41 protein-coding genes and 1 pseudogene (1 of these 42 only partly in view) are annotated in these 45,186 nt (G+C 43.9%); 16 read left to right on the top strand and 26 right to left on the bottom strand.

Annotation, left to right across the window (positions count from 1 at the left end; genetic code table 11):
* The 3 genes from ACI882_RS01535 to ACI882_RS01525 all read left to right on the top strand — a co-directional run.
* Positions 1 to 1,649 (top strand): heavy metal translocating P-type ATPase (locus ACI882_RS01535; RefSeq protein ID WP_411748435.1); only part of this gene is annotated, 1,649 nt, incomplete at its 5' end.
* A complete protein-coding gene (locus tag ACI882_RS01530) occupies positions 1,646 to 1,852 on the top strand; it encodes a heavy-metal-associated domain-containing protein (RefSeq protein ID WP_411745750.1) in 207 nt (68 codons plus the stop codon). The genes ACI882_RS01535 and ACI882_RS01530, both read left to right, overlap by 4 nt.
* An 82-nt stretch (positions 1,853 to 1,934) precedes the next feature.
* Positions 1,935 to 2,207: a TMEM165/GDT1 family protein gene (locus ACI882_RS01525; protein WP_411745749.1), complete on the top strand. Its 273-nt coding sequence runs from the start codon at positions 1,935 to 1,937 to the stop codon at positions 2,205 to 2,207.
* Between the two features lie 200 nt (positions 2,208 to 2,407).
* Here the strand turns inward: ACI882_RS01525 and ACI882_RS01520 are convergent, their stop codons facing one another.
* The 5 genes from ACI882_RS01520 to ACI882_RS01500 all read right to left on the bottom strand — a co-directional run bounded on the left by ACI882_RS01520 (position 2,408) and on the right by ACI882_RS01500 (position 8,281).
* The gene (locus ACI882_RS01520; protein ID WP_411745748.1) at positions 2,408 to 2,980 is read right to left on the bottom strand and encodes a class I SAM-dependent methyltransferase; all 573 of its coding nucleotides are present in this window, start codon (positions 2,978 to 2,980) and stop codon (positions 2,408 to 2,410) included.
* Positions 2,981 to 3,027: 47 nt separating this feature from the next.
* Complete coding sequence (locus ACI882_RS01515; RefSeq protein ID WP_411745747.1) at positions 3,028 to 3,684, bottom strand: formylglycine-generating enzyme family protein; 657 nt, start codon at positions 3,682 to 3,684, stop codon at positions 3,028 to 3,030.
* A 45-nt stretch (positions 3,685 to 3,729) separates the two neighbouring features.
* Positions 3,730 to 4,206 (bottom strand): NUDIX hydrolase, encoded by a 477-nt coding sequence (locus ACI882_RS01510; RefSeq protein ID WP_411745746.1) that lies wholly within the window; start codon positions 4,204 to 4,206, stop codon positions 3,730 to 3,732.
* 453 nt (positions 4,207 to 4,659) lie between these two features.
* Positions 4,660 to 6,426 carry an acyl-CoA dehydrogenase C-terminal domain-containing protein gene (locus ACI882_RS01505; RefSeq protein WP_411746550.1) on the bottom strand — a complete coding sequence of 589 codons (1,767 nt, stop codon included), beginning with the start codon at positions 6,424 to 6,426 and terminating at the stop codon, positions 4,660 to 4,662.
* 73 nt (positions 6,427 to 6,499) lie between these two features.
* Positions 6,500 to 8,281: an acyl-CoA dehydrogenase C-terminal domain-containing protein gene (locus tag ACI882_RS01500; protein WP_411745215.1), complete on the bottom strand. Its 1,782-nt coding sequence runs from the start codon at positions 8,279 to 8,281 to the stop codon at positions 6,500 to 6,502.
* Between the two features lie 316 nt (positions 8,282 to 8,597).
* On the opposite strand from ACI882_RS01500, the gene ACI882_RS01495 reads away from it, so the two are divergent.
* From ACI882_RS01495 to ACI882_RS01465, 7 genes are all read left to right on the top strand, one after another.
* The gene (locus tag ACI882_RS01495; RefSeq protein WP_411745216.1) at positions 8,598 to 10,163 is read left to right on the top strand and encodes an HD-GYP domain-containing protein; all 1,566 of its coding nucleotides are present in this window, start codon (positions 8,598 to 8,600) and stop codon (positions 10,161 to 10,163) included.
* Between the two features lie 112 nt (positions 10,164 to 10,275).
* Positions 10,276 to 11,514: a 1-acyl-sn-glycerol-3-phosphate acyltransferase gene (locus ACI882_RS01490; protein ID WP_411745217.1), complete on the top strand. Its 1,239-nt coding sequence runs from the start codon at positions 10,276 to 10,278 to the stop codon at positions 11,512 to 11,514.
* Positions 11,515 to 11,656: 142 nt separating this feature from the next.
* Complete coding sequence (locus tag ACI882_RS01485; protein ID WP_411745218.1) at positions 11,657 to 12,223, top strand: hypothetical protein; 567 nt, start codon at positions 11,657 to 11,659, stop codon at positions 12,221 to 12,223.
* A 93-nt stretch (positions 12,224 to 12,316) separates the two neighbouring features.
* Complete coding sequence (locus tag ACI882_RS01480; RefSeq protein ID WP_411745219.1) at positions 12,317 to 13,894, top strand: HDOD domain-containing protein; 1,578 nt, start codon at positions 12,317 to 12,319, stop codon at positions 13,892 to 13,894.
* A complete protein-coding gene (asd, locus tag ACI882_RS01475) occupies positions 13,891 to 14,754 on the top strand; it encodes an archaetidylserine decarboxylase (RefSeq protein ID WP_411745220.1) in 864 nt (287 codons plus the stop codon). Before ACI882_RS01480 ends, asd begins: the two co-directional genes overlap by 4 nt.
* A 301-nt stretch (positions 14,755 to 15,055) precedes the next feature.
* Positions 15,056 to 15,367, top strand: a complete 312-nt coding sequence (locus ACI882_RS01470) for a hypothetical protein (RefSeq protein WP_411745221.1) — start codon at positions 15,056 to 15,058, stop codon at positions 15,365 to 15,367.
* Between the two features lie 146 nt (positions 15,368 to 15,513).
* The gene (locus ACI882_RS01465; RefSeq protein ID WP_411745222.1) at positions 15,514 to 16,095 is read left to right on the top strand and encodes a ProQ/FINO family protein; all 582 of its coding nucleotides are present in this window, start codon (positions 15,514 to 15,516) and stop codon (positions 16,093 to 16,095) included.
* Positions 16,096 to 16,103: 8 nt separating this feature from the next.
* Here ACI882_RS01465 and epmA read toward each other — a convergent pair whose 3' ends face one another.
* Both epmA and efp read right to left on the bottom strand, forming a co-directional pair.
* The gene (gene epmA, locus ACI882_RS01460) at positions 16,104 to 17,045 is read right to left on the bottom strand and encodes an EF-P lysine aminoacylase EpmA (RefSeq protein WP_411744098.1); all 942 of its coding nucleotides are present in this window, start codon (positions 17,043 to 17,045) and stop codon (positions 16,104 to 16,106) included.
* 49 nt (positions 17,046 to 17,094) lie between these two features.
* Positions 17,095 to 17,667 carry an elongation factor P gene (gene efp / locus ACI882_RS01455; protein ID WP_411744099.1) on the bottom strand — a complete coding sequence of 191 codons (573 nt, stop codon included), beginning with the start codon at positions 17,665 to 17,667 and terminating at the stop codon, positions 17,095 to 17,097.
* A gap of 37 nt (positions 17,668 to 17,704) precedes the next feature.
* On the opposite strand from efp, the gene epmB reads away from it, so the two are divergent.
* The 3 genes from epmB (at position 17,705) to ACI882_RS01440 (ending at position 22,918) form a co-directional block, all read left to right on the top strand.
* Entirely contained in the window at positions 17,705 to 18,748 is a 1,044-nt protein-coding gene (gene epmB, locus ACI882_RS01450; RefSeq protein ID WP_411744100.1) for an EF-P beta-lysylation protein EpmB, read from the top strand.
* 191 nt (positions 18,749 to 18,939) lie between these two features.
* Positions 18,940 to 20,724 (top strand): hypothetical protein, encoded by a 1,785-nt coding sequence (locus ACI882_RS01445; RefSeq protein ID WP_411744101.1) that lies wholly within the window; start codon positions 18,940 to 18,942, stop codon positions 20,722 to 20,724.
* Between the two features lie 112 nt (positions 20,725 to 20,836).
* On the top strand, positions 20,837 to 22,918 hold the full coding sequence (locus tag ACI882_RS01440; RefSeq protein WP_411744102.1) for an EAL domain-containing protein: 2,082 nt from the start codon (positions 20,837 to 20,839) through the stop codon (positions 22,916 to 22,918).
* A 35-nt stretch (positions 22,919 to 22,953) separates the two neighbouring features.
* Here ACI882_RS01440 and serB read toward each other — a convergent pair whose 3' ends face one another.
* Positions 22,954 to 24,168, bottom strand: coding sequence for a phosphoserine phosphatase SerB (gene serB / locus ACI882_RS01435; RefSeq protein WP_411744103.1), 1,215 nt, complete (start codon positions 24,166 to 24,168; stop codon positions 22,954 to 22,956).
* A gap of 21 nt (positions 24,169 to 24,189) precedes the next feature.
* Entirely contained in the window at positions 24,190 to 24,369 is a 180-nt protein-coding gene (locus ACI882_RS01430; protein ID WP_411744104.1) for a hypothetical protein, read from the bottom strand.
* A 137-nt stretch (positions 24,370 to 24,506) separates the two neighbouring features.
* Between ACI882_RS01430 and ACI882_RS01425 the strand changes: the two genes are divergently transcribed.
* Entirely contained in the window at positions 24,507 to 25,835 is a 1,329-nt protein-coding gene (locus ACI882_RS01425) for a hypothetical protein (RefSeq protein ID WP_411744105.1), read from the top strand.
* On the top strand, positions 25,832 to 26,146 hold the full coding sequence (locus tag ACI882_RS01420) for a Rieske (2Fe-2S) protein (protein ID WP_411744106.1): 315 nt from the start codon (positions 25,832 to 25,834) through the stop codon (positions 26,144 to 26,146). The genes ACI882_RS01425 and ACI882_RS01420 overlap by 4 nt, the downstream gene beginning before the upstream one ends.
* A gap of 95 nt (positions 26,147 to 26,241) precedes the next feature.
* Here the strand turns inward: ACI882_RS01420 and ACI882_RS01415 are convergent, their stop codons facing one another.
* The gene (locus tag ACI882_RS01415; protein WP_411744107.1) at positions 26,242 to 28,686 is read right to left on the bottom strand and encodes a molybdopterin guanine dinucleotide-containing S/N-oxide reductase; all 2,445 of its coding nucleotides are present in this window, start codon (positions 28,684 to 28,686) and stop codon (positions 26,242 to 26,244) included.
* Positions 28,687 to 28,737: 51 nt separating this feature from the next.
* Positions 28,738 to 29,832: a NapC/NirT family cytochrome c gene (locus ACI882_RS01410; protein WP_411744108.1), complete on the bottom strand. Its 1,095-nt coding sequence runs from the start codon at positions 29,830 to 29,832 to the stop codon at positions 28,738 to 28,740.
* A gap of 391 nt (positions 29,833 to 30,223) precedes the next feature.
* Here ACI882_RS01410 and ACI882_RS01405 point away from each other — a divergent pair, with 391 nt between their 5' ends.
* Complete coding sequence (locus ACI882_RS01405; RefSeq protein ID WP_411744109.1) at positions 30,224 to 32,113, top strand: M20/M25/M40 family metallo-hydrolase; 1,890 nt, start codon at positions 30,224 to 30,226, stop codon at positions 32,111 to 32,113.
* A gap of 54 nt (positions 32,114 to 32,167) precedes the next feature.
* Here the strand turns inward: ACI882_RS01405 and ACI882_RS01400 are convergent, their stop codons facing one another.
* The 15 genes and pseudogenes from ACI882_RS01400 to ACI882_RS01330 form a co-directional block, all read right to left on the bottom strand.
* Positions 32,168 to 33,778: a phospholipase D family protein gene (locus tag ACI882_RS01400; RefSeq protein ID WP_411744110.1), complete on the bottom strand. Its 1,611-nt coding sequence runs from the start codon at positions 33,776 to 33,778 to the stop codon at positions 32,168 to 32,170.
* A gap of 111 nt (positions 33,779 to 33,889) precedes the next feature.
* Positions 33,890 to 34,985, bottom strand: a pseudogene (locus ACI882_RS01395) (IS3 family transposase).
* Positions 34,986 to 35,337: 352 nt separating this feature from the next.
* Complete coding sequence (locus tag ACI882_RS01390; protein WP_411744111.1) at positions 35,338 to 35,496, bottom strand: hypothetical protein; 159 nt, start codon at positions 35,494 to 35,496, stop codon at positions 35,338 to 35,340.
* A 92-nt stretch (positions 35,497 to 35,588) separates the two neighbouring features.
* On the bottom strand, positions 35,589 to 35,723 hold the full coding sequence (locus ACI882_RS01385) for an RHS repeat domain-containing protein (RefSeq protein WP_411744112.1): 135 nt from the start codon (positions 35,721 to 35,723) through the stop codon (positions 35,589 to 35,591).
* Positions 35,724 to 35,909: 186 nt separating this feature from the next.
* On the bottom strand, positions 35,910 to 36,329 hold the full coding sequence (locus ACI882_RS01380; RefSeq protein ID WP_411746958.1) for a hypothetical protein: 420 nt from the start codon (positions 36,327 to 36,329) through the stop codon (positions 35,910 to 35,912).
* Complete coding sequence (locus ACI882_RS01375; protein ID WP_411748434.1) at positions 36,326 to 37,207, bottom strand: RHS repeat-associated core domain-containing protein; 882 nt, start codon at positions 37,205 to 37,207, stop codon at positions 36,326 to 36,328. Before ACI882_RS01375 ends, ACI882_RS01380 begins: the two co-directional genes overlap by 4 nt.
* 130 nt (positions 37,208 to 37,337) lie before the next feature.
* Positions 37,338 to 37,862, bottom strand: a complete 525-nt coding sequence (locus tag ACI882_RS01370) for a hypothetical protein (RefSeq protein WP_411748433.1) — start codon at positions 37,860 to 37,862, stop codon at positions 37,338 to 37,340.
* Positions 37,855 to 39,603, bottom strand: a complete 1,749-nt coding sequence (locus tag ACI882_RS01365) for an RHS repeat domain-containing protein (RefSeq protein WP_411748432.1) — start codon at positions 39,601 to 39,603, stop codon at positions 37,855 to 37,857. The genes ACI882_RS01370 and ACI882_RS01365 overlap by 8 nt, the downstream gene beginning before the upstream one ends.
* Positions 39,604 to 40,040: 437 nt before the next feature.
* Positions 40,041 to 40,346: a hypothetical protein gene (locus ACI882_RS01360; RefSeq protein ID WP_411746721.1), complete on the bottom strand. Its 306-nt coding sequence runs from the start codon at positions 40,344 to 40,346 to the stop codon at positions 40,041 to 40,043.
* An 11-nt stretch (positions 40,347 to 40,357) separates the two neighbouring features.
* Positions 40,358 to 40,729: a colicin E5-related ribonuclease gene (locus ACI882_RS01355; RefSeq protein WP_411746720.1), complete on the bottom strand. Its 372-nt coding sequence runs from the start codon at positions 40,727 to 40,729 to the stop codon at positions 40,358 to 40,360.
* 59 nt (positions 40,730 to 40,788) lie between these two features.
* Positions 40,789 to 41,007, bottom strand: coding sequence for a hypothetical protein (locus ACI882_RS01350; protein WP_411745431.1), 219 nt, complete (start codon positions 41,005 to 41,007; stop codon positions 40,789 to 40,791).
* Between the two features lie 425 nt (positions 41,008 to 41,432).
* Positions 41,433 to 42,611 carry an NAD(P)/FAD-dependent oxidoreductase gene (locus ACI882_RS01345; protein WP_411745432.1) on the bottom strand — a complete coding sequence of 393 codons (1,179 nt, stop codon included), beginning with the start codon at positions 42,609 to 42,611 and terminating at the stop codon, positions 41,433 to 41,435.
* Positions 42,608 to 43,453, bottom strand: coding sequence for a 23S rRNA pseudouridine(2605) synthase RluB (gene rluB, locus ACI882_RS01340; protein WP_411745433.1), 846 nt, complete (start codon positions 43,451 to 43,453; stop codon positions 42,608 to 42,610). Before rluB ends, ACI882_RS01345 begins: the two co-directional genes overlap by 4 nt.
* Positions 43,446 to 44,699, bottom strand: a complete 1,254-nt coding sequence (scpB, locus tag ACI882_RS01335) for an SMC-Scp complex subunit ScpB (protein WP_411745434.1) — start codon at positions 44,697 to 44,699, stop codon at positions 43,446 to 43,448. The genes rluB and scpB overlap by 8 nt, the downstream gene beginning before the upstream one ends.
* Positions 44,700 to 44,701: 2 nt before the next feature.
* Positions 44,702 to 45,186: the 3' portion of a segregation and condensation protein A gene (locus ACI882_RS01330; RefSeq protein ID WP_411745435.1), read on the bottom strand. 475 nt of this gene lie beyond the right edge of the window; only the last 485 of its 960 coding nucleotides appear in the window; the start codon falls outside the window, past its right edge — the gene reads right to left on this strand; its stop codon occupies positions 44,702 to 44,704.

The following is a 45,186-nucleotide window of genomic DNA, read 5'->3' as shown; positions in this document are numbered from 1 at the left end:
TTACCCCTTCGATGCATCTCTATTTTGAAGCCGCTGCCGTGGTGATTACCTTAGTAGTACTCGGTAAATGGCTGGAAGAACGAGCAAAAAACTTAACCGGCGATGCCATTCGTCAGCTAATGCGTTTGCAACCGGCCAGCGCCAATAAGTGGCAAGACGGTAACCTCGTTAAAACAACCATAACCGAACTTTTAGCGGGCGATGAGATTCAAATTACCCCCGGCGAAACAATGCCAGCAGACGGTATTATTGTCAGTGGCTCTACGGCCATTGATGAATCGATGTTAACCGGAGAAAGCTTACCCGTTACTAAATCACAAGGTGATGTGGTGTTAGCCGGAACCAACAATGGCAATGGCAGTGTGCGCGTACAATTGCAATCAACCTCGGAACATTTCCGACTCAAGCAGATTGTCGATTTAGTCAATGACGCTCAGATGAAAAAACCTGAAATTCAAAAAACAGTCGATAAAATTGCCGCCGTTTTTGTCCCCGTCGTCATTGCTATCGCGGCGATTACTTTAGTTGGCCAATGGTGGTTTAACTCATTTGATGTTGCCTTAATGGCCGCTGTGTCCGTTTTAGTTATTGCCTGCCCTTGTGCCCTTGGCCTAGCGACACCCACCGCCATAATGGCGTCTAGCGGCGTGGGTGCCCGCTACGGTGTACTGATACGAGACATAGACCAACTCGGCCTATTAGCGAACACTAAAACCATTGTTTTTGATAAAACTGGTACCTTAACTCAAGGCCAACCGAGCGTTGTTAATCTTGAATCGTTTAGCGATGATCCTAGCTTGCTGGCAAACATTAAGAACATTGCCCAAAATAGCCAACACCCTTTAGCAAATGCAATTTCTGAGCACTTAAAAAAAGAACCCGGCATAGAAAGTGAGTTTGAATTTGAAGACATTCCTGGCCAAGGCGTAAAAGCCAGCTTTGGTGAAAACCAATTCCTTTTTGGTAGTGAAAAACTGTTAACCAAACAGGGATTAACCATACCGACTGAGTATCAGCCAGCCGAAGGGCACGCTGCTAGTTTAGTTTGGGTCAGTAAAAACGATCAGGTCATTGCTCGGTTTGATATTGAAGACCAAGTACGTGACGACGCAAAAAATACCATTAAGCAACTACATGCGCGCAAAATTGAAACTTGGATGCTCTCGGGCGATAACCCTGCTGCTGCCAATGCAGCTGGAGAAAAACTGGGCATTACCAACGTAATTGGCGGTTTAATGCCAGAGCATAAAGCCCAAGCCATTAATCAACTTATGAAAGACCACGACTCAGTTGTTATGGTCGGCGATGGCATAAACGATGCCCCAGCACTCGCCGCTGCCAGCGCCAGTATCGCCATGGGCAGCGGAACCGATGTCGCCATGGATGCTGCTGGCATCACCTTAATGCAACCCCATTTATCGCTAATTTTAGTGGCCATCGATATCGCCAAAAAAGCACAATTGAAAATAAAACAAAACTTATTCTGGGCCTTTATTTATAACTGCATCGGCATACCTTTAGCTGCCTTTGGCTTCTTAAGCCCTATTGTTGCAGGCGCCGCCATGGCATTTTCAAGTGTCAGTGTGGTACTCAGTTCAATTTTATTACTAGCCTGGAAACCAAAACCATCCAAGGAGAAAACATTATGATCTCAATTAAAATAGAAGGCGCTACTTGCCAAGGTTGTGTGAAATCAATTAAAAATGCCATTGGTCAAGTAGCTGGTGTAAACTCAGTCGCGTTCGACCTAGAGACAAAAATTGCTAAGGTTGAAGGGTCTGTCTCATTAGACACACTAAACGATGCTGTCGAAGGCGCCGGATTCGATGTTGTAGAAAGCAACAGCGATTAGTATGAATTACTAGATACTCTAGAAAGATGATATATTTAAGGCGTTAAATCAGAATTTAAACATCATAATTTAAAGGTTTTCAATGGATTACAAAATTTTCTTAACAATCTTTGCGTCAGTCTTTATCGCAGAACTTGGCGATAAAACTCAGCTAGCCACCATGCTCTTCGCAGCCGATAAAGCCGTGAGTAAGTACACCGTGTTCTTTGCCGCCAGCGCCGCGTTAATAGTCGCCAGTGCAGTTGGCGTGTTAGCGGGTTCGGTCTTGTCTGAATACATCAATGAGAAGGTATTGCACTATATTGCCGGTGTTGGTTTTATAGCAATTGGTGCTTTTACTTTGTATAACGCTTAGCTATATTGGGGCACAATAAAAACCAGTATCCTATCACCACTGCCCCAAAAATAGTTTACGAAGGGTTCAGCGGTCCATTGCTTGAAATTTCGGTCGCCATAAACCCGTCCATGGGGGGGGTGATTCCAAACTATCGGACCGCAGTAGCAACTAACAGGCCTAGCTGAACTCATTAACGAGGCATATTAAATTGCTCAGTTCTATGGTTGAACCTTTTTTTGCGCTATGACAAACATTGAGTCTGACTCTTCAAATTCCTGATAACTCATCGTTGAAATGATGGTATAATTTTCAGAAATAATATCTAGGAGCCGTTCTTCTCGATAGTAGGTAAAGAGCAACCCTTCCATCTCTTGATTTTCTTCACCCATCCAAAATGAATGCGCTATTAGACCATCTTGAGTTAAACTATTTGCTTGCGCTCCAAGTGAAACGGACAACTCTACTTCCGTTAAGTGATGAAGAACTTTATTGGAATAGATACAGTCATATTTTTTCGCAACATTAAGCGATTTCACATCGAGCTGAAGAAAGTCAATGTCTGGGAATTTAATTTTTAATCGAATTAAAAACTCTTCAGAAAGATCCGATCCCGTCACTTGATAATGCTCCGCTAGGGACTGGATGTCAAAACCCGGGCCTGAACCCAATTCAAGAATAGACTTACCGTCATCAAGATGCTTCTGCATCATTTCATAGATATTACTGCCATCGTAGTCTGCACACATTTCAATGTATTTATCAACGCTTTCGGAATCATTATAGAAGCTCATTTGGTTTCCTTAATTTTACTTGGCTCAATAATATTGAGCACAGCCATTTATGACCTAGCGACTCTAAAGCCCAAGTCGTCTATCGCATAAGTTGGATGGCTTCTCCTGCGATTGGACGCCAAACAACCGCGCGAATCATCTGACCAGCCACCACCGCGAAATATACGATAGGAGCCGTATACATCAGGATCATATAAATCCCAACACCACTCCCATACATTGCCTAGCATATCGAACAACCCGAATTCGTTAGATTGTTTTAAGCCGACTTCATGGGTTGTTCCGTTTGCATTTCTCTCGTACCAAGCGATATCTTCGATTACTCCATACTGGACTGACTCAGAAAGGGCTCTGCATGAGTATTCCCATTCGGCATCTGTCGGTAACCTATAACCGTTGGCGCCCTGTATAATTTCAACCGATTCGTTTTCAACGTTTACATGGTAGTACTTATTTAACCCTGATGATTCACTGAGGGCGTTACAAAATTTGATCGCATCAAACCACGAAACATTCTCTACTGGTTTCTGTATACCACGAGAGATTGAAGGGTTGGTTAACATAACTTCGGAATATATTTCTTGAGTGATTAAATATTTACTCATTAGAAACGGTTCTATCGTGGCATTCCATGTTGTTTTTTTGCGATCATCCCGCAGGCATATTTCACCTTTCGGAATAGAGGTCATCCAGTCTTTAATCATAGCTTTCTGAGACTATCCTTTCAGAATTTATCATCCGTTTAACTGCTAAGTATCAAGTTCGTTAAATTTTATATACTCAACCGAACTTGGCATATTTTGAATACCCTTTATTAGGAAGCTCGGTTTTAGCACATAGTCTGAAATCTTAGCAACGGGAACCCATCTAAATAGTAAATTCACCTCAGCCTCTATACCAGCAAAATCAACTTCTGACTGGATGCTAGGCGCATTTGCAAACTCGGCCAAAAAGTAATTCGCGACTTCATGAAATTTTTTACCGCTATAAACGAAGAAGTTTTCTACATGCCATAATAGCCGAATCACTGAAGCTTCCAACCCGAGCTCCTCAAGCATTTCTCTAGGGATCGTATCTTCAGACGACTCAAAAAATTCCACACGGCCACCAGGAAGCGCCCAGAAATTATCTTTCTCAGATTTGTGTATCAGTACATGACCATCATGAATAATGACAGCTGCACTTCTATAATTGAAACGTTTGTCGCCTACGTCAAATTTTAACACTTAGTTTCCCCAACATGGGCTTGCACGAAAATCTAAACCTCTGAAAAATTTGTTTCAAACTGATCTATCAAGCCTAGTAACTGAGGTATGTAAGCTCTCGTATCTTCATAGCTGCCTAATACTTACAGGACTTCTGCGGTATTTTTCGCGTCCATTGCCTGCTCTTATTGATTTTTCCCAAGCCATTTCGAAGCTCCAGTAATCAAAATTCTAAGCAATTTAGTTCACCTTTAACATTTTGTTAAACATCTTAATTACTTTAATAATCCTGCAATACTGAAACCTTCTAATTACTTTGTCAATTTAACAGTCTACTAAAATGCCGTATAGACCTAAATACGGGGTGGGTATGCGCTCGCTAAGCTGTTGTGTTTAAAGAGGAGGTTATTTAGGAAGGGAAAACCCTAGTTCACTCATACAAAGCAAACTAGGGTGCTCTTTTAATAAAAGCGTTTAGAACAAGTCTGCGTCTAATGCCATTAAGGTTTCACTGCCGGCATTTACCTTGGCAGCATAGGCATGCGCTTCAGGTAAAATACGTGCGAAGAAGAATTGTCCTGCTGCAATTTTGCTGGTGTAAAAGTCGCCTTCTTTACCTTGCGCGGTGATCATCATTTTCGCCCACATAAATGCAAAAGCGGTTAAGCCAAATAAATCTAGGTAATCGCAGCTTGCTGCGCCAATGGCGAAGGCATCGCCTTTTGCAGAATCTAGAACGACTTTTGTTGAGCCTTCTAACAACCCTAAGGTTGTTTCTAACGCAGTGATCATGTCGCCTGCGCCTTTATTCTCAGCGATGAATGCGTCGATTTCAGATTTAAAAATAGCGAACGCTGCGCCATCGTTTGCAACGACTTTTCGGCCGACTAAATCTAATGCTTGAATACCGTTGGTGCCTTCGTAAATTTGTGCAATGCGAGCATCACGTACAAATTGCTCCATGCCCCATTCGCGAATAAAGCCATGACCGCCGAATACTTGCTGGCCCAATACCGTTGCATCGAATCCGCGATCGGTAAAGTAAGCTTTTGCGACTGGTGTCAGCAATGCAACCAGTGCATCGGCTTTTTGACGGGTATCGGTATCTTCATGGCCTTTGGCCATGTCGAGCCACATGCCAACGTAAGCGGCGAATGCGCGAGCGCCTTCGTTGTATGCACGCTGGGTTAATAACATGCGGCGAACATCTGGGTGCACAATAATCGGGTCAGCAACTTGGTCTTTGTTTACTGCACCGCCTGGTGAGCGTGATTGAATTCGGTCTTGTGCATAAGCGCGCGCAGATTGGTAAGACGCCTCGCCTAAGCCTATACCTTGCAAGCCAATGGATAAACGTTCGTAGTTCATCATGGTGAACATGGCAGCTAAGCCTTTGTTTTCTTCACCAATCAAAAAGCCTTTTGCGCCATCAAAGTTCATCACGCAGGTCGATGAGGCTTTGATGCCCATCTTATGTTCAATGCTGCCACAGCTTAGGCTGTTGGCATCGGCTAATGAGCCATCTTCGTTGACTAGTACTTTAGGTACTAGGAACAAAGAGATACCGCGAGGACCTGCGGGTGCATCGGGTAGCTTGGCTAACACTAGATGAATAATGTTATCGGTTAAGTCGTGCTCGCCACCGGTGATAAATATCTTGGTGCCGGTAATAGCATAGGTGCCATCATCGTTTGGCACAGCTTTGGTTTTTAATATGCCTAAGTCAGTGCCGCAATGCGGTTCAGTTAAGCACATAGACCCAGACCACCGGCCTTCATACATAGGCGGTAGGTAGGTTTCTTTTAGTTCTTGGCTGCCGTGATACAAAATACTTAAACACGCGCCGGTTGTGAGTGCTGGGTAAAGTGCAAAGGAGGTGTTTGATGCATAGAGCATTTCTTCAAACATAACTGTGAGCATTTTTGGCATGCCTTGGCCGCCAAACTCAACATCACCGCCTAAACCAACCCAGCCACTTTCTGCATAGGTTTTGTAAGCTTCTTTAAAGCCTGTTGGTGTTGTTACAACACCCTCATTAAACTGGCACTCTTCTTCATCACCGCTGCGGTTGATTGGGAACAATTCATTTTCGCACAGTCGAGCACCTTCTTCGAAAATGGCGTTTGCCAATTCAAGGTTTACTTCTGACGTTGTTGGCATAGAAGCCCAGATGCTATCGGCATCAAATACTTCGTTTAGAATAAATTGGATATCACGTAACGGCGCTTTATATTCAGCCATAGTGCCACCTATATTTTTAGTGTTGGAAGGGAGAACTGGGCTCTGATCAACAGAGCCCTTAGATATAAAACACTTAGAATGCGAAGTGCTCTTCAGCTAATGCCATGGTGCTTTCAACACCGGTTAACATCATTAAACGGTGTGATGCGGTGCGTGGCAAAATACGGTCGAAGTAGAATTTAGCCGTGGCAATTTTCGCTTTGTAGAAATCAGCTTCATCGGTACCTGCATCTAATTTCTCTTGAGCTGTTTTCGCCATAAGAAGCCAGAAGTACGCCATTGAAATATAGCCAGAGTACATTAAGTAATCTACGGCTGCGCCACCCACTTCATCGCGGTTTTGCATCGCTTTCATACCCACTTGCATGGTCAATTCGCCCCATTCTTTGTTCAGTGTCGCTAGCTGATCAGCCATTGGTTTCAATGTTGCATTTTCTGCTTCAGATTTACAAAGCTTATGAACCAACTTAGTGAAACCTTTTAACGCTTCGCCTTGAGTCATTAGGATTTTACGACCTAATAAATCAAGTGCTTGAATGCCTGTTGTGCCTTCGTACAACTGAGAAATACGGTTATCACGAACAATTTGCTCCATGCCCCATTCTTTAATGAAACCATGACCGCCGTACACCTGAACACCTAAGTTCGCGGCTTCAGTACCTACTTCTGTTAAGAAGGCTTTCGCGATAGGCGTTAAGAACGTCAACATATCGTTGGCTGCTTTAACTTCTGCTTCGTCTTTTGATTGCTTAACTGTATCAACCAAGAAAGTAGCATAAGTCATCATGGCACGACCGCCTTCAGCGAATGACTTTTGAGTCATCAACATACGACGAACATCTGGGTGAACAATAATTGGGTCAGCTGGTTTATCTGGCGCTTTAGGGCCAGTTAAAGAACGCATGGCTAAACGCTCACGTGCGTATTCTAATGCGCCTTGGAAAGAAAGTTCAGAAGATGCAACGCCCTGCTCAGCTGTACCTAAACGTGCAAAGTTCATAAAGGTGAACATGCAACGAAGGCCTTCATTTTCTGGGCCAATTAAGAAGCCCGTCGCTTTATCGAAGTTCATGACGCAAGTAGAGTTACCGTGGATACCCATTTTGTGCTCAATAGAGCCACAACGTACTTCATTACGCGTTCCATCTGGTAAGAACTTAGGCACGATGAACAACGAAATACCCTTAGTACCTTCTGGTGCGCCAGGTAGACGAGCCAGTGCAATATGGACAATGTTCTCGGCCATATCGTGCTCACCCGAAGAGATAAAGATTTTTGTGCCAGAAATAGCATAAGAACCGTCATCGTTTAATTCTGCTTTAGATTTAAGTAAACCTAAGTCAGAACCACAATGTGGCTCAGTCAAACACATAGTTCCGGTCCACTCACCCGACACTAGTTTGGTTAAATAAGTTTCTTTTTGCTCATCGGTACCGTGAATCTCTAAGGTATTCATTGCGCCGTGAGACAAGCCTGGGTACATGCCCCAGCTCCAGTTAGATTCTGCAACCATGGCAGATACCATGCTGCCCATAGAATCTGGCAAGCCTTGGCCGCCGAACTCTACTGGCAATGCTAGTGAAGGCCAGCCGTTATCAACCCACTGCTTATACGCTTCTTTAAAGCCGGTTGGTGTTTTAACTTCACCATCGATCCAAGTACAACCTTCATCGTCACCTACTTTATTTAACGGTGACAAAACTTCTTCACAGAACTTCGCCGCTTCTGACATGATCGCATCAACCATATCAGGTGTTGCATCTTCATTACCTAAGGCAGCATAGTGTTGTTCAGAATTAAACACTTCATGCATGACGAACTGCATATCACGGATGGGAGCTTTATATGTTGGCATGTCGTTTCCTCTCGAAGTCCGCTATTTATAGCGGCATAGTATTTGTTGTTCAGTTTTCATGACCCATAGGAAATCAGATCATTCAAACGATCGTTTGAAACATATGTTCGGAGCACTCAAAAGTCAAGCAATCTGAGTTTCTTTGTCTTGCTTGTTACGCAGAGCAACCTAATACGGATGATTTTATGCACAGCTAATGAAATCTAGTCATAAATCATAGTCAATACCGTGCAACTAGACTATTTATTAACAAATAAAAACACTTTACTCTCTAGTTCAGTCTATCTTTAACCCATAGTCGTCATAGTGGATCAACATGGTAAATATGCAAACTGTCGCTCGTGAATCAAGTGCAATGAATAACTGGGATCTAAGTAAATCAGGTGATTTACTTATTCGTTTATCAAAAGAAAGCCATATTACCGACTTAATGCGCTTAATTCTGACTGAAGCTCGACTGTTAACCGGTGCCGAAGGCGGAACATTTTACCGGGTTGAAGGAGATGACCAAGCCGCGCACCTTAATTTTGAAGTTATTCAAAATATTGCCCTCGATATAGATATCATTGATGCCAGCAAAAGCGAAAAATGGGTTCCAATTCCCTTGTATCGTGATGGAACGCCCAATTATGCAAACGTTGCGAGTTATGTAGCAATCACCAAAGAACCGGTCATAATTGACGATGCTTATGAAACCAGCAGCTTTGATTTTTCTGGCACTCGATCTTTCGATGAATCGCATCGTTATCGATCAAAATCTATTATGGCCATACCCCTACTGAATCACGATAACCGTGTAATTGGCGTATTGCAGCTGTTGAACGCACGCAATATTAGCGGCCATTTAGAAAGTTTTAGCACCGAAGACCGAGACACCATTGCGGCCATGGCCAAATTTGCCGCCATCACGCTCGACAACCAACTATTGGTGAACAGCCACAAAGACTTACTCGACGCCTTTATTAAAGCGCTCGCGCAAATCATTGATGTGCGCTCACCTCATACATCGGCTCATTGCCAGCGCATTCCGGTCTTAACCGAGTTAATTGCCAAAGCCGCCTGCGACGATAGCGAAGGGTATTTTAAAGATTTTAATCTTGACGAAGACGGCTGGTACGAGCTTTCTGTGGCAGCTTGGATGCATGACTGCGGCAAGTTAGCGACCTCGGAAAATGTACTAAATAAAGGTACTAAGCTTGAAAGATTGCACGACGGCATGGAATCTGTAAAAGCCCGTTTCGCCGCAAAGATACACAGCGAAAGCTCAATAGCTGAAAAGAACCAATTAAAAGACGACCTGTTATTCATTGAAAAAGTGAACAGTGGCGGCGAGTTCATGTCTGAAGAACAAAAGGCAAGAATCATTGCATTAGGACAGCTGACCTGGCCAGATGCCATGGATGAACAACAGCCGCTGCTGACTGAACAAGAAATTTATAACCTCTGCATAACACGCGGTACCATTAACGATGAAGAACGAGCTCATATTAACCACCATATCAATCTCACTATCGAGGTGCTCGAAAGCTTACCGTTCCCACCCAAACTGAAACGTGTTCCAGAATACGCTGGTGGACACCATGAGCGCATGGATGGCAAAGGCTACCCAAGAGGTTTAACTCGCGAACAAATGTCGGTACCCGCACGCATTATGGGTATTGCCGACATTTTTGAAGCGCTTACCGCCAAAGAGCGCCCTTATAAGCCGCCAATGCCGCTAAGCCAAGCATTTTCTATTTTGAAAAAGATGGTAAAAGACCAACACGTAGACCCAGATGTGTTTGAACTGTTCCTGAAAAGTGGCGTTTGGAAAAGCTACGCAGCGGAACACATGTTACCCGCGCAAATAGATGTAACTGACGTTTCAGAGTACCTAAAGTAGCAGCATAGTACACCGAGGGTTTACTATAGCTGTACTTTAAGGATTCTTATTGCTGAAGACCGTTAGCCTACGTAACCTCGCTTTAAATCAAAGGTTAACGGAAAGCGGCCACATGCAACTTACCAATTTATACGTACTAGCCAGCCTCACTATCTTAATTGTCGTCATGAATGTTTTTATTATTAAGCTACCGCGTAATAAGTGGGAAGCCATTCTTGGTATGTTTTATCGCAACTTTCACTGCATCCGACCCATCTCAAATTCTGACCACGCTACAATCATCATCGCAAACCACCCTAATGCTTTTATCGACCCATTTGCCATTGAAGCAGCACTGGGCATTAAACTAACTCGAACTGTTCGTGCAGACTGGACCAAGCACTGGTTAGTCCGTTGGTTTGCCAATGCGGTGGGCGCCATACCAATTGCTTCAAAAAACAGCAACAAACAGGCGTTTAAACGCTTAATTAACACTCTGGATTCAGGTCGCGCAGTTATTTTGTTTCCTGAAGGGCAATCTCATAACCGAAGTAAACTAAAAACTTTTAAGAAAGGCACGGCTCATTTGGTAAAGCAATATGTTGAAGCCACTGGCAAGCCTATTCGAGTAGTCAAGGTTGCCCTTTATTATGAAAACAAATCAGAACTTAATTCTGATGTTTGGGTCGATGTTGTAGGCGAAACTATTTATACCGACAATCAATTTAACATTTGTGAGCAAACCAAGCTTTGGCAGCAGCAAATTAATGATTCACTGCCTCATTATAATCGCACGGCCGATAAACAGCGCCTAAATTGGGCACTACAGACCATAATGTCAATCAACCCTAGCCTATTAACCTCGTTAAACGTATTAAAAACAGCCTCTACTACCGGCCAAATGACACTTTTACGTCATTGGCTATCACGTGCTCAATATAACTTAGGCACTTTAAAGACAAAACAAAACACCTTCTGTCACCTTGCCATGGCAGTCGCCCATACAGGTGTTTTTATTACAGGCATTCCGATTTTAATGTTTGGTGCAATGCTTAACGCTCCTGCGGCTCTGGCACATTACGCGCTAACTTCGTGGCAGTCTAACGCTGAAGACAAATGGGCGAGCAATGCCTTTATCTTAGGTATGAGTATTTATTCGGTTTATTGGTTAGTTTTAGTCCTTGTTAGCTCACCGTTAACGGCGTTAGCTATTGCTGCTTCGGGAATTTATGCGAATTACTTTGCTCAAACTTGGGGTGATCGCAAACGCAAGCTAACTACCCATTTTGGCTGTATATCTCAACCGCAAGCCTGTGATTACATTCGCACCATCGCCTTCGAAACCGTTGAACCCCAACTAAAACCCGATTAATTAGGGGTGAAAAGCAAATACCACTTTATAGGTATTTAAAATGAATTTACCCTAGAGTTATTAATAACTAAAAGCTCTATTGAAATGGCTTGCACTGCAGTGAATTGAATACCATACTCACCGTAACCATAAGGAATGAGTAATGAGCGGTCGAGCCAATCAACCAAGAGATTTAGTTTGGAGTTTAGAGTCTTTCGAATCTCCTGATAACGCTATGCGCTTTTTTAAGGCATTTAAAGGCGCCTTCATGATTTACTCTTTTTCGGTAGAAAAGCTCTATTGCGATTACACGACTCAACTAACAGGTCCTGCTGGTCGCCGTAGAATGGTTGTATTACCCGATTTTCAAAAATACTCTTCTATTTTCAACCGTATTGAAAACGACTCCCTAAAAGAAACTTCCATTCATATTTACCCCGTCATTAAAGAAGGTGCAACACGTCTAATTCTCTCAGGAAAGTCCAAGTCAACTGGCAAACTTGAGCGACTTCCATTGCGACAAGGGCTCAAAGCCTTGAAGATGGGTTATTTCGATGAAGGTAAAATGGTGCCCGCTTTAATGCTGGGTGACTTACGAGAGTTTCCGGAGAAAAAACTTCCTTATTTGAAGCTCCATCATATCGATGTAAACGAATTAGATGGTCTGTCTGAGTTTGAACGCAACGACATTCAAAAAAGCGCTTGGGCTAACCTAGAAAACCTCCTTTAGTCGCACAAATAAACTTACACTTTGCACACCATTGGAATCGTGTATAAACTAATCAACTGATCTACTTTTTTAAACTGGCGCATAATCTTATTCATGGTAAATGAAACGAAATGGTTAAAACGTGTTCAAACGTTGTCTTTGCCTGCAGTATTGCCAGTAAAGTCACTGCCGCCTGCACATGCACCGCTAGCAGACTGGATTGAGATAATTCGTGAAGATCCGCTTCTAACCATCCATCTATTTCGTTACGCCAATAAAATGCTTGCCAGCCATGATATATCGGTAAAAACACTTGATCACGCCGTCAACCTACTCGGTTCAACTCGACTAATTACTTTAACTGGCAAAATCCCTCGTATTGAAGACACCAATAACAGTACCAAAGGCTTATTAAATGCCATTGGAGATAGTTTGCTGGCCGCCTCACTAATGCGGCAATGGTTTGAAATAAGACAAATTCCTTGGACCGAAGCCGACTACTGGGTCACTTTATTTTATGATCTGAGCATTTGGATTGCATGGTTACTTGAGCCAGAAACGATGGAGGGCATTGAGTACCAAGTTCAGCATGGGGGTAATCGAACCGAACTTTTAGAAAAGTTTTATGGCATGCCGATCCGTACTTGGAATGACAAACTCTGTAAGTTATTCCAATTGCCAATATTAGTTGAAGGTGTCCAAAACGAAAGCAAAGCCGACAAACGAACCAATGCTTTTAAACAATCTGCCTTGAAGTTTTTTTTACCCTTTAGCCACGACTTAGCGACATCCGTTCGCATTAACTGGTCGAGCGAATCACTTCGCACTTTATGCCGCACGGGGGAAGTTTCACTAGGGTTAACGCATTTCCAACCGATGCTAAAGCAATGGGTTGCCACTGCTGCCCGCGAATACACCTTGCCTCAAGCCGCTTTAGCTGCTCGTCGCTTGCTATATCAACAGCCATCTATGAGCGTCGAAAGCAGCCCTAACGATGGTTTTAGCCAAAACGATCTAGACAAGGCTTTAGCTATTTCTCGGGCAACTGAACGACCTACCACTGTGTCAAGCTGGCCCGAAGCCGATGAAATTAAAACACTGCGTGAAAATCGCAGTTTAGTCTCGCCGAACAAGCCAAAACCGAACCTTATCGAAACTAATCCTGAACTCGATATGTCGCCAAGAAAAGTTCTAGATTTAAATGCGCAGCGAGAAATTCGTCGGCAGTTTCGCAATCAAAAAACCTGGCACTCGCCGGTAGAGGTTCAGGAAAGCGCCTTATTTGGCCTACTTAACGGCTTTTCATTTAAACGCATCTCAGTATTAGAAATTACCGATGGTTTTTTGCAGGTATTTGACAGCGAAGGTTGCCAGCAATCGCCGTTGCTACGGAATCTAAAAATGCCCATTGCTGCCTCTGAGTTGTTGACTGAATTTACTCAGCGGGTTACTGCTTTGTGGGTGAACCCGAACAACAGGGCTAAAGCCGCTAGAATTCTTCCCCCGACTCTATTATCTGCCGCTGAAGACGAATGCTTTTTTTTACGGACTTTTGCAATAGGCGGAGAAGTCACTATGATGCTCTACGTTGATGTTAAGGGCAGTCGAGAACCTCTTAATGCCTATGACTATAAATTATTTCGCGAGTATTGCGCCGATTGGAATACCGCCCTAAATAGAATGAGACAATGAATTTAAAAGATTTTTCCTTTATTACCAGTCAATACTTGCTGCCACATCACCTATTGTCACGCTTGGTTGGCTATTTCGCTGAATCTGAATTGAGCTTTATTAAAAAGCCTCTGATGAACTTCTTCCTTAATCGGTTCGGTATTGACTTAAGTGAAGCAGAACGTGAAAGTGTAAATGACTACAAAAACTTCAACGACTTTTTCACTCGATCTCTAAAAGCTGACATCCGGCCAATTGAAGGCAACACCAACGAGTTTGTCAGCCCAGTTGATGGCGCTGTTAGTCAGTTTGGAACCATTCACGATAATGCTTTAATACAGGCTAAAGGTCGCACTTATCGCCTAACTGACTTATTAGGTGGAGATACGGCCCAAGCTGAGCTGTTTGCAGATGGTGAGTTTGCAACTCTTTATTTATCACCGAAAGACTATCACCGTATTCATATGCCGATAGCTGGCAAACTAGTTAAAACAACCTTTATACCTGGCAAGTTGTTTAGTGTTAACCAACTTACTGCTGAAAATGTACCCAACCTCTTTGCCCGTAATGAACGCCTAGTGTGTGAGTTCGAAACTGAAAAAGGCACCATCATCATGGTACTTGTAGGCGCAATGATTGTTGCCAGCATCGAAACGGTCTGGTCTGGAATCGTTGCTCCTTTTCAACGTAAAATCAGCCAACAGCTACTTGAGTCGCGCAAGCTAGATTTTGAACGTGGCGAAGAAATAGGCCGTTTTCGTCTAGGCAGTACGGTTATATTGCTAACTCAAAAAGGCGCTTTGCAGTGGAACGACCAAATCAAAAATGAGGCCAATGTGAAATTGGGTCAAATTCTGCAGGCGCAGGTCTCAGACAATTAGTAGAACCCTTTTTTACACTTACTTACATCTTAGAGGCCATAGCCAATAATTTGCGTTCACGGCAGCCATCGCAAGACGATTAACTGCCGTTTCAACGTCCACTTGTCAAAACCTAAAAAAGCCTCTCATTGCTCGCAGTTAAAGTGCCAATATCTTGCCAATTCTAACTTTATAACGCTTTTGCGAGCCAGCTCACAGCCTTGATACTCCAATTGAAAAAAAACGCACTTGCACTGGAACTCTGCCGTTAACAGACTAAATTGTAGTCATCCATAAGACAGGGCTTTCAAAGGAGCAAAGCATGGAACCATTAATGATATTCACAGAAACCAATATATATATTTTATCCAAATTGGTTGCATTGGTTAGACGAGACACTGGGACACGCCATCGCCTTAATTCGAACGAAGCGATTAAAACCCTGTTGCAGGATGCCTCCGCGAGCGCTGATGAACGCATTCATAGCTTCTTTGTACGCTTTCTAGAGAACCTTACACCAGAACAACTCGTTGGCTTCAGAGCAGAAGGTTTGAACATACCAGAACAATACATGCGTAAACCGGGCTTGATCCCTACACCACTCAGCCGCCAATATGCCTATATGTCCCGTTAAGCAAGTTCAATAAGTTCAATAGCAAAACTTGGAGCGGCAAAGGAAATTGCCGTTTCAGGCACAAATACCGCTTCCACCCTTTGCAAACGGGCCATAACCGAGTATCCTGCGGCGCACAAATCATCACAAAACTCTATACGAATATTATGTCTGAATTAGAAGTCACAAACGAATCTCAAGTTGCTCCAGCAACCGTCGAAGTATCTGCGAAAGCGAAAGCAGACGCTAAACGACAAAAAGAATATGAAGCTAATCGCAAAGCGCTTGACGATTTATGTGAGCTTTACCCAGAAGTATTCAGCCCGAAAGACCCTAAGCCGCTACAAATTGGCATTCATGCGGCTATCGCGGAAGACGGCAAGTTGTCGAAAACCCGTATTCGTCGCGCATTGAACTTGTATGTTCGCATGCGTAAATATATCGCTTGTTTAACTGAAGGCGCTGAACGTATTACTGTTGGCGGTACATCGACTGGCACCGTGACAGCTGAAGAGGCTTTGCACGCTGCGGGTAAATTGGCTGAAATGGACAAACGCCGAGCTGCGCGTCGTCCTGCAAAAGCACCCGCTCGCAAACCTCAGAAAGCGAATACAAGTAAAGCTAAAAAGCCTGAAGCTCCGAAAAAGCGCCCAACACAGACAAAAGAAAAGAAAGATGAGTTTGAGGGCGATAGCGATGCCCGTATGGCGGCTAAACTGGCCTCTTTGGTCACTAAGCGTACAAACTAAGCATTTACTTATACTCGAGTAAAGTCGAACGGCAGTACCTCTGAAATAGAGCCATACTGCCCTAGAATCATCATTAAGCGATCAACCCCTAATGCTACCCCCGAGCAACTTGGCATGCCATGTTCCAATGCGGCTAAAAGTGTTTCATCTATCACCGCTGCTGGTAATTGTTTCTCTATCCTGAGTTTTGCATCTTCGTTAAATCGTTTTCTTTGCTCATGAGCATCTGTCAGCTCAAAATACCCATTAGCTAACTCCATCCCTAGCCAATACAGTTCAAAGCGTCGTGCGATCGGCTGTTGGTTAAACTCACCAAACTGAGCAAGCGCCGCCTGACTCCTAGGGTAGCTATGAATAAAGCAAGGTTCATCTGCGGGTAACATTGGTTCAATTACCATTGCCATTAGCGCATCAAGGCATTCATCTCGACTCCAATTACCTGCACTGGCGTTTAATTTATCCAGAACGGCCTCACGTAACATGTCTAAACTAGCCTCAAAGGGGTTTGGTAGACCTGCCAATGTGAAAGCTTGCTCAAAACTCATCATTATTGGTTTTAATTCACTGCCGCCCTTCAAACTTTGAATAAGTTCAATGACTTCAGCCATGAGCTGCTGTTCATCCCAGCCACAGCGATACCATTCAAGCATCATAAATTCAGGGTTATGTCGCTGACCAACTTCGTCTTGGCGAAACACATGAGAGAGCTGATAAATATCACCACTGCCACTGGCAAGTAGCCTTTTCATAGCAAATTCAGGAGAGGTATACAGTGCGTAGTCTTCAGTGGTTTTAAACTGTCCAAGATTAACGTCAGTGCCGGTATAGGTTGACAAAGCCGGCGTATCAACCTCGAGTACTTGACGCTGTAAGAAAAACTGCCGAATACTAGCAAACAACTTAGCGCGTTCTTGCAACGCATTAACAGAGGCGGTGGGTCGCCAATTCATAATAAAACCTTAAAAAAAGCCCCTTGACGTAAGAGGCATTTTTGCATTCTTAGCTTTTGGCACGGCTTAGGTATTCAGACTTACGTGTATCGACACGAATAATCTCACCCTCGCTGATAAACAACGGAACCTTGACCACTGCGCCAGAAGATAGTTTTGCTGGCTTAGAGCCTCCTGTCGCTGTATCACCTTTTACGCCTGGGTCGGTTTCAACGACTTCTAGCTCAATATGATTAGGAGGTGTTATTGCAATTGGGCTGCCGTTAAATAAGCAAACAGAAAAAACTTCTTGCTCTTTCAGCCAATCACGAGCGTCGCCTAATGCCGATTCTTCAGCGCCGATCTGCTCAAAAGTGCCATCGGTTTTCATGAAGTGCCAGAATTCGCCATCGCTATAAAGGAATTCCATGTCAATATCCATGACATCGGCGGCTTCTATGGACTCGCCCGATTTAAAGGTGCGCTCCCAACTACGGTTAGTTTTTAAGTTTTTCAATTTAACACGGGCGAAGGCTTGGCCTTTGCCAGGCTTAACAAATTCATTCTCAATGATGGTACAAGGATCACCATCTAATAAAACTTTCATGCCGGAGCGAAATTCGCTGGTAGAATACGTAGCCATGTTTACAATCTTCTGCTAACTAATTAAAAGAGCGCCTATGATACCTGTTTCTGTAGATGGTTTGCAGTCCAATGAGATAAAAGCCATCAAAATCAGCAGCTCAAGCTGGCAAAAACAGCTAGCAACTGCCTTTAAATCGGCTAGCGAGCTATTACATTACTTAAATATCGACCCAAATAAGACCGATTTCATCACTAATGAAGACGCTGGTTTTGTGCTCAGGGTACCTAAGGCATTCGCTGACTTAATGAATAAAGGTGATAAAGATGACCCTTTACTGCAGCAGGTTATGATTAAACAATCTGAATTGCTGTTAACCGAAGGGTATCTAGCCGACCCATTGCAGGAGGCTTCGTTTAATCCGACGCCAGGTTTAATCCATAAATATGGTAACCGTGCATTATTAATAGCTCATCAAAGTTGCGCAGTACATTGCCGTTACTGCTTCCGCCGCCATTTCCCTTATGACCAACAACAGCTTCGACAAACAGAACTTGAGCAGGCGCTTGATTATCTAAAGCAGCGTCCAGAAATAACTGAAGTGATTCTCAGTGGCGGCGACCCGTTAAACTTATCAGACCGCAGACTTGAACAACTGATCAGCACCCTTGATCAACTGCCCAACCTCACCACCATACGTATTCACTCAAGAACACCTGTCGTAGTGCCAGATCGCATTAGTCCAGAGTTGATAGATACATTTGCACGAGTAAAGAAAAAGATTGTTTTGGTATTGCATATTAATCATTCGAATGAAATTGGAACAGCTTTGGCACAAAAATTACCCGCGCTCACGAAAGTCGGTGTCACTCTGTTGAATCAAAGTGTTTTATTGCGAGGCGTAAACGACAATGCCCAAACATTAATCGAATTAAGCAATACGCTTTGGCAAAATAATATACTGCCATACTATTTACACCTACTTGACCCAGTACAAGGCGCTGCTCACTTTAATATTGAGCAATCAACCGCAAATACGCTATGGCAAGCATTGCAATCTAGTGTTTCTGGCTACTTATTGCCAAGGCTAGTTCGAGAAGTACCAGAAAAATCATCGAAAACGTGGACAAACCCAACCTAAAGCACCTGATTTTATTGCACTAACGCTGTTAATAGGCTTAACTATTCCTAGTGCAACCTATATTCGGAATTTAGGTCGGTAATAAGCACCTAATACAATTAACTATTTCGCTGTTACCCAAAAAATAGGTGTAGACGTTGATTTATCGTACAATAAGCTATACTGATCAGGGAATGAGATAAGAGAGTTACATGCAATATCGAGATCAACCTTATTTGAACACGCCAACGCAAACGCAAACGACACTGTCTTTTTGCGACCCAACGGCGCGTCAATTAAAAACATGGGTCGAAAGCCTACCTATGGCGAACATAGGTGAAACATCTCGACAGCTCTACCATGCTGTAATTGAATTTAACCAATTAAAGTTATCCGATGCAGCTCGCTTAGAATTAATGGACTTAGTGCGCGGACCTATCCACTTTGTCTGTGACCAACTTAACAATCGTTACTTAAACCAAGGTGTTGTCTTAGATGACCAACAGCGCAAAGTAGCGAACTTAGCCCAAGCTCTGCAAACGCATTTGGCCATTGGCTATAAAATCATCATTCAACACATGCTCGCACAAGGTAGCATCAAGCAGAAAGCGCCCTTGGCAAAAGCAATTCATCGCTCGCTAGGTGAATTAATGCCGGCGGTTTTGCGTTCATACCAGCTATATATCCAAACCCCTCCGGGTATCTGGCAAGAAATTCATCAGCTTTATCAAATTGCTTCAGCATTTAACATTCAACTTGAAGTGGTTCCAGATCCACTGACTAAAAAACCGCTGAATATCCAACAAAACTATTTGAAAATATGTTTACTTGGCGCTTGCCAGCCTAATCAATTATTGCAACGCGAGCTCAGTGATGTTTTCAAATCATTGAGCCGATGGGCGACACATTTAGAAATTGAAGACGTTGCTGATGAGAAGTCTGTCTTGGTCATTAATCCAGAAATGGACAGCGCGCCTCAATATCGCTATCTAATCAAAAAGTCGAACCTTTCTGATTACCTCGGTATTAATGCCTTACCGTTAATCCGTTTATTGCATGCGGACCATAAAGTGCTCTCAAACCCTGATGCACGCGGTCGATTATCGGTTGTCGATGAGCGTTTTAATATCAGTTTGCTTGAACACCTCATTCAGTCTTGGGGTGGCATGAAACAGCGTTCTTTTTCGCGAACACCTGCTACTGGCAAAGTAATGATGACAGTGGGCTTAACGGCCACGCATTTCCACATTGCTGGTGAGACACCCTTTTATTCTATGCTATACGGTGCCGCTACACATTCCGACAACCCATTTATGGGCGCGGTGAACAATCGGTTCAGCGCAGATGATACGCAATCGATCAAATCACAAAAAGATGTTTGGGAAGGCTCATTTGATACTGGCGTTCGGCCGAAAATGATGTCCGAAGATTCTATTGAGTTTAGTACGGAGCCAGAAGAAAGCCATCCTAAATTCAAAGGCCAGCTCATTAATGTCAGCCCGCGTGGTTATTGCTTGCAATGGTTAGATGCACCCGCACCTAATTTGAAAACCGGTGAGGTAGTTTCCATCAAAGAAGACAATTTACAACATTGGAACCTAGGTGTTGTACGCTGGATTCGACAAGGTAAAGACTTTGGCACCCAAATGGGCGTTGAACTGCTTGCACCCAATAGCCGCCCATGTGGCATACGCCAATTGCATAAAACGGGGGCTCATGGCGACTATCTGCGAGCGCTTTATATCCCTGAAATCAAAGCCATCGGGCAAGATGCATCGGTATTAACACCTCGAATGCCGTTTAACATTGGCAACAAAGTCACCATCAACTTAGACGGCGATGAAGATAAGTACCAACTTACCAAACGAATTTTGTCTACCGGCATTATTAGTCAATTCCAAGTCAGACGAGTGGCTCAAAAAGCTAACGAACCGGCTCGGCGCCAAAGCCCTTCTGAGGAAGGCGATAACTTTGAAAGCCTCTGGCGCCAATTATAGCGTCTACTGTTTAACATTTTTGACAAACAACGCTGCCTGACTCTGGGCAGCACGACCGTTTGTCACTATACTGAGGCCATTAATCCATATACTGATAACAAGTTGTTGATTTATGAGCTCTAGTTCAAGTAGTGCAATCCGAGTATTGCTGATACACGACACTCAAAATGAAGCGGAACCTCTTGCCAATGCTATTCGCAATTCTGGTCAAGCGGTTCGAAGTCACTTCATTGCGAGCATCGATGAATTAATTTCCGTGATTGAAAACCAAACATGGGATCTCATGCTTGCCAAGCTAAACACCGCGACAGTCGATGCTACTAGCGCAGTAGAAGCTATCCTACGTGACGGCAAAGACTTCCCAATGATAGGTCTAATTGATCAATACGATGACGACATCATAGCCAGCGCTCTCGATATGGGTCTAGCAGATGTCATAGTTGAATCCAGTGAACAACATTTAACACAAGCCATTAAACGCGAAGTTGCCGCGCTAAAAGACAGACGTGCGCTAAGAACCATGCGCGTAAGCCTTAAAGATGCAGAAAAACGAGTACAGCTGTTACTTGAAAGCTCAGTCGACGCCATCAGCTATGTGCACGAAGGTATGCATATCCATGCTAACCCTGCTTATTTAGAGATGTTTGGCTACGACGACATTGAAGAGCTCCAATGCACTCCTATCATGGACTTAGTCACCGCTAAGGAAGTGGGTACGCTCAAAGACGCCCTCAAACAAGTTGCCGCTAAAAACGAATACAGCTTCAGCACCCAAGGTAAACATGCTGAAGGAGCTGAGTTTAGTATTCATATGACCTTCTCAGCAGCTACCTATGAAAGTGAGCCTTGCACTCAAATTGTCATTCGTCGCAATGAAGCTGACAGTGAATTGCTACAAGAAAAAATCAAAGAAATTAGTTCGCAAGACTTAGTCACCGGTCTTTATAACAAACTCTATTTTAATGAACAGCTCGACAATGCCTACCAACGGGCCGTTAGTGACTCTAAGCGTTGCCTTGTCGGCCATATTGGTATTGCTAATTTCGTAGACATTAAGTCACTAGCAGGTGTCGCCGGCACCGATGTTATTCTTAAGCAGATCGCTGAGTTGCTGATACAAACACAACCTAAAGGGGCTATTATCGCGCGCTATAGCGATGATATGTTCGGTATGTTAACCAGCCAATCTGACCTTAAAGCAGTGCAAGGAGAGTTAGAAAAAGTACTAAAACAAGTCGAAGGGCATTTATTTGATGTCGAAGGCAAAACTATCCCAGTCAAACTTGTTGCGGGGTTAGCTCATATTGATGAACAAAGTGATTCGGGCAATAAGGCCCTAGTTCAGGCCGACCAAGCATACAATTTTGCGATTAAATCTAACAAAGACGTTGGCTACTTCGATAAATCAGATATTGCCAATTTAGCTGAAAACTCAATTGTTGCAAAAGTCCAACATGCACTCGAGCACGATGGCTTACGCATTCAATTCCAGCCCATTATGAGTTTGCGCGGTGATAGCCAAGAACATTACGATGTGTTGGTCAGATTACGCGATAAAGATGGCTCTGATATCTCTCCTGAAGAGTTTATTAGCGCAATTGAAAACAGCGATATGAGTGCGAAATTAGACCGTTGGGTGGTCGAGAAAAGCCTAGAAAACTTAGCCACTCACCGCTCTCGTGGTCATAACACTCAATGTTTAATACATTTAACCCCCTCATCGATACAAGACCCTGCCTTTTTGCCCTGGGTAAACAGCGTTTTAAGAAAGCATAAACTGCCAGGTGATTCAGTTTGCTTCCAAATTACTGAAGAGTCTGCATTAAGTTATTTAAAAGCGGCTAAAGCCTTTAGTAAAGGTATGTCCTTGCTGAAATGCCAATTAGCGATCAATCGATTTGGCTTAGCAGAAAATGCCAAACAATTGATGAACCATCTAGATATTAGCTATGCACGCATTCACCCTCGTTTTGTAGAAGAGCTGGTTGAATCTGGTAAACCTTCCGAAAAACTAAAAGCTGTACTTACTGAAATACACAGTAACGATATCAACTCTATTGTGCCGCAAATAGAGCAAGCTGAAGTGCTGGCGTCTTTGTGGGAACTTGGTGTTAATTATATTCAGGGTTATTACTTGCAAGCGCCACTCGATGAAATGGCGTATAACTTTGATGATGAAGATGAGGCGATGTAATCATCGCCTCATCCCTTGGTCACGTTCAAAAACGCTTAAGAAAGAATCTCTTTGTCAGTGAACCCTAGCATGTAGAGAACTCCATCAAGGCCTAACGTAGAGATAGAATGACGAGCATTTTCCTTTACGATAGGCTTAGCACGAAAAGCAATACCAAGCCCCGCTTCGGAAAGCATGGGTAAATCATTAGCGCCATCACCTACGGCAATGGTTTGTTCTAACTGAATACCTTCTCTTAGTGCCAATTCTTTTAGCAACTCAGCTTTACGGGCGCCATCAACAATATCACCTTTGACTAAACCGGTAACTTTCCCGTCTTTAATGTCGAGATGGTTGGCATAAACATAGTCAAAACCTAACTTCTTTTGCAGGTACTCACCAAAATAGGTAAAGCCACCCGATAAAATAGCTGTTTTATAGCCATAAGCTTTTAACGTTTTGATCAGCCGTTCGGCGCCTTCGGTAATCGGTAATTGCTGGGCAATTTCAGCTAATACCGATTCATCGAGACCTTTCAGCAGAGCCATACGTCTTCTAAAGCTCTCTTGGAAATCTAACTGTCCTTGCATCGCTTCTTCGGTAATGGCCGCTACCTGCTCTCCTACCCCTGCTGCCTTGGCTAATTCATCTATCACTTCGGCTTCAATGAGCGTGGAATCCATATCAAAACAGACTAAACGACGGTTTCGTCGATAAACCGTATCTGCTTGAAAGGCAACATCAACGTTTAAATCTGCTGATATTTGCAAAAACTCATGTCGTAACGATTCAATGTTTTTAGGCTGGCCTCTTAAGGTCATTTCTATGCAGGCTTTATCATTATGGGCCGGTTTATCAAGTGCAACACGCCCTGTTAGGCGGGTCATGTCTTGAATGTTTAAACCCTGATCAGATACAGCTTTTGAAATGTGAGCAAGATGTTCGGCTGTTATTCGACGCGCCAACACCGTTAACACGTAACGGTCTTTACCTTGCTGTTCAACCCACTCTTGATAGGCTTCATCGGACACGGGTGTAAAACGAACATGAATGTCTCGTTCATGTGCCTGATACAACAGTTCTTTGAGCATATTCGAATGGTCACTGCCGGTCGGCAATTGCACCAGCATGCCTAAGGAAACCTGATCATGAATAACCGATTGGCCTATATCAAGCAACGTAACCTGTGATTCAGCCAATATTTGGCTAATTGCAGCGGTCAGTCCAACTTGATCATGACCACTGACTTTTAACATGAGTATGGTACTCAATTATGTGCTCCAGCAATTTGGCTAGTTTTTAACCGATTCCAGAGATTTTAATGCAGCGTCAGCAACATCCTGCAATTCAATAATTAGATCTTCGGTTTCGTGAGTCGACATGGCACGAATTCGGTCACGTGGGCTCATCAAAAATAGACCCTTTTTTAATGCTAATAATTGCTCTTCTAATTGTTTAACTGAGTCGCTCATGCGTTTTCCTCATATTTTTATGAAATCGTGTGACACTTTACAGTGATTTTTTGCCTCAAGCCATTTAACATGACATGAATATTCACCGCACTGCTGTGCGTCGCTATTGTATCGACTGAGTTTATTAAATCCACTACATGAATAATCTAAAATGGCTTTTCCAACCACTAACGGCCTTCGCAATCGGCCTTTTATTGATCATCAACCTACTTTTAACAGTATTTTGGTATCAACCCTTAACTATTAGCCTAAGCAAAGCTAATAATCAATTAGGCCAAAGTTTAGCACGTACTTTATCGTTTGAGACGGCCTCTTTGCTGCACTCGAACGACCGGCTCGCGATCAGCCAAGTGTTAAACCGCTTCTCAGATGAGCCGGCTGTCTATATCGCGGCAATAGACTCACAAGAATCAGATCTTCGACTTACTTCTAGGGATAAGAATCTTACTGTTGCCACGCAAAAATATCGCTTCCCGATTCACTTTGGTGATGAGCTACTCGGTCACGCTGATATTGAGCTAAATATAAGTGACGCTTCTAGTTGGCACCAACAAGCTGTTACTAGCTGGATTTTATTCAACTTGATCGGCTGTTTAGCGATCTTAGGCTTCCTTTATTGGCGCTATATTCAGTCGGTAAAACATTGGGCTCCACTTAAAGAACAGCTAGGCGATCAATTACCCGATGTTGCAGCACAACTCAACGGCAGCCCTGACCAACAGCTTCGCCAGTTGGTAACCATTATTGCCGACCCTATCAATCAACATGGGCAGCTAATGAAGCACCTGCAACGAGGCTCGGCTTCGGCAGACACTGAACGCTTGTTAGAGCAAGTTAACCTAGTCACTGATGAAGGTATGTACCAAGACGTTGCGCTACTGTCTATTGACTGCCAGAACTGGGAAAAACTCATGCGTACCTATAACGCAGAGCAACTTCAACAAATTTGGCGCCAGTATGAAACGCTCATGATTCGCATCAGTGAGCTGTACAACGGCATATTACTACCCGATGGTTTTTCTATTGTATTTGGTTTAGGTCAGTCTGAACATTATGCTTTTGACTCAGTTTGCGCGGCTCGCGTATTACAGTTAGCCATTGAGAATATCGCCAGCGATACAGAGCAAGAACGGCCTCTCTTCGGAATTTCAATTAGTGCCGGGCCAGCCTTTGTAAGCAAAACTTTTAAGCATGGAATTCCTTTACCGTTGGTAACTGGCGATGCAGATGTTTGGCTTCAACAGGTTAAAGCAATGCAGCCCATCAACCATATTTTGATGGCCGAGCCCATTTTACAAGACGCCGATGTGAACCAACAGATTGAAGCATCACTGTGGCGAGACGTTACGCTTCGAAGTGGTCAACGATTAGAAATTTGGGAGTTTGAACGCTTCAAAGAAAAAGACGACCTATTTAGAATACAGGCTGATACGCTTGTAAAAACGAATAACCGAGGAAGCACATGACCGATCTCTGCTCAATACATGACATAGAAGAAGCTAAATCCAAAGGCTTTGACAGCCATCAAGGACCTGTCTTTGTTGTTAAGAAAGATGATGTTATTTTTGTTTATAAAAATGTGTGCCCGCACCTAGGGGTTAATTTAGAATTTCAGGAAGATGAGTTTCTAGATCAAGATGGCGCGCTTATCGAATGTTCAACGCATGGCGCATTATTTGAAATTGAAAGCGGCCACTGCTTAGCCGGTCCATGTCAAGGTGAATACCTTGCTGCCGTCGAATTCAAAATCGAGAATGATATAGTTAAAGTCATCTAAACTAAAAAGCCCAACTGATTTAATCAGCTGGGCTTTAAATTTACGCTTCTCAGTTACTTAGTGCAAATACCTCAGCCCCTTGCCAACCTTTTCAATTAACCGCCTTTTGGTGGGTCAAAAGCTGTTAGTGTTAAAGCAGGTCCAGTGTATTTTTCTATCATCACCAGTGAAGAGTTCCCTGCGCAACCGTTCGCTAACCGAGAAGATGGGATATCTGACGTAAGCACGTTGGGTCCGCCGTTTTTACAAAGTCCTGTGGCCTTGTCTAAATCCGGCCATGCACCTTCATGAATACAGACCGAACCTTGCTTAATACCATCGGAAACTAAGGCGCCTACTAATACTTGGCCTCGGCTGTTATAGGCACGAACTAGATCACCATCTTTAATGCCATGTGTTTGCGCATCGGTAGGATGAATAGTAATAGGTTCGCGATCTCCTATGGCATAGAGCTCACGCAATTTAGCGTAGTTCAACTGACTGTGTAAGCGATGCGCGGCATGAGCCGTCATTAAGTTTAGCTCGCCTTTTTTAGCACTGCCCGTCCACTCTGTTGGTGCTAACCAAGTAGGATGTGGTGGGCAGTCTGCGTAGCCATATTTCTCAATGGTTTGTGAATAAATTTCTATTCGACCACTTGGCGTACCCAATGGATTCATTACGGGATCTTCACGGAAATCTGCATGACGAACGAATCCGGCGTTTTTATTATTCACCTTCATCTCAATCAATTCGTTACTATCCCAGAATGCGCCGAACTTAGGCATCCGGATGCGCGCTTTTTGAGCACCGTTTTGTGCAACGGTGTAAAACTCTTGCAACCAGTCCATTTCCGACTTACCCGCCGTATAAACATTGCGACCACCGGCTTTTATCATTTCGGCCAAGTCAGCGAAGACATCAAAGTCATTACGTGATTCGAACTGTGGCTCTACAACTTGCTTCATCGGCACAAGATGTTGATTTGAGTAATCGCCAGTCATGGTTAAATCATTACGCTCAAGCGATGTCGTAATCGGCAATACAATATCGGCATGTTTAGCTGCAGCCGTCCAATATGGCTCGGAGATCACAATAAGCTCGGGTTTCTGCCATGCTTTTATGAGTCGATTCGTGTCTTGGTGATGCGTAAAGTTTGCACCCCCTGCCCACCAGATCATTTTTATGTCGGGGAAGGTTAACTCACTACCATTGTGCTGATATTTACCGCCAGGGTTTTCTAATGCCTCGACAATACGAGCAACGGGGAACGCATTAACAGCGCCCGATACCGCCCAATCATTACCGGCTGAAGAATCACCTCCGATTGAAGCAGACATAGCAGAAAGCACTCCTGCGTCGCGAGTTGGGTTACCGCCATTTGAATAATGGTAAGAAAGACCAAAACCACCACCGGGTAAACCAATTTGGCCGAGCATGGATGCTAACGTTGCCATCATCCAATGTTTTTGCTCACCGTATTGCTGACGCTGCATACCCCAACCACCCATTATCATGGTGCGGTTTTTACTGAATACATCGCTTAAACTACTCAGTTCTTTAGCAGGGATGCCACATATTTTTTCGGCCCATTCTGGCGTTTTTTCTACACCATCAGATTTACCTAAAAGGTATTCTTCAAACTTATCGTAACCGGTCGTGTATTTATCAAGGAATGCTTTATCGTGCTGGCCTTTTTTGACCAAGGCATGAGCAATACCTAACATCATGGCGACATCGGTACCTGGGTGCGGTGCTAGCCATTGGGCTTTGTTGCCGAAAAACTCAATCGTTTCTGAACGCATTGGGTCAATGGCAATTATTTTTTTCCCTGAATTTTTAAGCGAGTTAAAAAACTCTCGGCCAGATTCATCTGACGAAGACCAAGCTATTTTTAGTGTGTTAATAGGGTTAATACCCCACATAACGACAACATCGCTGTTTTCTAAAATAACCGGGTGTGTGGTTTGTTGCTCATAGACCTCAATTGAACCCATAACGTGCGGCATAATCACTTGAGCAGCGCCGGTCGAATAATCACCTAAGTGACCAGAATAGCCACCCGCCATACTCATGTAACGCTGCAATAATGTTTGTGCTTTATGTAATACGCCACTCGAACGCCAGCCATATGACCCTGCAAAAACCGATTCAGCGCCGTTTTCTTTGCGAATTCTCATGTGTTGCTCATGAATCAGTTTATAAGCTTGATCCCAGGACACACGGACAAACTCATCATCGCCACGTAACCCTGTTGGGTTCGACGGGTTTGCTAAAAACCCTTTACGCACCATCGGGTATTTAACTCGAGCTTTGGTGTGCACTTGATCCGCAGCTGCTGTTTGCAAGCTATTTTCTAAGGTCGTACCTAGTGCACCTTCAGATGAAAGAACTTTGCCATCTTTCGCGGTAACTAAAACTGGACCCCAGCGTCCCGCAGTTAAAACCGAGCCCAGCTTTCTTGCAGCTAAGGCAGGCAAAGGAATTAAATAAGCTAAAATTGCAGCTCCTGTACCAAGAATAGTACCTCTTATAAAGCCGCGACGTGTTGTTCCTGCCATGATTGAATGCCTCATTTGAGTGAATCTTTTGATATTTGAAATCAATATCGCTTAATGCCCAACCATATCTTTTGCGTATGTTTGGAGATATTTCGTTAAAATTTCTAAGTTCTCGTTGCTAATATCCGTTCTGTCGCCCATGCCTTTTGCAATGGGTCCCCAGGCATTGGTGGTGTAATGATGGGCGGCAATTTTTGCGTGACAGGTTGAGCAATACACCGTATCTAGCTCTTCTGCGTAATCCCACAGAGGGTCTAATTTATCTAAAACGGGCGCATCAATCTCAGCCGTCAAGTGCGCTGTGCGCCATTCGTTGCCGTATTCGTCGCTAACGTATTCACCCGCATCAACTGCAGATATTCCAGCTTCTGATAAGGTGGCGACAATAGACCGCTGACCGAGTCCGGCATAAAGTACTTGCTCAGCTCCTTTCATTTGATAGGCGTTTATTTCAACGGTTCGAACACCGTCTTTAACTTGTGCCACTGTTAATTTGGTTGCAGGGTTAATTGAACCTAAGTCGCCCATCGCTATCGATTCTATTGGGTAGACAAGCTCTGCCTTTGGCTTAGTTTTAGTGGTCAATGCGCGTAGGTTGTCGAATGCTGCACTGTCTAATTCAACCAGTGGAGGGAAATGCGCCACACCTTTATGGCAATCTATACAGGTTTGGCCAGTTTCAACACCAAACTCATGGTTTTTCACTGCCTCTGCGGATTGCTCATAGGTATCCATTGCGTCTAAGGTGTGGCAAGAGCGACACGTAATAGAGTCATTTTTTCGCATTTTCGCCCAAACCGTCTCTGCCATGGCGGCGCGATGTTCTTCATACTTTTCTTCGGTATCAATTTTACCGGTGACAAATTCATGATAAACGTCTTTCGTTGCACGAATTTTTGAGATGACGTAATCCAATGGCGGCTTAGGAATATGACAGTCAGCACACTCCGCTCTTATGCCCTTAGAGTTACTGTAGTGCATTGAACCTTGATACTCTTCGAATGGAATTTGCATGGTGTGGCATGAAACACAGAATTCTTGTGATGAGGTGGCCGTCATTACATAAGCTGAACCGCCTAATGTAAGCCAACCAACGACCATTCCAATAGCTAATAAAAGAACTAAATGACGTTTTTTAAACTGCATAGCCAGCCCAGTAAAAGAAATATGTGTAGTCTACGTATACCACTATAGGGGTACAAAAGTATGATTCAGATCAAGCCTCGGAGCTTTAATCAATATTGGCTACAGAACCCTAGCCTTTTACCGAAAAGGAGGCCGCGCAGTCGAAAAAAATCAATTGTACCTGTTAAATATCCCTCAAAATGACCTTAAAACATGACATCTATCTAAAAAATCGAACCGGCTTTAATTTATTTCGAAAAGAATGCTTTTTTGCGTCAGTATTTCCGCTAGTTTGAACACCGTGGGATCTCGTACTATCCGTACGAAAGCTCAACTTCAGGGTGGCGATGACGCTGTTCCCCATCCTAATAAAAACAGTGCTACCGCGCTGATAATAAAAAAGGAAAATACTATGAGAATATCAATAACGGCTGCTTTACTTGGCCTTTCGATAAGTACCACAGCAATGGCCGAGGACATTTGGATAAGTATCGGCACCGACGGCTATCAAACGCTAAAGGATCACTACCCTACATTAATTCAACAAGAGGCCGCGCTCCCTTCTCAAATGATGATGAACGACAATCCAGCGGCTCAGTTGATTCAAGTAAATGATCGCTATCTATCGATTATTTCTGAACTTATGCATCATGAGCATAATCGCTGTGGCGGTTTCATTGCCCACGATTCACTGACGGCAGCCCAATCAGACTTGATGCAAAACCAAAGCTTAATGAGCCAAGCTCAAAGCCTTGCCGTTAGTTATAATCTCGACAACGCTGTCGTTGTTACTAACTTGCAACAGGCAATGACCGAGCCAGGCATTCGTGGCACCGTCACCGACTTGCAGGCCTTTACCAATCGCTACTACACCTCAACACATGGAGTTGACAGCGCCCATTGGTTGCGTGATGAGTGGAGTACCATTAGTTCGACTCGGGCAGATATTTCAGTGAGTTTGTTTAGCCACAGCTGGGCACAGCCTTCGGTCATTATCACCATTGAAGGCCGCACGAATCCAAGCGAAGTGGTGGTATTGGGCGCGCATTTAGATTCTATCATTAGTGGCAGCATGGGCAACGATACTCGCGCCCCCGGTGCTGATGACGATGCTTCAGGTATTGCAACCTTAACGGAAGTGCTCCGTGCCATCGTCTCTACCGATTTCAAACCCAACCGAACTATTAAGTTAATTGGCTATGCAGCTGAGGAAGTCGGCTTACGTGGCTCGAAAGCCATTGCTGCGCAGTTTAAAAGTAGTGGGCGAAACGTTGTTGGGGTGTTGCAACTCGATATGACAAATTATCAAGGTTCAAGCCAAGATATATACATCGTCGACGATTACACCAACGCCGCCCAAAACAACTTTGTTGAGCTTTTAGTCACGACTTATCAACCCGAGCTATCAGTTAGCCGTACCACTTGTGGCTATGCTTGTTCAGATCACGCCTCATGGACCAATCAAGGTTACCCTGCTTCGTTCCCATTTGAAGCGACATTTAACGCAGCAAACCCTTATATTCACTCCTCTGCAGATACGCTCGATAAAAGTGGTGGCAATGCTTTCCACGCATTAAAATTTGGCAAGTTGGCCGCAGCATTTGTAGGTGAGCTAGCAAAAGGCAATATGAGCGACACCCCACCAGACCCTGAGCCAGGAACGGATGTCACTGAAACCTTTACAGCAAGCGTTGCACGTAACCAAGAAGCCCCCTTTGGTCCTATTAGTGCAGCGGCGAACTCTAGCGTTAGCGTAACAATGACTGGCTCTAACGACGCCGATTTATATGTACGGGTAGGCTCAGCACCCACCACCAGCAACTACGATTGTCGCCCTTATAAAAGTGGTTCTGCAGAGCAATGCACAGTGACCGTTGGCAGTAATGATAGTGAAGTGTATATCATGGCCCGAGGTTATAGCCAAGCAGCGTCTATTGTCAGCATCGATGCTACTTATACCCCAAGTAACGCAACACCCCCTCCAACGAACACCCCCGTCACTGAAAACTTCAATGACAGCGTGAATCGCAATCAAGAGATAAGCTATGGGCCGTTTGCTATCGAAGGAGGAAGTCAATTTTTGGCACAACTCAGCGGAGATAACGATGCAGACTTGTATGTACGTTTTGGTGCTCAAGCCAGTACAAGCAATTATGACTGCCGCCCGTATCGCACTGGCAGCGTAGAAAGTTGCAACCTAACCGCCGCCGCAAATGACAGCAGTGCTTATGTGATGGTGCGCGGTTATAGCTCTAGTACAACGAGTTACAACCTAAGTGTAGAGTATTTGGCTCTACCTTAAACATTCTTACGCTAAAAATAGGCTGCCTTTGCGGCCTATTGTTTCTTTCGCGCTTTACAACAACCACTCAATTGGTAAAGCACTAAACACAGCTAAGGCAGCACGAGAAAATAGTGTCATACCCGGCTCTGTGGAATGTATCGTTTGTTTATCTCCATTGCTTTCAACCCATAGAATTTTGTTGTCTTCGTCTAAGATCAACTGATAGGCCGTTGGTCGTACGCGCTGTGAGAACTCATCTTCAACTTTCTCAGCCAATGTTGAACTTTCAAGAACGAAGCCAAGCTCGGTATTCAGATTCATGGAACGAGGGTCAAAATTAAATGAGCCGACAAATAACCGCTGAGAATCAACCGCAAAGGTTTTTGCATGCAAGCTTGAGGCTGAACTACCAAAAGGACCTAGCTTCATTATGTTGCTCTCTTCATCGACTGTGCTAGGTCTTAATTCAAATAACTGAACACCCCCTTCCAGTAACTCCTTCCGGTGCTTTGCATAACCAGCGTGCACAGACAAAACATCCGTCGCTTGCATAGAGTTGGTTAATACATCAATGGATACACCTGTTTTTGCTAAGGCTGTGAAGATATCGACACCCTGTTGAGTTGGCACGAAGTAAGGAGTCACTAACAGGACTGTTGACTCAGGTGCGCCCATCACCTCGCCTAACTTCACCATTAACAGACCTTCTTTGTCGACCTTGCCAATACCTTTTGATGGATCATCACTGACCATTCTAGTGGGCTTCCACTCGAACAACGGTTCTTGGGCAATGATTGCCGTTACCAGCGAAGAACTCTTCAACGCACGAATATAAACGTCTCGCTCAGGGTTATTGAGTTGCGCGGGCATGTATTCGGCAGTGGTATAGGTACTGGTCTTTGTTGAACCCACAATGCCTTCAATGGGGTAAGCTGAGGCACTCGCCCAATACTTGTCAAAATCGACAGAAACTTCATTTACCACGCTGCCGACCGCGACCAGATCTAAATCTTGCTTAAGAATGCCACTGGTTGCGCCAAAATACTCATCACCAATGTTGCGCCCGCCAATAACGGTCACCGTGTTATCGACCGTAAACGATTTATTATGCATACGTCGATTTACGCGCGAAAAGTCAGTGATAAAGCCCAGTTTTTTAAATCGACGCTGTACAAAGGGGTTAAACAAACGAACTTGAACATTTTCAAGCCTATCTAAAGCAGATAAGGCTTCATCGAGCCCGGCAATACCGTTGTCATCTAATAACATCCGTACTCGGACGCCACGATTGGCTGCATCGGTGATGGCCTCAAACAACATCGCGCTGGTGATACCCTCATGCCAGATGTAATACTGAAGGTCGAGTGTTTTCTGTGCGTTTTGAGCCAATAGGACGCGTGCGGCAAAAGCATCTTCAGGGGACTCCAATAATCGAATTCCGCTAAGTTGCTGATGCTGGCTAGACAGAGGTGCAATTGCGCTTCCTAAGCGCGTTTGCTCTGCCTCTGCAATACTTAAAGCAGATGATTCGACCCGCCCTTCAAGACTTGGCAATGATGTGCAGCTTAGTGAGATAAACAATAATAAGCCCACAGTAGATGCGATGGCGATGAAACCCTTAAGGCCCAAATTACCGTACTTGTTGGTATAAATAGAGGAGATTTTGCCTAGTTTTTTAAACATGATTCAAATAGTCACTGACATGGGTGGTTTTAGCATACACGTTTTAGAGATAAAAATAAGGCAAGCTGCAGTGTAAATACCCCATTTATAACACAGCTGCTCATAGAATATTTAAGCCACGTTTTTATACTCAATTGGCGTCATATCATTGAGTGCATCATGGGGGCATTCATTGTTATAAATTTCGATCCGATCTTTAGTGAGTTGCTTCACTTCATGTAAGTTGTTGAAGATATAGCAGTCCAATACATCTCCTCGGTACGTTCGATTAAACCGCTCGATATATGCGTTTTGGTAGGGGCAGCCAGGCTTGATATAATCTATCCTAATACCATGTGCCTTCGCCCAATTCACAAACACGTCTGATGTAAATTCACTGCCATTATCCACCCGTATCTTTTCCGGGTAACCATGCCAGTCAGCAAGCTGATCAAGATAACGAATGACTCTCAGCGACGGCATACTGGTGGCTATATCGATACCTAGTACCTCTCGATTAAAATCATCAATGACATTGAATGTACGAAATCTAACCTTGTTGTGAAGGCTGTCGCTCATAAAGTCCATTGACCAAGACTTTCCTAAAGTATCCGGTGCGGCTAATGGCTCTGGATCGCGGTTGGGCAATCGTCGTTTGGTTTTGCGTCGCAGGTTAAGCTTAAGCTCGGTATAAACACGATAAACTCGCTTATGGTTCCAGTGGTGCCCTAGCTTTCTAAGGCGCTTAAAACACTTAGGGAAGCCCCAGCGGTGATGCCTTTCGATCAGCTTAGTTAAGGCGTCAATGATTTCATCATCATTGCTACTCTTGGCATTGTAATAATACGCGGTGCGACTTATGCCCACTACCTCACAAGAGGTGACAATACTGGACAAGAGGTGACAATACTGGCTTTATATTGCACCTGCAGCTCATGCGCCCAAACTTTTCGTTCTGCCACAGGTGCTATAGCTTTTTTATAATATCCTCTTGCATCTGAGCTTTGAGGCTTAAGTCGGCATACATCTGCTTGAGTCGACGGTTTTCTTCTTCGAGCTCTTTTAAGCGGCGTACATCAGATGCTTCCATTCCGCCGTATTTTTCGCGCCATTTATAAAAAGTCGAGTTCCCAATACCATACTTTCTGCAGATATCTTTAACCGGCATACCTGCTTCAGCCTCTTTCAAAATGGCCACAATTTGGCTTTCTGTCATGCGTTTACTCATTGTTAAATTCCTTTACCTTAGTTTAAAAGAAATTCTACAGTTGAGCTGTATTATTTTAAGGGATAGTTACAGCAGTCAAACAGGCTGCGCTGCCAAGCTGAGTTTGGCCTGTCCTGCGTTCACCGTAGCCGTTGTAAACTAAGGTTTGGCTGAGTGCAATGTCTTCAACTATTGTTGGCAGCCCATGTTCTGCGTGGTTGGTGATTGTGAACTGACCGATTTAAGTGGCAAGCCCGTCGTCATCGTAACTTATTGCGTTGATTTGGCCTGCGTACGTCACTTGATCTACTTGGAACTTGTTGTTGTGTTGGTAGTTGGTAGTTGATAGTGGCATCCAACACGCCATTGTAGGTTAGGCTGGTGAGCAAATCACTTCGTAGCCATAGGCTAAAGACTCTGTACCTTCTGTCACGGTTGCAAGTTTTTCATTGCACAGGTAACTGAAGGTTTGAATGCCTTCGGGTGTTGTCACTTGGTTCAGTTTGCCATCTAGGTAATTATAATCAATCACCTGCATTGACGGTAAAGTGATTTTGGTCAGGCGTCGATCTCGGTCATAGCTGCTGAAAGCGTACGATATAAAAGTGGCTGACTGAAAAAATCCTACGATGACAGCGTGGGCACAATGAGGGTTTTTACGTTGCCGTTTTCATCGTAGGCCGTTTCGCTGGTGTAGCCGTCTGGGTAAGTTACCTTGCTAATACGGCCTAAAGTGTCGTATTTGTATTGGTAGGTCACTGGCAGTAGCCCAACCGACTCAAGATGGTTGATGTGCTGAGTCGTTGGATCGTGATAGATTGTGAGACTCGATTTTCTGCACTGCTAAAAATATAAAAAAGCCAGATCCGAAGATCAGGCTTTTAAATTGATATCGGTGTATATACTGAAAATCGACGACAACGACCGCTTCTATTTGATTTCTTCTTAATATTTTCTATTTTTTCCTGCACCATATCTTAAATGAAAGACATTTTCCTCTTCATTAAAATCATATTTCGAGTAGCTGTAATCATCTAGTGCTTTGTTGATTCCCGATATATTTTCGTATAACACAACATTATTATTGGAAAAGTCATAACTAAAGTAGCTATTTTTTTCGTAAGAACCATATATGATCCTTTCCTTTACAATCCATCCTTCTACGTCAGGAACAAATAGTAAATTGCTTGAACAGCTCACTAAATCAAACTTATCTCTACCAAAAGCCTGCTTAATACATACGCCCTTGTTAATCTCGCCTTTAAAATTCCAAGTATGGTTAAGATAGAAAATTACTATCACTATTAGTGAACTTGAAATCAACATTAAAACTACCTTAAAATATTTTTTGTTGAACTTACTCATCTGCAAAATCCCGCTCCTTCAAAGGCTTCAATCCATCTACCTGTAATATTATATGGCTTTCCTCCAATATTGTTGACACCATCAACCCAATCAAAAAGATCCCAAGGATCTTCAAAGATGTCACTGTAATAGAAAACATTACGACCAGAATATGTAAAAACTCCTCCTTCAAGTACTGTTACCGTTCCAGAGTAACTACCAGACAAGGTACTCCCGCCAATGAAAAACTTATCTCCTGTGTAGTCATAGCTATTGCTAAACCGGTAACTAAATGAATACTCTCCTGGAGCTTTACCTTCTGCGGTAGTTTGTGCAGCCTCTCTTATCTGATCACCAAGCCGTTCCACAACCCCCGTTGTGACATTAGAATTCCTTATGGTATCGAAATGCCCAATCTCACTAAGCGTTACATCTCCGCCCTCATTTAAAAAGTGAACTAGTGCATCCATATTTGACCATTGAGCTTCTAACCCATTAGGGTCAATAAACATCACCGGATTCCCACCCACATACCCATACAAATTCGTATCACCACCCGCAAACCCAATCGGGTCTCTCGCGGTCCAACGCCCTGTTTCAGGGTCGAAGTCTCGGTATCCAAAACGGATTAAGCCAGTATGATTGTCTTTTAAGCCGCCTGCAAATCCAAATGGAATGTCTATTGCTGGGTTTGTGTCATTTATCACATTGCCGTAGGCGTCATACTCTATTTGTTTCACCACGGTTCCGGTTGCATCGGTGATGACTCTCGGTGTACCTATTTGATCGGTGATGATATAAAAGCGGTTAGTACCTTGGGTAAAGGCCGTCGGTGTTTGGCCTAAGCTGTATTCGTAGCGTTGCAATAGGTTGTCGTTTGCATCGTAGGTGGCCAGCAAGGTGGTTTTGTTCTGCCACAGATACTTTTCTTCTACGACGCCGTTAACAAGTTTTACGATTGTAAGGAAAAACCATTACGAGATTAGATTAACTCATTGAGAACGGCTTCCTAATCGGTTCCCTCTTTGTTTAGTTACTCAGCCCCCTTTGATTACTTTTTGAAATCAAAAACTCCAAGTATAACTCAAAAAATCTTTGATTTTTTTTAAAGAACTCAACAGGGCTATAACCTGATATTCTCTGATCAACAATCGAACCGTAGAGCCCTTCAGCATCGAAAAGTGAGATATAGAAATCATAATCATAGGCGCCCGATAGCCTTAAAAGCATTTCACCATCACGTCTTTGCTCCTGAGCGCTCCATTTTTTGATATTACTTAAATCTAAATATTCATATAGTAAAACCATTGGCGATAGCTGGTTATTTGACTCATACCAAATTTCATTAATACACCAAGGAATAACTAAACTTTCTTTCTGGCATGTATACTCGATAATCTCTTCGCTCAAGCTATCAAGCGTGCTTTCATGATAGGCAAAAGCCTGATAGTCATCTAAAGTAGTGATAGCTTTTAAACTTGCTTGAAAATCTTGAGCCCAAACAGGCTGACTAACAATAATTAGTACACACATAAAGTGTTTTATTTTATTCATAACTTCCACTCACGATCAAAACTCCAGGGTGTGATGCGAAAAAATTCTTCAACCAAATTGAATAGTCATAATTAGGAAAACTTATACAACCATTTGTTCCAGGCTTATGAGGTTTATCCTCTGGGTGAAAACCACACCGCCCACTCCCACCATCTCCTACAGATGTGCATCTCGGCAGACCATCACGCATAGGCATATCTGAAAGTGGCTTAAATGGAACAAACCAACAATTATCATATTCATCACACATTGCCGAATTACTCGTATTTTCTATAGGTAAGACCTCATACCTTCCATTCGGAATTGCCCACTTATTTGCCGGATTATGCCATCCAGAGTATACAGACATGGCCCAGAGAGGGTCTAAGGGTACTCCATCTTCGTAATAATAGAGGTATCCGTTGTTTTTATTGTAATGATATCGAGCCATACCTGTTGAATCAACAAACTGAATCGGACTCCCACCCACATACCCATACAAATTCGTATCACCCCCCGCAAACCCAATCGGATCTCTCGCCGTCCAACGTCCTATTTCAGGGTCGAAGTCTCGGTAACCAAAACGGATTAAGCCAGTATGATTGTCTTTTAAGCCGCCTGCAAACCCAAATGGAATATCCATGGCTGGGTTGGTGTCGTTTATCACATTGCCGTAGGCGTCATACTCTATTTGTTTCACCACCGTTCCGGTTGCATCGGTGATGACTCTCGGTGTGCCTATTTGGTCGGTAATGATGTAAAAACGGTTTGTGCCTTGAGTAAAGGCCGTTGGTGTTTGGCCTAAACTGTATTCGTAGCGTTGCAATAGATTGTCGTTTGCATCGTAAGTGGCCAGCAAGGTGGTTTTGTTTTGCCACAGGTACTTTTCTTCTACAACGTCGTTAACGAGTTTTACGACTCGATTGCCTAGGGCGTTATGTTGATAGGTGATGGTATCACCATTTGGTAACTCAACTGCTAGCAAGCGGCCCGTGCTGCTGTATTGATAGTGCGTGACATCGGTACCTTCCGTCTTTTTACTTAAACGACCGTTTGCATCGTATGCGTATTGAGTGTTACCACGGCTGCTCAGTTGGTCGCCGATGTTATAGGTTGAAGCTATGTTGCTTAGGCCACGTTCTGTGCTGCTGTATAGTGAGCGATTGCCATTGGCGTCATAGCTGTATTGCTCTACGACGGTTCCGTTTTTGGTGACGCTGGTTAAGCGTTTGCGAGAATCATAGCCGTATACAAACGTTTGGGTGCTGCCGTCTGGTAAGGACTCTGTTTTGCCTGTGATGGTGCCACTGATGTCGTAAGTTAAGCTGTAGTCAAACAGGGCTGCGCTGCCAAACTGAGTTTGGCTTGTCGTGCGTTCACCGTAGCCGTTGTAAGCTAAGGTTTGGCTGAGTGCGGTGTCTTCAACTTTTGTTGGTAGCCCATGTTCTGCGTGGTTGGTGATCGTGAACTGACCGATTTGAGTGGCGAGCCCGTCGTCATCGTAACTTATTGCGTTGGTTTGGCCAGCGTAGGTCACTTGATCTACTTGGAACTTGTTGTTATGTCGGTAGTTGATGGTGGTATCCAACACGCCATTGTAGGTTAGGCTGGTGAGCAAATCACCATCGTAGCCATAGGTTAATGACTCTGTACCTTCCGTCACGGTTGCAAGTTTTTCATTGCACAGGTAACTGAAGGTTTGAATGCCCTCGGGTGTTGTCACTTGGTTCAGTTTGCCATCTAGGTAATTATAATCAATCACCTGCATTGACGGTAAAGTGATATTGGTTAGGCGTCGATCTCGGTCATAGTTGTAGCTTGTACCGCCACTGAGCGGATGCGATTCTGATGCCTTGCCATTTACCTGGTTTGAGGTAAATTCGCACCAATTTCTCGAACTCTATCCGCTGATATTGTTGAGTCTATTTGCTTAAATTCATCTAAACGCTTAATAAGGTATTTTAAATTATTTTTGCTCTCTCCCTCGAGAACATTCTTTGGGTTTATGCCCTTAAATGCTCCCATTGCAACACTAAATCAAATCAGAATCCGCATCAAAGCCCCTCATGCCGAGGTCCTTTAGAACAATTTCATAATCCTCAGCTTGCTGCTACATCAATGCCAACACACGATGAAATCCCATCAATTACCCAAGTTTTTGCAATTTTGAATGCACTGCCTGGAACATAAAATCTTTATTCAATGTTCAGAAAAAACCACCTCGAATAAGACATTTTTCTTTGATCTTTCTTCTATAAATGTCCTTGTCATATTCACAAATTCACCATGGCTACAATTGACATCATTAAAATCATTACTATCTTCTTGGCTAGGCTGATATGCACCGTTTTCAGTAACGAGAAAACCTTCTACACCTTCGAGCCGAAAGGCATATGATTTGCAAGCAGTCAAATACTCAAGCGCATCTTTTGGATGTAACAAAAACTGACTTCCAAATAACACAGCTCTTTCCAGGAATCTTTCTTGTATTTTCTGTAGCATCATATCCATTTCTCTCACGGTATATATGGGTTTTTAATCGTTTCATCTGGAGCCCAATGCCCTGGACCTGTACCCACTGAAACTTTTGTATCACTCATCTGGACTATATCACCAGTAACATTATCTCTAACTACATAGTGCCCATCGTTTCTGAAATATGCAGTCGCTTCGTTGCCATTTGCCTTATTAATTGAAGACCGTGTCGTATAAGGGCTATTCACTAAATCATCAACTGAACTCTGGGACCATCCTCTTTTAGATAACTGATTAAACTTCCTGCCTTGAGTTGGGATATTAGTAGTTACCCTCTTTGCAGCCTTCTTAACTGCATACTTCCCAGCAAATTTCGCAGCTCCGCCTACACCTGTTGCAAGCTCTGCTACCATTACCCCCGTTTGTGTATTCTGGTAAGTAGCCGAACATTTATTTACGACATTGTTGGTACCTAATTTGTCTCGAATTTTGTCAGTAACACCAAGTGAGCCACTTTTGGGTGCAAATCAACATCTCTACCTGCACTGCCCACCAGTTGTTCAAAGGCTTCACCTTGGTTATTGGTGCCTACAATTGTTTGGTCAAATGGTTCTTGAGCGTAAGACAACACACTCTGCAAGCATATAAAAGCTAAGCTTAAAGAGAGGATAAATCGTTTAAAGAAAGGCATTATATTCCACCGGAAATAGTAGTGAGCATGGTTTTTCGGACATCGTTAGACAGCTACTCAAAATAGTAAGCATAAGAAAGGGGTGGCACAAGGGCTACATTTTGGATTTTTTTAAAATAGAAACAGAGCACCTTGGTATGACTAACTATTCGCTTAATTTACAATAAATTAAAAATCACATTGATTTTATTATTTTAGATTTGCATCACAAAAAATGAGCTAGATAGCTTAAGTAAATTAGTAATATTTTAAGGTGCCGTTCTTTTTGATAAAGATTAGGTACTGGCTGACCAATTAAGGAGATGTAGTGTGTTATAACTAGAAAGGCACAAATTTCTATCCCTTTCATTCATTGTTTGAAAGCTATTATTCGTGGATATAACCATAAGCACCTATTCTACGCTCATACATTAGCACCAACTCACTCAACAAACCTGACCAGCCGCCCAACCACTCGACCAAGCCCATTGAAAGTTATAACCCCCTAGCCAACCGGTAACATCCAAAACTTCGCCGATAAAATAAAGCCCGGGTTGTTTTTGGCTCTCCATGGTTTTAGAGGAAACTTCATTAGTGTTCACGCCACCAAGGGTGACTTCTGCGGTTCGGTAGCCTTCGGTGCCACCAGGGTTGAATTGCCATTGATTTAAATGAGTCGCTAGCCGTTCTACATCGGCTTTGGTGAGTTCGGCTAAGGTTTTTTGCAATTTAAGTTGCTCAACAAAAAACTCGGCAAGTCTTGCGGGTAGGTATTGGGCCAACCAGGTTTTCAGTTGTTTTTTACCCTGTTCGTGGCGGTCTTGTTGCACTTGCTCGGCAACATCAATACTGGGTAGCCAGTCTATTGTGAGTGATTCGCCCGGTTGCCAGTAGTTGCTAATTTGCAACATGGCCGGGCCGCTGATGCCACGATGGGTTATAAGCAAATCAAGTGAAAAAGATTTGGTTTGACTGGTGACAGTCGCTGGCACAGCGACACCTGAAAGTGCTGACCAGTGCTCTTTGTCTTTGTTATTCCAAGTAAAGGGCACTAGGGATGCACGATACTCTAATACTTCATGATCAAACTGTTGTGCAATGCGAAAGCCAAAATCGCTAGCGCCCATGGTCGGGATTGATAGTCCGCCGCATGCGACAACCAATGAACTACATTGAACAGGCTTTGATGCCATGTTCATGCTAAAGCCTTGTTCGAGTGCAACTAGTTTGGTTACGCTGGTTTCAAGTTTTAGCTCTCCACCTGCTGCTGCTAATTCGGATAGCAACAGCTGTTGAATATCTTTGGCACTGTTATCACAAAATAATTGACCTAGTTCTTTTTCGTGGTAGGCAATGCCCGCCCCTGCTACTAAACCAATGAAGTCCCATTGGGTGTATCGGTTTAAGGCGCTGCGACAAAAATGTGGATTAGCTGATAAGTAGTTTTCAGGGGTAATGTCTAAATTAGTGAAGTTACAACGACCTCCACCCGACATCAGTATTTTTTTGCCGGCTTTATTGGCGTGATCTACTACGACAACTGAACGTCCACGCTTGGCTGCTTCTATGGCACAAAAAAGGCCGGCAGCGCCGGCCCCTATTACGATGACATCATACTGGGTCATTTTTTAAGTCGACGCCCTTTGTTTTCTACTGAACGACGTGTGCGCTGTTTATCCATTTTACGTTTTAACGGATCAAACTTATTTGCGGCAACAGGCTTCCACGCCATTTTGGGTAAATCGACAGAGGCCGCTAAGCGATCAATGTCTTTCTTCGGTAGTTCTTCAAAGGTACCGGCTCGAACCGTTGACTCTAAAAATACTGAGCCATAACGAACACGTTTTAAGCGGGCAACTTGCAAACCTTGGCTTTCCCATAGGCGACGAACTTCGCGGTTACGGCCTTCCAATACTACTACGTGAAACCAATTATTACTGCCGCTGCCATCAAAATATTGTACGTCGGTAAATTTTGCCGGACCGTCTTCTAGCTCTACGCCGTTGCACATGGCATCAATGTGTTCTTGAGTCACGTCACCATGAACTCGCACGGCATACTCCCGTTCAATTTGGTGTGATGGGTGCATTAAACGGTTGGCTAGTTCGCCATCGTTGGTGAACAACAACAAGCCTGAGGTATTAATATCTAATCGGCCAACGGCCACCCAGCGCTCACCTGGAATATTAGGTAGGCGGTCAAAAATAGTTTGCCGGCCTTCCGGGTCTTTACGGGTAGAAATTTCACCTTCTGGCTTGTTATAAACCAATACTCGGCGCACTTCGGTGTTTTCTACTTTCACCTTTTTACCGTCTAGCGTTAGCACATCATCTGGCACGCACTTGTCGCCTAATTTACACGCTACGCCGTTTACTAGCACTCGGCCACCTTCTATCGCTTTTTCCATTTCGCGACGTGAACCGACTCCGGCTTTGGCTAATACTTTTTGAATTCTTTCTTCACTCATCTTCTTTATCCTCACGCGGTTCGTCGTTCTCACGAGCGTCGAGCAGCGCTTGTTGTTGGGCTAGTTTCGCTTGAATCATCGCCCATTGGTCTTCTTCGCTGAGCACTTCTGGCTCGGCGTCGTTGGGTTGTTCTGTTTCGGTTTGTTCTGGTTCTAATTCTGTTTCAGGCTCTTGATCGACTTTAAACGCATCTGTATCGGCCAATGAAGCCTCTACCCTATTGCCGTCTGGCTCAGTACCCGATTCATTGGCGTTAGATTCGTCATCACTATCATCGAGTTCTAAATCTGGATGTTCATGTTCGGCACGTGCTTGTTCCATTGCGCTTTCAAAACGTGAATTTACATCATCCATTTCAGCCAGTTCACCATCGAGGTGTTCATCAATAAACTCACTGCCGGTTTTGCCAGAGGCTTGTCCGTCACGAATTTTTTCTATCAACGCACCGAACGTAATTTCAGATTGTGTATCGGTTTCGCTGGTGTCTTCTGAGCCGGATTCCGTCATCTCCATTTGAGGGTTCAAGTCTTCAAGATCGCGAATCTCACTCAAGCTTGGAAGTTGGTCTAACGACTTTAAGCTGAAGTAATCTAAAAACTGGCGAGTGGTCGCGTACATAGCAGGTCGGCCAGGTACATCGCGATGCCCAACGACTCGAACCCATTCACGCTCAAGTAACGTGCGAATAATATTTGAACTGACCGCTACGCCACGAACATCTTCAATTTCGCCACGGGTCATAGGCTGGCGGTAGGCGATTAGAGCAATGGTTTCCATTAAGGCACGCGAATAGCGTTGCGGTTTTTCTTCCCACAGGCGGCTTACCCATTGTGCGGTTTCAGGGTCGGTTTGAAAGCGGTAACCACTGGCGACTTCGACCAGCTGAACGCCTTTACCCTCATAACTCGCGATTAGCTCCGCCATAACTGCACGTACTGTTTTGCCATGAGGTCGCTCGAACTGTTCAAATAAATCACGTAGATGATTCACAGACAAGATGGCACCGGAGGCAAACAGCGCGGCCTCTAAAATCACTTTCAAGGCTTCATGACTGTGACCGCCGTAGGGATCACCTTTTTCTTCGTCTGCTTCAGGCTCTGGTTCTCGAATAACGGCTTCAATATCTTCGAGTTCATGGGCAGCAGGGTCGGCGGTTACATCGGCCGATTCCTCTGCGTTTATATCAACCGTTTCTTCGGGCTGGATAGGCTCTTGGTTATTTTGTTCTTCAGGTAAATCAGACATAACTATTCCGATCTGGCTTTAACGTGAATGGGGGCAAACAGCTCATTCTGAATTAAATCGATGAGCTGCTCTTTTGAAAGTTCCATAATGGCAAGAAAAGTCACGACCACACCCACTCGCCCTTCTTCTGGACGAAACAGAGTAATGAACGGCACAAACGCTTTGCCTTGTAATTGATCGAGCACTTCGGCCATACGGGCACGGGTCGATAAAGATTCTTTCTGAATTTCATGGCCTTCGAACATTTCGGCACGGCCCATAACTTCTTTCATGGCCAACATAATTTCGCGCATGTCGACTTCGGGGTGCAGCTTGGGTCGTTCGTAATCGGGGCGCAGTTCATCGGCGACAAATATTTCTCGACCTACTCGCGGCATGGTATCGATACTTTCGGCCGCTTCTTTAAACTGCTCGTATTCTTGCAAGCGACGAATAAGTTCAGCTCGTGGGTCTTCTTCAGAGTCTTCTTCTAGCTCACCACTGCGCG

Source organism: Reinekea sp. (assembly GCF_046710285.1).
Classification (GTDB): Bacteria; Pseudomonadota; Gammaproteobacteria; order Pseudomonadales; family Natronospirillaceae; genus Reinekea.
Note: the sequence above shows the minus strand (reverse complement) of the source record. Positions and strands in the feature narration are given on the sequence as shown.

What these genes read in the sequence shown, in the direction of transcription:
- epmA (WP_411744098.1), bottom strand. Translation starts at nt 17,045, where the DNA reads ATGAATTGGCGACCCACCGCCTCTGTTAATGCGTTGCAAGAACGCGCT.
- epmB (WP_411744100.1), top strand. Translation starts at nt 17,705, where the DNA reads ATGATACCTGTTTCTGTAGATGGTTTGCAGTCCAATGAGATAAAAGCC.
- ACI882_RS01495 (WP_411745216.1), top strand. Translation starts at nt 8,598, where the DNA reads ATGGTAAATATGCAAACTGTCGCTCGTGAATCAAGTGCAATGAATAAC.
- ACI882_RS01480 (WP_411745219.1), top strand. Translation starts at nt 12,317, where the DNA reads ATGGTAAATGAAACGAAATGGTTAAAACGTGTTCAAACGTTGTCTTTG.
- scpB (WP_411745434.1), bottom strand. Translation starts at nt 44,699, where the DNA reads ATGTCTGATTTACCTGAAGAACAAAATAACCAAGAGCCTATCCAGCCC.
- ACI882_RS01345 (WP_411745432.1), bottom strand. Translation starts at nt 42,611, where the DNA reads ATGACCCAGTATGATGTCATCGTAATAGGGGCCGGCGCTGCCGGCCTT.
- ACI882_RS01415 (WP_411744107.1), bottom strand. Translation starts at nt 28,686, where the DNA reads ATGGCAGGAACAACACGTCGCGGCTTTATAAGAGGTACTATTCTTGGT.
- ACI882_RS01465 (WP_411745222.1), top strand. Translation starts at nt 15,514, where the DNA reads ATGTCTGAATTAGAAGTCACAAACGAATCTCAAGTTGCTCCAGCAACC.
- ACI882_RS01525 (WP_411745749.1), top strand. Translation starts at nt 1,935, where the DNA reads ATGGATTACAAAATTTTCTTAACAATCTTTGCGTCAGTCTTTATCGCA.
- ACI882_RS01425 (WP_411744105.1), top strand. Translation starts at nt 24,507, where the DNA reads ATGAATAATCTAAAATGGCTTTTCCAACCACTAACGGCCTTCGCAATC.
- ACI882_RS01485 (WP_411745218.1), top strand. Translation starts at nt 11,657, where the DNA reads ATGAGCGGTCGAGCCAATCAACCAAGAGATTTAGTTTGGAGTTTAGAG.
- ACI882_RS01515 (WP_411745747.1), bottom strand. Translation starts at nt 3,684, where the DNA reads ATGATTAAAGACTGGATGACCTCTATTCCGAAAGGTGAAATATGCCTG.
- ACI882_RS01520 (WP_411745748.1), bottom strand. Translation starts at nt 2,980, where the DNA reads ATGAGCTTCTATAATGATTCCGAAAGCGTTGATAAATACATTGAAATG.
- ACI882_RS01350 (WP_411745431.1), bottom strand. Translation starts at nt 41,007, where the DNA reads ATGCCTTTCTTTAAACGATTTATCCTCTCTTTAAGCTTAGCTTTTATA.
- asd (WP_411745220.1), top strand. Translation starts at nt 13,891, where the DNA reads ATGAATTTAAAAGATTTTTCCTTTATTACCAGTCAATACTTGCTGCCA.
- ACI882_RS01380 (WP_411746958.1), bottom strand. Translation starts at nt 36,329, where the DNA reads ATGAGTAAGTTCAACAAAAAATATTTTAAGGTAGTTTTAATGTTGATT.
- rluB (WP_411745433.1), bottom strand. Translation starts at nt 43,453, where the DNA reads ATGAGTGAAGAAAGAATTCAAAAAGTATTAGCCAAAGCCGGAGTCGGT.
- ACI882_RS01530 (WP_411745750.1), top strand. Translation starts at nt 1,646, where the DNA reads ATGATCTCAATTAAAATAGAAGGCGCTACTTGCCAAGGTTGTGTGAAA.
- ACI882_RS01445 (WP_411744101.1), top strand. Translation starts at nt 18,940, where the DNA reads ATGCAATATCGAGATCAACCTTATTTGAACACGCCAACGCAAACGCAA.
- ACI882_RS01370 (WP_411748433.1), bottom strand. Translation starts at nt 37,862, where the DNA reads ATGAATAAAATAAAACACTTTATGTGTGTACTAATTATTGTTAGTCAG.
- ACI882_RS01505 (WP_411746550.1), bottom strand. Translation starts at nt 6,426, where the DNA reads ATGGCTGAATATAAAGCGCCGTTACGTGATATCCAATTTATTCTAAAC.
- ACI882_RS01430 (WP_411744104.1), bottom strand. Translation starts at nt 24,369, where the DNA reads ATGAGCGACTCAGTTAAACAATTAGAAGAGCAATTATTAGCATTAAAA.
- ACI882_RS01360 (WP_411746721.1), bottom strand. Translation starts at nt 40,346, where the DNA reads ATGATGCTACAGAAAATACAAGAAAGATTCCTGGAAAGAGCTGTGTTA.
- ACI882_RS01410 (WP_411744108.1), bottom strand. Translation starts at nt 29,832, where the DNA reads ATGCAGTTTAAAAAACGTCATTTAGTTCTTTTATTAGCTATTGGAATG.
- efp (WP_411744099.1), bottom strand. Translation starts at nt 17,667, where the DNA reads ATGGCTACGTATTCTACCAGCGAATTTCGCTCCGGCATGAAAGTTTTA.
- ACI882_RS01400 (WP_411744110.1), bottom strand. Translation starts at nt 33,778, where the DNA reads ATGTTTAAAAAACTAGGCAAAATCTCCTCTATTTATACCAACAAGTAC.
- ACI882_RS01470 (WP_411745221.1), top strand. Translation starts at nt 15,056, where the DNA reads ATGGAACCATTAATGATATTCACAGAAACCAATATATATATTTTATCC.
- ACI882_RS01405 (WP_411744109.1), top strand. Translation starts at nt 30,224, where the DNA reads ATGAGAATATCAATAACGGCTGCTTTACTTGGCCTTTCGATAAGTACC.
- ACI882_RS01490 (WP_411745217.1), top strand. Translation starts at nt 10,276, where the DNA reads ATGCAACTTACCAATTTATACGTACTAGCCAGCCTCACTATCTTAATT.
- ACI882_RS01440 (WP_411744102.1), top strand. Translation starts at nt 20,837, where the DNA reads ATGAGCTCTAGTTCAAGTAGTGCAATCCGAGTATTGCTGATACACGAC.
- ACI882_RS01500 (WP_411745215.1), bottom strand. Translation starts at nt 8,281, where the DNA reads ATGCCAACATATAAAGCTCCCATCCGTGATATGCAGTTCGTCATGCAT.
- ACI882_RS01420 (WP_411744106.1), top strand. Translation starts at nt 25,832, where the DNA reads ATGACCGATCTCTGCTCAATACATGACATAGAAGAAGCTAAATCCAAA.
- ACI882_RS01355 (WP_411746720.1), bottom strand. Translation starts at nt 40,729, where the DNA reads ATGGTAGCAGAGCTTGCAACAGGTGTAGGCGGAGCTGCGAAATTTGCT.